Below are 57671 nucleotides of genomic sequence, written 5' to 3' on the forward strand. Positions count from 1 at the left end.
TGTGGTTTCAGGGCGTGATGCCGATGTCCTTGACATTGAACAAATGGTAGGATTGACCATCAATACAGTGCCGGTTCGTATTCATGCGAAAGAGCAGGACTCCTTTGCGGCGCTTTTAAGACGGGTACAGCAGGAAGCCTTGGATTCCGTCCCCTATCGTTCTTGTCCTTTATACGATATCCAGTCTTCCAGTCTGCTGAACAAGGATTTGATTCAGCATCTGTTCGTATTTCAGAATATTCCGAATAAAGCACCAACTGATACAGAGAGCCCCGATATCTTTATTCGAGATGTAAAAGTGTACGAACAGACAAACGGCTATGAATTTTGTGTGGCTGTTTTCCCGGATGATAATGTGAAAATACGATTTGGATTTAACAGTGCTATTTTCCCTGCCGAGAAGGTTGAGGATATTTATAGCTATTTCAGAAATATTTTGACCGGCATTGCCGGGAGCCCCGATCAATTGATTGACGACCTTGAGTTGGCGGGTTCGGAAGAGCGGAATAGGCTGATAACAGCCTTCAACCCTTTACCGGTACCTTATGCACAACATAAACCCCTGCATCGCCTATTTGAAGAGCAGGCACATCTCCGGGAAGGACAACGGGCAATCACAAGCGGCAATGGACAGTGGACGTATGGCGAAATCAACCGCCGGGCCAACCGTCTGGCCCGAACCTTGCGCGGAAAAGGGGTTAAGCCGGGAACCATTGTAGGCATCGGCGTGGAACGGTCAATGGAAATGATGGTAGGTCTGCTGGCCGCTCTAAAAGCCGGCGGGGCATATCTGCCTATTGACCCGGGTTATCCTGCTGAACGAATCCGTTATTTACTGGAGGACAGCCAAGCTTCGCTGGTGATGACCCAGAGCCGGTTCACGGCGCTTCTGGAGGAGGCTTCCAGTGTCCAGCTGCTGGATCTGGAAGATGAAGGCTCGTATGCTTCCGAAGACACCAATCTGGAAGGCGGGGCGGCGGCCGATGACTTGGCATATGTCATTTACACTTCGGGTTCTACCGGGAATCCCAAAGGAGTTATGATTGAACACCATTCCGTAATGAACCGCCTGCAGTGGATGCAAAGGCAGTATCCGCTCGAAGCCGGGGACGTTATACTGCAAAAAACGCCGTTCACCTTTGACGTATCCGTCTGGGAGCTCTTCTGGTGGTATCTTGCGGGAGTGGAGCTGCATATGCTGACGCCTGGGGGGGAGAAGGACCCGGGCGCCCTAATTGAGGCGATCGAGCAACGGAAGGTAACCACGCTGCACTTTGTGCCGTCCATGCTGAGTGCATTCCTGGAATATGCAGAACAGTTTGGCGCATCGGCACGGCTTGCCAGCGTAAAGAATGTCTTCGCCAGCGGAGAGGCGCTGAACGCGGCCCAGGTGAAGAACTTCCGCCGGCTGCTGGGTGGAGGCGGGAGCAAACTGCATAATTTGTACGGTCCGACAGAAGCGACGGTGGACGTCACCTATTATGACTGCAGCGAAGGAGAAGTAAGAGCAGCGGTGCCGATCGGCAAGCCCATTGATAATACTCGAATCTATATTGTGAACAAGGAGCGGCGAATACAGCCATTGGGAGTGGCAGGAGAACTGTGTATCGCAGGGGCGGGAGTTGCCAGAGGCTACTTGAACAAACCGGAGCTCACGGCGGAGAAATTTGTCGCTGATCCGTACCATCCCGGGGAACGGATGTATATGACGGGAGACTTGGCCCGCTGGCTTCCTGACGGCAATATTGAATATTTGGGAAGAATGGATCACCAGGTCAAAATAAGGGGATACCGCATCGAACTGGGGGAAATTGAAGCCCAATTGCTGAAGATGGACGGTGTCCGGGAGGCAGTTGTTCTGGCTCGTGCAGACAGTATGGGAAGCAGCATGCTTGAAGCTTTTATTGTGTCTGACAATAAAGTAACCATACCAAGCTGTAAAGAACACCTTGCCCATCAACTCCCGCCGTATATGGTGCCTTCCAAAATCATGTTCATTGACCGGATTCCAGTAACTCCGAACGGCAAGCTAAACCGCCAGGAGCTTCTGACCCTGCATGCGGCTGGTTCATCCGGGGACCGTTATGCTTCACCGCAGAACGTGACGGAGACAATTCTGGCTGAGTTATGGAAGAAGGTGCTTCGTGTTGACCAAATAGGCATTCACGATGATTTCTTTGAGCTGGGAGGGACATCGCTGCATTTAATTTCGCTGGAAGCTGAAATGAATAGACATGACATTAACGCTACACTGGCAGATGTCAGTAAGTACAAGACCATTAAGAAGTTGGCTGATTACATAATCAGCCGTACCCTGGACGGATCATTTAATCCGGCAGATAGTAAAATCAGCAAGGATCAGCAAATTTCTTTTAGTATGCTCGAGCAGGATGATAATGTAAGCCATATGAATTGGTCGCCTGATCCTTTAAATAATATTATTCAACCAGCTGTCATGGATGAGTACAAAAAAGTATTGCGGATTGTAGTTCAGACCAAAATGAGCTGTTATCTGCATAATGCTTATTTTCTCTGTGTGCTGCTGTCTTATGAAGAGTTAATCCCCTGGTACTATGAAAACTATGTGCAGCTGTATTATGCGCCAAGCAAACGTGTAAGAATTAAAGAAATGGAGGAGATTTGGCTTGACGTCTATGCAGGCTGGGAGATACCTAGAAAATGGCTGGAGTGCAGAAAAATAAACCGGTGCGAGCTGGAGCATTCATCCATTATCGGAGCAGTGGAGTCCTTCATCGATTCTGACAATTACTTTCATACCTATATCGATGAGTATTATACCGTTCGCCAAGGCAAGGAACACTTTATCCATGATATTTTTGTTTATGGATATGACCGGGAGGAACAACAACTTTACACGATTGGTTATGATGAAAACCGTCAATTCCGTTCCTATAAAATCAGCTATACCTTATTTGAAGAGGCTTTTAAAAGCGGGATTGAACTCTCAAAGTCCATGGATCAATTGGGAGGAGAATCATATGGGCTTGTATACAGCTGTAAACTGGAAATCATCCAGCAGAATCACATGTTTTCCATGGAGAATTTCTTAACTCAGCTTTATGACTATCTTCATTCGGTCAATAAAAGTGCTGAGCTTCTCCCGGAGGAACACAATATGTATCAATTTAAAGACAATATTTATGGGATAGAGGTATATCAGCCCATTATCCGTTATGTGAGGCAATCACAAGCCAATCAAACGAAACTGGATTACCGTCCATTCCATCTTTTGTACGAGCATAAAATGGGACTGGTTGAAAGACTGCAATTTATTCAGGAACAGGGGCTTGTTCCTGAAGATATACTGGCACCGTTAGTGACTAAGATGGAGGAGATCGCTAGTCGTTTCAATACTGTAAGGTTATCCGCTTTACGTTATATGTTCACCAATGACCAGTACTTAATTTCTGAGCTTCTAGAGTCACTTGAAGTTTTGAGTTCACAAGAGCATGAAGTTCTGATGGGGATTTATCAATTGTTACACCCGCAAGTATATTCCAGCCCCATTTGAAATAAACTAAGGGACATCCAGAGAAATGTCTGAATTACGAACAATAACAAAATATTTACGTTCATTGTTCGTATTTACCATTGACAACTCATGTGAAGTACACCTAAAATAATAAAGCGTTAGAGCAGCATAAATATTCGTATAATTCCGGGAATCGGCCCGGAAGTCTCTACGAGGTCACCGTAATGACCTGGCTACGATTAAGAAGAGCAAGGCCTCACGATCCTTCGGATTTTTATCCATTGGACATGCGAAGCTGCTCTTTTTTCGGGCCGGTGTCTCCCAAGATGCCGGCTTTTTGTTGCTTTCAGACAACATACACCTTAGGGGGAGAACAATTTGAACCGCTTTTTCAAGTTGAAAGAAAACGGCACCACAGTGCGCACAGAGATCATGGCCGGTCTGACCACGTTTATGGCAATGGCGTATATTTTGTCGGTAAATCCCGGCACGCTGACTGCTTTTGGCCGAATCGAAATGGGTTGGTATCCTGTGTTTCTGGCGACTGCGCTGGCGGCAGGGATCTTCACCATTGCGATGGGGGTGTTCATCAATTTTCCGGTAGCGCTGGCACCTGGTATGGGCCTTAATGCATATTTTGCTTCCGTTGTTTTATCCTCGCAGACTACTGATCATCCATTCACTTGGCAGATGGGATTAACCGCCGTATTTATTTCCGGTATTATCTTCATCCTGTTGACTATTACCCAGGTCCGGCAGATTCTGCTGACTGCGATTCCCGACAGCCTGAAGCATGCCATTACCGTCGGTATCGGCTTGTTCATTACCATTATCGGCCTCAAGAACAGCGGACTGATGACGATCGGCGTTGAAGCCGGGAAGGATATCGCCGCCAATAAGTTCACAGACGTCCTTTCCTTTGAAACGGTTATTCATATGGGCAGCCTGGAGAATACCAATGTTCAATTGGTGATTATCGGCCTGCTGCTGATCTCCATCCTGATGGTGCTGCACGTGCGCGGCGCAATCCTGTTCGGAATTCTGGGCACGACCGTCGTCGCAATTCTCATGGGCGCTGTTGATTTCAGCACGCTGTCGAATCCGCAGACGCCTTGGGTTCCTGATTTCTCACAGCTCAACTTCTGGGAATTTGACTGGGAGGGCATTATGCATACCGGTATCGTGTCCGCAATTGCCACTTTCACGTTCGTAGAATTGTTTGACACATTTGGTACGCTTGTTGGTACCGCTGAGCGTGCCGGAATTATGAAGAACCCCGAAGAAGGCAAAAAACGTGTCGGAAATGCCATGTTCGTCGATGCAGTAGCTGTTGCTGGCGGTGCGATGCTGGGAACTTCCACCACTACTGCTTACGTAGAGAGTGCTGCCGGTGTAGCCGAAGGCGGCCGGACAGGTCTGACTGCTGTCACTACCGGTGTCTGCTTCCTGCTGGCTCTGTTCTTGGCACCAGTTGTCGCGCTGATTCCAGGTCCGGCTACTGCGGCCGCGCTGATCATTGTCGGTGTGCTTATGGCGCAGTCCATCCGTGAAATTGATTTTCAGGATATGGTCCTGGCCATTCCGGCGTTCCTTACCTTTGCCATCATGCCTTTCACTTACAATATTGCGAACGGGATTTCGTTTGGTATTGTAACCTATGTCATTCTGGCCTGTGTTGCCAATCTTGCCGGCAAGAAGAAATACGACATCCACTGGATGATGTGGGTGCTCGCCGTCCTGATCGTACTGCGTTACCTTCTGGTCGGCAGCCAGGGCTAAGGATAGCCTTCGTCAATTTTACCAGAACTTGCAGTTTCCTATTTCCGCGGCCCTGCCTATATTAGGCGGGGCTTTTTTCTCGTGGTCTTTTCATCATCCGGCATTTGGATTATATTGTTGAAGAGGTGATCCCTATTTCCGGCTTATTTAAAAGAGTGTACCGATCCTGTATAGACAATCCTTGGCCGCTCGCGTTGTTTGTGCTGGGTGCGATTGTGCGGATAGTCTATCTCGGATCTATCCCTGCAGGACTTAATCAGGACGAGGCATCCATCGGCTATGATGCTTATGCAATCCTGCATTACGGGATTGACCGCAACGGTATCCATCTGCCTATTCACCTTATTGCCTGGGGCAGCGGACAGAATGCGCTGTATGCTTATTTATCCATGCCTTTTATCTGGCTCTTCGGGCTGACGCCGCTGTCTGTCCGGGCGCTAAGTCTGGTGATGGGGCTGCTTGGCATGATTTTTTTCTATTTATGTATGAGGCAGCTGTTTCCAACGCGGGCAGGCGGTATTTTTGCCATGTTCTTCATTGCCATCAATCCCTGGCATATTATGATGTCCAGATGGGCGCTGGAATCCAATTTGTTCCCTACCCTGATTCTGATTGCCGTCTATTGTCTGCTGAAATCCTTTCAGACCCCCAAGTGGTCTTACGGCTTTACGGTTATCATGGCAATTTCGCTATATGCGTACGGAACAGCCTACTTTTTTGTGCCGGTATTTGCTATCTGTGCCGCATTTCTTCTATTGTATAGTAGAACCTTGAAATTAAGGGTACTGGTATGGAATGTTGTTTTTTTTGTAGTCCTGGCTCTGCCTATACTATTGTTTATAATAATTAATCATTACGGACTTCAAGAGGTTGCCACCAAGCTTTTTACGATCCCCAGATTAACCATGCCCAGGGTGGAGCAGATTTCCTCTGTATTCGGCGGAGAACTTCTGCACACAGCTTCCAGCAACTTCAGCAGGTTTATTGAGCTGATGCGCAGCGGGAACGACGGACTGCCCTGGAATGCCATATCTCCATACGGTTATGCTTACCCGATCGCGCTGCCCATTGCTCTGCTTGGGCTAATTGTCCTGACTTATGAGCTGTATCAGCGCGGGCGCGGGGGGCTTGGGCATATAACCGTATTGCTCTGGCTGGGAATCGCTATCCTGATGTCCTTGATCACTGACGTGAACATTAACCGGATTAATATCATTTTCTATCCGCTGATTATGCTGGTTGCCACAGCTGTATTCTGGCTGTATCGGAAGCTGAAGCTTGCCGCTATGTTGTCGGTAGCCGCATTTGCTGTGCTGTTTGGCTTTTTTACAAACGCCTATTTTGGCAAGTTTCCTGAGGAGATTGGCCCGGCCTTTTATGATTCACTGGGAGAGGCTATACAGTACGCTTCAGAAACAGCCGGCGGTGATATTTATGTCACAGATAAAGTCAACATGCCCTATATTTATGTGCTTTTTTATGAGAAAATCAATCCGCATGACTTTCTGCATTCGGTCAAATATATCAATCCCGGTGATGCTTTTCAGATGGTGTCTTCCTTTGGACGATACAAATTTGGCGCTCCGGGTATTGAGCCGGGACAGGCGGCATATATCTTTGGGAACAACGACCCCGTGCCTGCTGTGAACGGTGGGTACACGATTAAGAAATTTACTAATTTCAGTGTGCTTATTTATGACAATACGGAAGGTGTTGCTGCTTCGAATGTTGAAGGAGTTCAGGCGGAAGTGCCTAATGGGGGTTTTGAAGAGGGCACCACGGGCTGGAGCTTTTCAGCGGGAACGGGTGTGGCCGGCAATAATCCTTACTCGGGAGCAAGCCAGGCTTATCTAGACATAGGTCCGGACAAAAACATACGGCAGACCTTTACCGCCCGTACAGGTACCTATAAAGTAACCGCTATGGTGTGCGCGGGAGGTTCTGGAGGAAAAATGGGCATCCGGGTAAATGGTATTGTAAGAGCGGAAGCTGAACTGACTGCAGGGGATAAATATCACACTGTTGTACTTCCGGGTGCGTCCCTCAAGCAGGGCGAGCAGGCAGAGATTTACATAACCGGCGGGAATGGCTGGATTAACATTGACGAGGTGAGGTTGGAACGATGATCAGGAGTACACGCACGGCCGCAATGTTGGTTTTAATGCTGTTATTGTTCATTCTTCCTGTAACAAGCAGTTATGCAGCGGGCAATTTACTGCAGAATCCGGGCTTTGAGGATGGGGAGGAGGGTGCCCCTGCAGGGTGGACCAAGGACATGTGGATCCCGGGGGACAGCTCAGGGCTGCTCTCGGTGCAGTCTGAGGAAGTCCATTCCGGTACCAGGGCTGCGGTTATTGAGAATCTGGAACCCAACCACCTCAAATGGGTGCAGACGATTGCAGTCTCGCCTAAAAGCTATTATAAGATCTCCGGTTATGTCAAAATCGTCAGCACTGCAGGCCAGGGACTGGGTGCAAACATTTTCCCTGTAGGCATTGGAGGGGGGTATCCCGCTACCACGGATACAGGCGGAAATTGGCAGTACCTTGAATTCTACGGCCAAACCGGCTCCGGTCAAAAAGAGCTTGGCATTGGTGCAGCCTTGGGCGGCTATGCCAGTCTGATTCAGGGAAAAGCCTACTTTGATGATCTGTCGGTAGAGCAGGTGGATGCCGCTCCTGAGGGAGCCGGTGTCATCTCGCTCGACAGCGGAGCGGCAGCAGCCCAGAACGGAGGCGGCCAGGCTGCGGAGACCCCGCATAAGGTATCACCTGCCAAGCTGCTGCTGCTGTCGGCAGTGTTTAGTGTTTTTTTCGCTTTTTTCTATAATAGGGCGTTCCGCAGTGAACGGCTTCTGAAGCAGCCGGATGCTGTCTATACCCGGTGGCTCTATGTGGTTTTCGGCGCGGCCTTGATCCTGCGGATCTGGATTGGTTTGACCGCGCAGGGATATCAGAATGACATGAATACCTTTATCGCCTGGGGCCAGCGTATTGTAGACCTGGGGCCGGGCAAGTTCTATGAAGAGGGATATTTTGCTGATTATCCTCCAGGTTATTTGTACATATTGTATGTGCTGAGCCTCATTCGCGGACTGTTCGGATTTGCGCACGGCTCAGGGGGAGAAACACTGCTCTTCAAGCTGCCGGCAATTCTTTCCGATCTGGTGCTGGGCTGGCTGATTTACCGGGCAGGACGTAAGAAACTGGGTTCCGGCATGGCTGTCGGCCTGATGCTCCTGTTCCTGTTCAATCCGGCGGTGCTGATGGATTCTGCCGCTTGGGGGCAGGCGGACTCTTTCTTTTTAGTATTTCTGCTGCTGAGTATTCTGGGCGCATCGGAACAACGCTTTGTGCGCTCGGCAATCTTCTTCGCCCTGGCCACGCTTGTTAAACCGCAGGCGCTGATTTTCACTCCTGTACTGCTGTTTGCCTTCTACCATCACCGTGCCTGGAAGCAGCTTGCGGCCGGCGCCCTTTACGGGCTTGGCATCTTTGCAGTACTGGCGGCTCCATTCTTCTGGAATAACGGCGGAATTGGCGGGCTGGTTGATCTTTATAAGGGAACCCTATCCTCCTATCCCTATTCTACGGTGAATGCTTTTAATCTATATGCGCTGACCGATCCGTTGTGGGCTTCGATTGATTCTATGTGGCTGGGTATTACTTACCGGGCATGGGGGTTTATTTTCATCCTGGCGGCCGTTGCCCTTGCAGCGTATTACTCTTTCAAAAAAGACCGCAAAGAGCTCTCAAAGTCCTTCTTTATCGGTATGGTTCTCATCACAATCGTATTTGTATTCGGGACAAAAATGCATGAACGGTACATGTACCCGGCATTGCTGCTATGTCTGTTCACTTATATCGAGAGCCGGGACCGCCGGTTCCTGACGCTGTTTCTCGGATTTACTTTGACTCAGTATCTTAACGTAGGGTACACGCTGGCCCATCTGAATGCCGGCAATAATCCGCCCTCCGACGGTATTGTATTAGTGACTGCGATTGCCAATATTGTTTTGGCTTTATACATGCTGTATGTAGGGTATGCAGTATATGTGCGGAAAGAAATTAAGCCCATTCTTCCCCCGGCTGCGGCGGCAGAGAAATATGATGCGGACATGGAACTGGCCGAGGGGATGCGTCCTCTTCCTAAGGGCACCAGCCGGATAGGGCTGCCCAAGCTGCAGCGCAAAGACTGGATCTGGATGCTGGGCATTACCGCCGTCTATACGGCGCTTGCTTTATTTCATCTGGGCTCTACCAAAGCTCCGGAAACCTTGTGGGAACCGGCCGCCAGCGGCGAAAGCTTTGTTGTGGACCTTGGACAGAGCAGACAGCTTGAGCGGGTAAATATATTCGGCGGTGTCGGGACCGGCAAATTCAGACTGGAATTCAGCCAGTCGCCGGATGCCTGGAGCGGCCCGCTGGATGTCAACGAGGATGTCGGCAATGTGTTTATCTGGAAAAGCCAGCCTTTGAACGTTGCCGCAAGATATGTGAAGCTGACCGTTACTTCTCCAGGATTCACATTGAATGAAATGGCCTTCTATGAACAGGGGGGAGGCAAAAAGCCGCTTCCGGTCACAAGCGTTACACCTGATGCCGCAACTGCCAAAAGGGGACAGCCGTCCAACCTGTTTGATGAACAATCGATCATTCCGGAGAATTCCGGGTTTATGAACAGCACCTATTTTGATGAAATTTATCATGCCCGTACAGCTTATGAGTATGCACACGGTATCGTTCCGTATGAGAATACCCACCCGCCTCTTGGCAAGCTGCTAATCTCTGTGGGGATGGAGCTGTTTGGCGTCAATCCGTTCGGCTGGCGGATTATCGGCACGCTCTTTGGTATTGCCATGCTGCCGCTGATCTATATAATGGCTCTGAGGCTTTTCAAAAAGAGTCTCTATGCCGCTCTTGCCGCAGGATTGTTCGCACTTGATTTCATGCATTTCACCCAGACGCGCATCTCAACCATCGACGTCTACGGTGTATTCTTCATCATGCTGATGTTCTATTTTATGCAGCGGTATTTCACAATGAGCTTCTATCGCGTTCCGCTGCGCCGGACGCTGGTGCCGCTATTCTGGTCGGGGCTGTTTTTTGGGATTGGCGTCGCCTCCAAGTGGATTGTAATCTACGGGGGGGCGGGACTTGCCATCATACTGGCCCTTGCCCTGTTTGAACGCTACAGGGAATACAGAGCGGCGGGACGTTTGCTGGCGGAGGGCAGAGTGGGGGATCAGGAGCTTAAGGCTGCCTGCCGCACCGCGGACGGGTCGTTCTGGAAGAATACCATTGTTACTTTGCTTAGCTGCGTGCTGTTTTTTGTCATTATTCCAGGCGTGATTTACAGCCTGTCCTTTATCCCGGTTCTGTCTGTCTCGGCAGATGGCTATACCTTCAAAGGCCTGATTGATGCACAAAAGAATATGTACAATTACCACAGCCAGCTTGTTGCCACCCATCCGTTCGCTTCTTCCTGGTGGGAATGGCCATTCATGAAACGGCCGGTATGGTTTTTCAGCGGCGGTGAAGGACTGCCGGAAGGACAGGTAAGCAGCATCGTGACTATGGGGAACCCGCTGATCTGGTGGACCGGCATTTTTGCTATGCTGGCTTCGGTCTGGTTTACAGTCAAGCGCAAGGATAAGAATCTGTACATGATCTGGATCGGGTTCTTCTCGCAGTATGTTCCATGGATGCTGGTGCCGCGTGAAACGTTCCTTTACCACTACTTTGCAATGGTGCCGTTTATGATTCTTGCCATTGTATACATCATGAAGCTGCTCGACAGTAAATACCCGGAGGCCCGGTATATGCGTTATGCTTATGTGGCCGTTGCCGCACTGCTTTTTGTAATGTTTTATCCTGTGCTGTCAGGCATGCAGGTTAGTAAAGATTATGTGGACGTTGTGCTGCGCTGGTTCCCTTCCTGGGTTTTCTAATGAAGTGGCGGATGCTTACACAGCAGTTACACAATTTTAGGAGGAACCAAGGTGAAAGCCAGATACAGTGTGATTGTCCCCATGTTCAATGAGGAAGAGGTCATTCAGCATACGTATGAGCGTCTCAAAAAGGTCATGGACGGCTGCGGCGGTTCTTACGAGCTTGTCTTCGTTAACGACGGGAGCCGGGATCGTACAGCTGAGATTATGCGTGAGGTCAGCAGCCGCGACGAGCATGTCAAGCTGGTTGATTTCTCGCGCAATTTTGGCCATCAGGTGGCGATCACGGCGGGGATGGATTATGCTGAAGGCGAGGCGGTCGTGGTTATTGATGCGGATCTTCAGGACCCGCCTGAGGTGATTTTGCAGATGATCGCGAAGTGGAAAGAGGGGTATGAGGTAGTCTATGCCAAGCGGCTTAAGCGTCAGGGAGAGACTCTTTTCAAAAAAGCAACTGCGAAGATGTTCTACCGTCTGCTCAGCAGCATGACCAGTGTGGAAATTCCTACAGACACGGGGGATTTCCGGTTAATTGACCGCAAAGTGTGCGATGTGCTGCGCGGTCTGAAGGAGAAAAATCGCTATGTCCGGGGGCTGGTAAGCTGGGTGGGCTTCCGCCAGACCATGGTTGAATACGTGCGTGAAGAGCGTTTTGCCGGTGAAACCAAATATCCGCTGAAGAAAATGATCCGGTTTGCGCTGGACGGCATCACCTCCTTTTCCCACAAACCGTTAAAAATAGCATCATACATTGGCTTCTTTCTGTCCTTCTCAAGCTTTCTTTATCTGTTCTTTGTTTTGTTTCAGAAAATATTCACCTCATGGACTGTCCCGGGCTGGGCTTCTATCGTCGGCGTGAACCTGCTGTTTAATGGTATTGTGCTTATGCTGCTCGGTGTAATCGGTGAATACATTGGGCGAATCTATGATGAATCCAAGGATAGACCGCTATATATCGTGCGTGAGACGAGAGGTTACGGCGATGCGGAGAGCGGCGAAGAGAAAACGGGCGTGCGGAAGGACAACGATTATGTCAGATAGACAGCTTAATGCAGGGTTCATCCAGTTTTTAAAATTTAATGCCGTAGGTGTGCTGAATACCTTGATTGATTTTGCCGTCTTTACCCTGCTGCATTCACTGGGAATGTTGAATACTCCGGCACAGATCATTTCTTACAGCGCCGGTACGGCCAATAGTTTCATATGGAACAAGAAGGTGACCTTTCGGGATCAGGACCGGGGAAGCAAGGACGGTTTTGACCGGATGCAACTGGTAAGGTTTATAATACTGAACCTGATTGTGCTGGGCATATCGGTCCTGCTTATGCATTTGCTGACAGACCGCTTCGGTATTCAGGTGCTGGTTGCCAAAGTGCTGGTTACTATAGTAACCGTAGTGATCAATTTCTTCGGAAGCCGGAAGTGGGTATTTTAAAACAGACTAACTTACGGAGGTGATTTCATGCGCAAGTTCTCTTACTTGATTATTCTTGCCGGGATTCTGATTATGCTGTACCCCAAAGCAAATGAATGGTACAACGACTGGCAGCAGCAGAAGCTGCTGGAGGAAGCGGAACAGGCATACAGTGAGATTACGCCTTCACCGTCACCGCAGTCAGATTTGCACAAACAATACGCTGAAGTCACCCAGCTTCTCGCTGAGGAATCCTCTGAGGGTGACCTGGCGAAAGCGACAGAAGCCCCGGCTCCCGAAGTTAAGCTGGGCGGCAAGATCACAGGCATTATCCAGATCAGCAAAATCAATTTGAAGCTGCCTGTACTGGAAGGGGCAACCAAAGCCAACATGAAACATGCTGCCGCCCATATGAAGGAGACCGCTGCTATTGGGCAGGTTGGCAATGCTGCGATTGCCGCACACAGATCAAGAACTGCAGGCAGGCTTTTTAACAGACTCAATGAAGTTGAGGTCGGTGATACTATATCCGTACAAACAAAGGAACAGGATTACCAATACGTAGTATATGATATTTCAATTGTAGAGCCTACGGATGTTTCCGTATTAAATGGACATAACGATGATAAGATACTCACTCTGATTACCTGCGATCCATTGGTCAATCCGACGCATCGCCTGATTATTCATGCCAGATTGCCTTAAATTCCAATTAGCTGCGGATTAAAAGTGAAGTATATTAAAATTTTATTAAAAAGTAGTAGGAATCTAGTGATTTAGGTCTTGAATATAGATATAAGTATGATACTATATAACTATAAAAGCTAAGCACGATAACGGCAAACCTATCGAAAGGTAGGGACGCAAAGCTAAAGGGCCTTCCCGCTATGGATGGCAGCCAGCTACCGAATGAAGAGGCTTTTTTTGTTTGTTCTTAATATGAATCTATCAAATCGCTCTATGAAGTAAGAACAGATAAAGCTTATACGATAACGGCAAACCTATCGAAAGGTAGGGACGCAAAGCTAAAGGGCCTTCCCAATACGGATGGCAGCCAGCTACCGAAAGGGGTTTTATCCATGAAGAAGTTCTTTTTTTCGTTGTTAACATTGTTTGTAGTTGCCACTTCCGTTCAGACAGGCTCAGCTGAAGCCGCCAGTACTGACTCAGGCTGGTTGAATACATCACAATTGAATCAAGGAGTTATCGCTGTTTCCTATGAAGTTCCTAAGGACAAGCGTATTAAGCTCATGATCACTAAGGACAACAACAGCTACACATATAACCTCTATGCCTCTAAGCCCAATGAGACCTTCCCGCTGCAGCAAGGTAACGGTTCTTATAAAGTTTCTGTTCTGGAGAACACTACCGGCAACAAATACAAAGTGATATCCTCCGAAACCGTAGACCTCAGCTTGAGCAATGCAAACACCGTATACTTGAGCTCCGTACAGAATGTGAAATGGAGTTCTTCCGATAAATCAGTTCTGAAGGCCGCTCAGCTTACTCAGGGCCTGACCACTGATGAACAAAAGGTAAAAGCAATTTACAACTACATCGTTTCTAATGTGAAATATGACTATAGCTTGGCTTCCAGTGTTACGACCGACTACATCCCTAACAATGACAATACTCTGGCTACCAAAAAGGGGATTTGCTACGATTATGCTTCATTGTTTGCAACTATGCTTCGCAGTCAAGGCATACCTACCAAATTGGTCATGGGGAATACCAGCTATGTGACTTCATACCATGCCTGGAATGAAGTTCTGCTTGACGGCAAATGGGTGACTATCGACACTACAGTCGATGCCGGCTTGGGCAAGAACAACAAAGATACAGGATTAATAAAAGTAGCAAGCAAATATTCTGCAGCGAAGTTTTATTAAGAAGAGTGAATGTGCTATTAACAATAGGATTTTTGAAGATAACCCGCTTAAATATTAAGCGGGTTATCTTTCTTTTTCTAAAGGGTTGCTTTTTTATATCACTATAGGGTATTATAAATAAGCGTTGTTGGAGCGCTGCCAAGTAAATTAGAAACGATTGATTAAATCGTTACAAAAAAAGCTTGCATTGCTAAGACAAACATGATATATTATAAGAGTTGCTGGTGACGAGATAATCGACACCGACGACGAGCTTGATCTTTGAAAACTGAACAACGAGTGAGTGGGATTTCACGTAAGTGAGATCCAAATTAGAGAATATTTTATTCTCGTCAGATGTTTCAAAATGAGCAATCGCTCTTTTCAATATCTTTTTCGGATGGTTATTTTCTCGGAGTAATTCGGGTGAAGCAACCGCTCGAAAAAACCTATTTGGAGAGTTTGATCCTGGCTCAGGACGAACGCTGGCGGCGTGCCTAATACATGCAAGTCGAGCGGATTTACTGGAGTGCTTGCACTCCAGTAGGTTAGCGGCGGACGGGTGAGTAACACGTAGGCAACCTACCCTCTAGACTGGGATAACTACCGGAAACGGTAGCTAATACCGGATAATTCCCTGGCCCACCTGGGCTAGGGATGAAAGGCGGAGCAATCTGCTGCTAGAGGATGGGCCTGCGGCGCATTAGCTAGTTGGTGGGGTAACGGCCTACCAAGGCGACGATGCGTAGCCGACCTGAGAGGGTGAACGGCCACACTGGGACTGAGACACGGCCCAGACTCCTACGGGAGGCAGCAGTAGGGAATCTTCCGCAATGGGCGAAAGCCTGACGGAGCAACGCCGCGTGAGTGATGAAGGTTTTCGGATCGTAAAGCTCTGTTGCCAGGGAAGAACGTCCGGTAGAGTAACTGCTGCCGGAGTGACGGTACCTGAGAAGAAAGCCCCGGCTAACTACGTGCCAGCAGCCGCGGTAATACGTAGGGGGCAAGCGTTGTCCGGAATTATTGGGCGTAAAGCGCGCGCAGGCGGCTATTTAAGTCTGGTGTTTAAACCTTGGGCTCAACCTGGGGTCGCACTGGAAACTGGGTGGCTTGAGTACAGAAGAGGAAAGTGGAATTCCACGTGTAGCGGTGAAATGCGTAGAGATGTGGAGGAACACCAGTGGCGAAGGCGACTTTCTGGGCTGTAACTGACGCTGAGGCGCGAAAGCGTGGGGAGCAAACAGGATTAGATACCCTGGTAGTCCACGCCGTAAACGATGAGTGCTAGGTGTTAGGGGTTTCGATACCCTTGGTGCCGAAGTTAACACAGTAAGCACTCCGCCTGGGGAGTACGGTCGCAAGACTGAAACTCAAAGGAATTGACGGGGACCCGCACAAGCAGTGGAGTATGTGGTTTAATTCGAAGCAACGCGAAGAACCTTACCAGGTCTTGACATCCAACTAACGAAGCAGAGATGCATTAGGTGCCCTTCGGGGAAAGTTGAGACAGGTGGTGCATGGTTGTCGTCAGCTCGTGTCGTGAGATGTTGGGTTAAGTCCCGCAACGAGCGCAACCCTTGACTTTAGTTGCCAGCAGGTAAGGCTGGGCACTCTAGAGTGACTGCCGGTGACAAACCGGAGGAAGGTGGGGATGACGTCAAATCATCATGCCCCTTATGACCTGGGCTACACACGTACTACAATGGCCGGTACAACGGGAAGCGAAGCCGCGAGGTGGAGCCAATCCCAGCAAAGCCGGTCTCAGTTCGGATTGCAGGCTGCAACTCGCCTGCATGAAGTCGGAATTGCTAGTAATCGCGGATCAGCATGCCGCGGTGAATACGTTCCCGGGTCTTGTACACACCGCCCGTCACACCACGAGAGTTTACAACACCCGAAGTCGGTGGGGTAACCCGCAAGGGGGCCAGCCGCCGAAGGTGGGGTAGATGATTGGGGTGAAGTCGTAACAAGGTAGCCGTATCGGAAGGTGCGGCTGGATCACCTCCTTTCTATGGAGAATCGTTTCCTGCAACGGAAACATTCAAATCGGAAGCTTGACTTCCATTAGAACCCTTGGGTTCGAACACTCACTCGTTGCTCAGTTTTGAGAGTCCAAGCTCTCAAGCAAGACCTTGATCCTTGAAAACTGGATACCGAAACGAAAATGCGTTTTAGAACATCTTTTAGCTGAAACTTGTGTAAGCAAGTTGAAATAGTTATTAGTTGATACAGCGATTTTCCCTACGGGAAAACGCATGGTTAAGCTAATAAGAGCACACGGAGGATGCCTAGGCGCCAGGAGCCGACGAAGGACGTGGCGAACAACGAAACTGCCTCGGGGAGCTGTAAGCAAGCTTTGATCCGGGGGTGTCCGAATGGGGAAACCCAGCTGTGGTAATTCACAGTTACTCATACCTGAATACATAGGGTATGCAGAGGCAGACCAGGGGAACTGAAACATCTAAGTACCCTGAGGAAGAGAAAACAATAGTGATTCCGTCAGTAGCGGCGAGCGAACGCGGAACAGCCTAAACCAAGGGGCTTGCCCCTTGGGGTTGTGGGACGTCTCACATGGAGTTACAAAGGAACCGGGTAGGCGAAGAGGTCTGGAAAGGCCCGCGATAGAGGTAAAAGCCCTGTAACCTAAACTGTGTTCCCTCCGAGACGGATCCCGAGTAGTGCGGGGCACGTGAAACCCCGTATGAATCCGGCAGGACCATCTGCTAAGGCTAAATACTACCTGGCGACCGATAGTGAAACAGTACCGTGAGGGAAAGGTGAAAAGCACCCCGGAAGGGGAGTGAAATAGAACCTGAAACCGTGTGCTTACAAAAAGTCAGAGCCCGATCTATGGGTGATGGCGTGCCTTTTGTAGAATGAACCGGCGAGTTACGTTTAACATGCAAGGTTAAGGTGAGAAGCCGGAGCCGCAGCGAAAGCGAGTCTGAATAGGGCGACTAAGTATGTGGACGTAGACCCGAAACCGTGTGATCTACCCCTGTCCAGGGTGAAGGTGCGGTAACACGCACTGGAGGCCCGAACCCACGTATGTTGAAAAATGCGGGGATGAGGTGGGGGTAGCGGAGAAATTCCAATCGAACTCGGAGATAGCTGGTTCTCCCCGAAATAGCTTTAGGGCTAGCCTCGGTGAATGGAGTCGTGGAGGTAGAGCACTGATTGGGTGCGGGGCCCGCAAGGGTTACCAAGCTCAGTCAAACTCCGAATGCCATGGACTTCTTGCCGGGAGTCAGACAGTGAGTGCTAAGATCCATTGTCAAAAGGGAAACAGCCCAGACCATCAGCTAAGGTCCCCAAGTGTGTGTTAAGTGGGAAAGGATGTGGAGTTGCACAGACAACCAGGATGTTGGCTTAGAAGCAGCCACCATTGAAAGAGTGCGTAATAGCTCACTGGTCGAGTGACTCTGCGCCGAAAATGTAACGGGGCTAAACACACCACCGAAGCTATGGCTAGATACGTATGTATCTGGGGTAGGGGAGCGTTGTGTATACGTTGAAGGTGTACCGTAAGGAGCGCTGGAGAATACACAAGTGAGAATGCCGGTATGAGTAACGAAAAGATCAGTGAGAATCTGATCCGCCGAAAGCCCAAGGTTTCCTGAGGAAGGCTCGTCCGCTCAGGGTAAGTCGGGACCTAAGGCGAGGCCGACAGGCGTAGTCGAAGGACAACAGTTTGAAATTACTGTACCACCGTAATCCGCTATGAGCGATGGGGTGACGCAGGAGGGTAGTGACGCGGACTGATGGATGTCCGTCTAAGCAGTGAGGCTGGTGTGCAGGCAAATCCGCACACCGTAAGGCTGGGCTGTGATGGGGAGCGAAAATTATAGTAGCGAAGGTCATGATCTCACACTGCCAAGAAAAGCCTCTAGCCAGGAGAAGGTGCCCGTACCGCAAACCGACACAGGTAGGCGAGAAGAGAATTCTAAGGCGCGCGGAAGAACTCTCGTTAAGGAACTCGGCAAAATGACCCCGTAACTTCGGGAGAAGGGGTGCCTCGGTAGGGTGAATAGCCCGAGGGGGCCGCAGTGAAAAGGCCCAAGCGACTGTTTAGCAAAAACACAGGTCTGTGCGAAGCCGCAAGGCGAAGTATACGGGCTGACGCCTGCCCGGTGCTGGAAGGTTAAGGGGAGCGGTTAGGGGCAACCCGAAGCTGTGAACCGAAGCCCCAGTAAACGGCGGCCGTAACTATAACGGTCCTAAGGTAGCGAAATTCCTTGTCAGGTAAATTCTGACCCGCACGAATGGCGTAACGACTTGGGCGCTGTCTCAACGAGAGATCCGGTGAAATTTTAATACCTGTGAAGATGCAGGTTACCCGCGACAAGACGGAAAGACCCCATGGAGCTTTACTGCAGCTTGATATTGAATTTGGGTACGATCTGTACAGGATAGGTGGGAGCCGTAGAAACCGGAGCGCAAGCTTCGGTGGAGGCGCCGTTGGGATACCACCCTGATCGTATCTAGGTTCTAACCTGGTACCCTAAACGGGTACGGGGACCGTGTCAGGCGGGCAGTTTGACTGGGGCGGTCGCCTCCTAAAGAGTAACGGAGGCGTTCAAAGGTTCCCTCAGAATGGTTGGAAATCATTCGAAGAGTGCAAAGGCAGAAGGGAGCTTGACTGCGAGACCAACAAGTCGAGCAGGGACGAAAGTCGGACTTAGTGATCCGGTGGTACCGCATGGAAGGGCCATCGCTCAACGGATAAAAGCTACCCTGGGGATAACAGGCTTATCTCCCCCAAGAGTCCACATCGACGGGGAGGTTTGGCACCTCGATGTCGGCTCATCGCATCCTGGGGCTGAAGTAGGTCCCAAGGGTTGGGCTGTTCGCCCATTAAAGCGGTACGCGAGCTGGGTTCAGAACGTCGTGAGACAGTTCGGTCCCTATCTGTCGTGGGCGCAGGAAATTTGAGAGGAGCTGTCCTTAGTACGAGAGGACCGGGATGGACGTACCGCTGGTGCACCAGTTGTTCCGCCAGGAGCATGGCTGGGTAGCTACGTACGGACGGGATAAGCGCTGAAAGCATCTAAGCGTGAAGCCCCCCTCAAGATGAGATTTCCCAATTAGTAAGACCCCTTGAAGACGACGAGGTAGATAGGTTGGAGGTGGAAGTGCAGCAATGCATGGAGCTGACCAATACTAATCGGTCGAGGGCTTATCCAAAAAAGTAAAACGCAGATTCGTTTCGGATTCAGTTTTCAGGAATCAAATTCCTGAAGCATTTACGCTGTAAATGCCCGTTTGGTGGCGATAGCGGAGGGGTTCCACGCGTACCCATCCCGAACACGACCGTTAAGCCCTCCAGCGCCGATGGTACTTGGACCGAAGGGTCCTGGGAGAGTAGGACGCCGCCAAGCACATGACCACTGTTGAATAACTCAACAGTGTTTTTTTGTGTTTTGGAAAGTTTAGCTGCTGTTGGTTAGCTCATAGGATTGGCTTGTGGAGATTCGAAAATTGCAAATATTAATAGTTAGCCACATGTGGATAAAGTTCTGCAAGAGAACTTTTACCGAGTATTCCCTGGTTTATGTGGATAGAGTAGACTTAAATGTGGATACCTCGATAAATGAAAGCTTATTTAATGAACAGAGGGGGATAAACCTATGGATAACCTTACTCATCTTATATGGACCGAGCAGCATTCCGTGCATGCAAGCGATACAGATTACCGTTCCCAGGGAAAGCTGGCTTTTGTGTTGGATATGATGCAGCGCGCGGCAGATTCAGCAGTGGGCGGGTTAGGTGTGAGCCTGGAGCAGATGCTGGAGACTGGAATAGGCTGGATGCTGATTACTTTGGAACTTGAATTCAAGCGTATGCCGCGTTCGAAAGACCTTTTGACTATACATACGTGGAGTAAAGGAACCAAAGGGGCGCTCTGGCAGCGCGATTACCGGATTTTCGACGGCAACCAAATGGAAATCGCTAATGCCCGTTCGCTCTGGGCGCTTGTCGATATTGCCAAACGAAAGATACTTCGTCCCTCTGCCCTTCCGGCGAAGGTGGAGCACTATAATGGCGATTCCGTGGGTGGCATGCCGCAAAAGGTCAGAATTCCCCCAGAGCTTTCATTGGTGGAAGCCTATCGCTACCAGGTACGTTACAGCGGGCTGGATAATAATAGCCATTTGAATAATGCGCGTTATGGCGAACTATGCACGGATACGCTGTCACTGAAAGAGTGGGAGCAGTTGGAATTGGCCAGCTTCCGGATAAGCTATTTGCAGGAGGCTACATTTGGGGATGAGATAGTGATTTTGCGGACGCCCATAACAGATCAGGGAATGTTCGTACGAGGGCATAGCGGGGGAACTGTTTTTTTTGAAGCTTGTCTTAAGTTTGTTTTGTAGTGAATAAATGAAAGAGCGACAGCCCTCTGAAAGAATGACGGGGACTGTCTTTTTTGTTTTTAGGGATATTTTTCTGCCTGTCACAATTTGGGAGCCGGAAAGCGTTATATAGGTGTAGGCAGTCAACGAGGAGGTGATTCTTTGGAACAACGAGACCCCGGGGCCCAAGTGAGTCCAACGCTGGTTGATGAAGCCATAAATCAGGTGCGTGCAGGAGACCGTGAGGCTTTTGCAATTATAATCCGGGCCTTTGAAAGGCAGATATATACCTATTGTTATTACATTTTGAAGAGTCGGGAAGAAGCTGAGGATGCGGTTCAAGATATTTTTGTGAAAGTGTATCGGGAGCTTGAGCGCTATAGGAAACTAGAATCTTTTTCTGCCTGGCTGTATAAAGTGGCCTACCATCATTGTCTTGACCAGATTCGAAAACGTAAGCGGCGCAGCCGTCTGTTATCCCTGTATAAAGAGCAGCACCCGAAGGCTTATTCTGATCCTAGTGATGAAGGGCCGGTACAGTTATTGATGGGCAGTTTATCAGCCGAGGAAAGTAATCTGCTGATCCTCAAGGTTGTAGAACAGTACAGCTTCGAGGAGATGGGGAAAATTATGGGCTGTAATCCTGCTGCCCTGCGGAAGAAATTTGAACGACTGCGTAAAAAGCTGGTCCAGCAGAAGATGAATGAAGGAGGAAACCCTCATGGAAAAGTGGCAAAATCCCACTGACAGCCAAAAGACGGAAGACATTCGTCAGGCTCTCAGAGATCATAAAATGCCGGTAGACAGCTACAGCAGTCAAATTATGAAACGAATAGGAGAACTGGATGTGGAGAAAAGAAAGTCAACGAAACGTGGCAGCAATGTGCTAAAGAAAACATTGTTTGCCGCATCCTCAGCCGCAGCTTTGGGAGCCGGGATCATTGGTACAGGTTTTGTATCGCCGGTTATGGCAGATACCTTGAAGCAAATCCCTATCGTGGGCAATGTATTTAAAATTGTAGAAGACAAGGGACTCAAAGCTGCGGCCGACAAGGGATTATCCACTGTTCCTAACCAAAGTGTCACCCATGATGGCGTGACCTTGAAGATTACAAACGCTTATTATGACGGATCAAGGCTGGCTCTGGCTTTTGAAAGGGAAGGCATTGATAATGAAGAGATGTTAGGGAAGATAACAATTGAACCTATAAAGTTTGATCCAGCCGTTAAAGAGAAACATGCAAATACAATTTTGGATCAGTCCGTAAAGGGGTTGTTGGGGCTGCCTATTGTAAAATTACCGGATGGAAAAGAAATATCGTATGGTTCTGGAAGCACAGGAGATGTTAAGGGGCAAAAGAACACTCTTCTGTATGATCTTAGAAATCTGAACAACACCGCAGCCTTTGGTGATGAATTCGTGTTAAGTGTAAGTGTGCCGGTTACACAAGTCGCAGAGCCTTTCGAATTTAAAGTGCCGTTGAAAAAAGTAACCGAAGGAATTGTCAGACTGGACCTGAACCAAACGAAAACCACAGGAGAATTCAGCTATACCATTAAAAAACTGGAACTGACCCCGGCGACGAGCAGATTGGTTGTTGACCAGGAGGGAAAAATTCCAAGCTCTCCGAAACCAGCGGCAGGATACAGTGTTTCTGAAATGTTCTATGAACTTTCGGATGACCAAGGCACAGCGTTTACTTCATCCGGGTCTTTCCTTCTGCCAGCCATAGTCTATCCAATAGTGGATCGGGACTTTGACCCCTTCCCGCAAGGTACAAAGAAAATTACAGTTAAGCCGTTCACGTATTCCATTGACCATAATCTTGAACCATTGATGGATGCTGAAGGGAACAAGGTGAAAACATACTACCCGGAACTGGAACAAACCATTCAAATTCCGCAAAAAAACAACAAATAGACTTCCGGTTCGTTCGGTAATAAAGTTAAGGCTCGTGTCTGCATTGCGGACGCGGGCTTTTTTAAAAAATATAAGTATATGTTGGGGTCACCGCAAAGTATCTGAATCAGCCTCAATGCAACTTCTTCGGCTGTTGGCTCACTCACTGTTAATGTATAAAGCCTTCAGTACCACCGCTTGACGATATTTGCTGACTTTCAATACATGGTATAATAGGATGTTGACAGGGAAGGGAGAGAGCTATGAAGGTATTGGTACTTGCCGAGAAGCCGTCGGTTGCGCGCGAGATTGCGCGGGTGATGGGCTGTGGAAACAAACAAAAGAGTTATATTGAAGGACCAAAATATGTGGTTACCTGGGCATTGGGGCATTTAGTGGGCCTGGCGGAGCCGGAGGACTATAACAATAAATATGCCAACTGGGCACTGGAGGATTTGCCGATTCTGCCGGAGAAGGCCAAGCTGAAGGTGCTGCGGGAGACGGGCCAGCAGTACAAGGCCGTGCAGCAGCTGATGAAGCGGCAGGACATAGAGGAACTGATTGTGGCTACGGATGCTGCGCGTGAAGGCGAACTGCTGGCGCGTTGGATTATGAATATGGCTGGTTGGAAAAAGCCGTTCCGGCGGCTCTGGATCTCTTCGCAGACGGATAAGGCAATTAAGGAAGGATTCGCTTCACTCCGGCCGGGACGTGAGTTTGACCGGCTGTATGAATCGGCGCGCTGCCGTGCTGAGGCGGACTGGATGATCGGGCTAAATGTGACGCGGGCGTTGACCTGCAAGTTCGGTGCGCCGCTGTCTGCCGGGCGGGTGCAGACACCGACACTGGGCATGATTATGGACCGGGAAAATGAAATTACCGGCTTCCGTTCCCAGGAGTATGACTTGCTGACGGCTGATTTTGGCAGCTTCCAGGCCGGTTGGCGGGCCCAGGGCGGAGATGGGCGTATTTTTGAACGGGATAAAACAGCGAAACTGAAAGAAAGGCTCACGGGACGAAGCGGACGCATCGCCAAGGTGCAAAAAAGTGAGAAAAGTGAACCCCATCCGCTGGCTTATGATCTCACAGAGCTGCAGCGCGATGCGAACCGCAAGTTCGGTTTCTCGGCTAAGCAAACCTCAAGTGTGCTTCAGCGGCTGTATGAACAGCATAAGCTGGTGACTTATCCGCGTACGGACAGCCGGTATCTGACGTCGGATATGACAGGCACGCTCAAAGAAAGGCTGGACAGCGTAGCTGTTGGGCCTTATGCGGCACTGGCAAGACCACTGCTGCGTAAGCCGCTGCCGATCACCAAGCGGGTTGTGGATGACAGCAAGGTGAGCGATCACCATGCAATCATTCCTACGGAGCAGACTGTACTTCTCAATCAGCTAAGTGCTGAGGAGCGCAAGCTCTATGATCTGATTGTGCGCCGGTTCATCAGCTTGTTCTATCCTGCAGCCCGTTATGATGCGGTGGCGGTGACGGTAAACGTTGATGGAGAAGTTTTTCATGTCAAAGGCACAACGGTAAAAGATGCGGGCTGGCGTGAGGTTTACGGCGGGGATCTGAGCAGCGATGACGAGGAAGAGAACAGCGCAGATGAACCGGCGGCAAGCAGTGTGAAGCTCCCCGAGCTGCGTGAAGGGGAAGCTGTTACCGTGCAGCGTTGCCTCATCCGGCCAGGCCGGACGCAGCCGCCGAAGCGCTACAATGAAGCTTCACTCCTGACTCAGATGGAGAAGCATGGGTTAGGAACACCGGCTACACGTGCAGACATTATTGAGAAGCTAGTCAGCTCCGATACGATTGAGCGTCAGGGCAATCTGCTGCACCCCACAGGAAAGGGCAAGCAGCTGATCGGACTGGTGGCAGGACAGCTGCGCACACCGGAGCTGACCGCGCGCTGGGAGGCTGAGCTGGAGAAGATCGCCCGCGGACAGGGGCGTCCGGAGCCTTTTCTGCAGGGCATCCGAGGCATGGCACAGGAGCTGGTGTCCGGTGTGAAGAATAGCGGGGCGGAATACAAGCCGCATAATGTCTCGAACAGCCATTGCCCCAACTGTGGAACAAGATTGCTGGAGAAGAAGACCAAGCGCGGCAAGCTGCTGGTCTGCCCGGCAGATGACTGCGGCTATACCCGTGCAGGGGAGAAACAGTTATCTAACCGCCGGTGCCCGCAGTGCCATAAGAAGATGGAGCTGAAAGAGGGCAAAGCCGGGCGCTATGTCCAATGCCTCGGTTGTGGAATTACCGAGACAATAGATAAGGACCAAAAGCATATTAACAAACGTGAGCAGCAGAAGCTCGTGCAGCAGTACAGCAAACCGGAAAGTGTAGGTTCTAACCTGGGTGAGCTGCTCAAAGCAGCGATGGAAGCCAAGGAGAAGGGCAAATAAGAAGATTATTAACGAACCTGCTGCAGCCGGGAATGAGCTGTTTAGGAATGAAATAAAGACTGTTAAAGACTGCCGGGCGTGTGCGGCAGTCTTTATTATATGAAATTAAATATTAAAAAATGTAGACCATACGGAAGCCACAGATTGTAATGGAACATGTTGAAGCAGGCAGGTCGCCTGCGGGGGAAAACGGACAGAGAAGACACTATTCAGTAGAATTTTCTGAATTTTGCGGGTGATTCAGACTCAAAAGACGTTATTTTGTTTTTTTAGTCCAGAATGAGGGGGATAGATAGGTCACATTCGTTAGATAAGGAACTGAAGCTAAGTGGAAAAAGTAAAACTAATTAGCCGAGATCCGGGTTACAGAAGGTTTTAGTGGGATTTTGTACACCTAATTCATGTATATTCATCCCATATGGCAGTTTTCAGCCGGATTAGTGGTAGTTTTTCCCACATAGGATACCCCATAAGCAGAATGAGTTTGAATTAGTGATACTTTTCCCCTCTTAGAATGTTTGCCCGCTCCATTTTAAAATGGATATCCCAGTGAAATCTACACGCATAGAATGTTCTAATGGACACAAAGAGGGATATTTTCTAACATCGGTTATTCATTTGTTTGTATGCCGGAGTGGCAATATGGACTGTCCAATGAAACGCAGATATGCTTTACTTAAGGATGTGAAGCAGGACAGATAAGGGTTGCGGAAAAATAGAAATAAGCGGGTGATGAAGTGGCGGCAGTTCAGCAGCGTAATGTTGAAGCACAAACGGTGGCAGCCCAGGGGGAAAAGGGCGGGAGCCGGTTTTTCTTTTTGATAATTGTCTTTATGTTCTGGTTCTCTTCTTACATTTATGTACCGGTGCTCTCGCCGTATGTGGAGCATTTGGGAGCCTCTTATGTAATGGTTGGGGCAGTGCTTGGTGTGTATGGGCTGATGCAGATTCTATTCCGGCTGCCGATCGGCATTGGTTCGGATGTTCTGAACCGGCGCAGGCCTTTTATCTACCTGGGACTGTTCGCCAGCGGCGCAAGCTGCTTGCTGTTCCTGGCGGGTGCGGACCCTGGCTGGGCGCTTGCCGCACGGGCGGTTTCCGGAATTGCAGCATCGGCTTGGGTAGTTTACTCGGTGATGTTTGCCGGATATTTTCCGAAGGAGGAAACTGGAAGGGCGATGGGCATGCTGCAGTTTACCACGGTGATTGCACAATTGGCGAGCATGATGATCAGCGGGTATGTAGCAGAGCACTGGGGCTGGAACGCCCCGTTTATTATCGGTAGTGTGGTGGCTGCGGCTGCGCTGCTGCTTGCGTTCCGTTTGCCGGAACAACAGCAGGACAAGCGGGAAAATTCAATTCAGATCAAAGACCTGGCTGAGGTGATCAAGGAGCCGCTGCTGGTCAAAGTGTCGCTTTTATCCGTACTGGCGCATTGTGTATTGTTTATTACGATGTTCGGGTATACCCCGAATCAGGCGCTTGCTATCGGTGCGGATAAGGAAAGCCTCGGCTGGCTCACTTTAGCTTTTATGCTGCCCCATGCGGCAGCAACATTATATGGTTCCCGCTGGTTCGGAAGGCTGCTCGGTGACCAGGGAACACTGCTGCTTGGGTTTGCCGGAAGTGCACTGTTTACGCTGCTCATCCCTTCGATGCCGACACTTGCTGCCCTGTGCGCGACCCAGGTGGGGAATGGCTTTATGCAGGGGCTGATTTTTCCTTTGCTGCTGGGCAAATCAGTCTCCGGGGTGGCACCGTTCAAACGGGCAACGGCAATGGGGTTCTACCAGGCGGTGTATGCCATCGGTATGTCTGGCGGTCCTTTTGTGGCGGGCTGGATGAGCTCGGCCTATGGATTGAAAGGCGGGTTCTGGCTGGGAGGTATCGCCGCTGTGCTGGCTGCATTGCTCTCCTGGATATGGATCAGGGAAGCAGGCAAGAGCGGCGGCCAAGCCCAAAGATCGGAGCGGAGACTTGAAACATAAAAAGTGAAAGATTCACATTATAAACTTTTTCTTCTATTCTTGCTGAACGGGATACATGGAAGCGATAAAGAGCATCGCCGCCTCGGAAGATACGCCTTTTAAGGACGGGAACGCTGTTTTTACTTGGCAGCTGATGTAAGAGTTATTGGTTTTTTGTCAAAAAGGGGATTATAATATAGTAGATAGGTTGAGTGGGAGGAGGGGCAGGCAAGGATGGTCCAGGTTGTATTGCTGTGGTTCGCACTGATTAATATTATTGGTTATGTGGTCATGTCCGAGGACAAGAACAAGGCCAGGAAAAGACGGGACCGTGTACCCGAAAAAACACTGTTTCTGCTGGCATTCATGGGCGGCGCGCTGGGCGTGCTGATTGCCATGTACCACAAACGCCACAAGACCAGGCATACTTCCTTCGTGATCGGAATTCCGCTCTTGCTGCTGCTGAACATCTTGCTGTATGGTTATTTTTTGGGATAAACAAAACAGAAGAAGAGGTGGCGTACATGTTATTCTCGAAAATATTGCTGGCCTATGACGGTTCCAAGGCTTCCAATCAGGCGCTGGAGCGCGCGATCGAACTGGCCAAGGTAACTCCGGGCTCATCCCTTTACGTCGTACATGCTTTTGAATTCCCGCGTTTTTTTATCGGGGAAGCTCTCGCGCCTCTGCCGGCTTCAGTGAATAAGGATTATTATGATTTGGCGGTACAAACCACCGATGAAGTGAAAAGCCGTCTGGAAGCGGAAGGACTGAATTCGACAGTTGAACTGCTGCAGGGCTCCCCTGCTGAAGTGATATTGACTTACGCTAAGGAGCAGGGTGCGGATGTGATTGTGATCGGCAGCCGCGGGCTGGGCGGAATTCGTGAATTTGTTCTGGGCAGTGTAAGCCATAATGTGGTTCAGAGCGCGCGTATTCCAGTACTGGTCGTAAAATAATATATTATCCTGGAGGAGCGCTCGTGCGTTCCCCTTTTTTCTTTTTGGCGGCGGAATAGCGTGTGTGATGAAGAATCCAAATGTGCCCAAAAGCGAACGTTTTAACTCCTTTATATGACAATGTTCGTGTTTAAGTTGACATGATGTGTAGGCCATTGTTAAGATGAACCTATGAAGAGCTCGTATAAAACCGGGGATAGGGCCCGGAAGTTTCTACCCGGTAACCGTAAATTGCCGGACTACGAGGGAATAGGATGACTAGAACGGCCGCCAGCGCCGCCTTGGACACGGGGCGGCGAGCTGTGCGCTTGTCCCTGCTGCATGCCGCTGAAGCTGTAAATAGGGGCTGCACTCCTAATTCCTGAAGTAGTCTGGGTCCATCCGCAGCAAAATGCGTCTGGAATCCGGGCTTTTTTTTTCGGATTTATGGAAAACTAGAATGAAACAGGACAAACTTATTACCACATGAGTCTCTAAATTGGGAAGCGGAAGGTAGGTTGAATCATGTCTGTGCAGGTTGGTGTCATCATGGGCAGCAAGTCAGATTGGGAAACGATGGAGCATGCTTGCAACGTCCTTGAGGAGCTGGGGATAGCGTATGAGAAAAAGGTGATATCGGCGCACCGCACACCGGATCTGATGTTCCGCTACGCGGAGGAAGCGGCAGGCCGCGGCTTGCGCGTCATTATTGCCGGAGCAGGCGGAGCAGCGCATCTGCCGGGCATGGTGGCAGCAAAGACCATGCTGCCCGTTATCGGTGTCCCGGTGCAGTCGAAGGCGCTGAATGGTCTGGATTCGCTGCTCTCTATTGTGCAGATGCCGGGTGGCATTCCGGTAGCCACCGTTGCGATTGGCCGTGCAGGGGCGACCAATGCGGGGCTGCTGGCCGCGCAGATCATCGGCGCGTTCGATCCTGAGGTGCAGAGCAAGGCGCAGCAGCGGCGCGACGCCATTCAGCGCGAAGTGCTGGAAAGCAGCGAGAGCCTATGAGGCCGGAGGAGCTGAAGGCCGGTGGAATGGCGGCTCCGGCGGAGAAGCTGAAAGCACAGAGCCTGGGGGCTGCGGGGCAAAGCAGCCCGGAGGGCAGGGGGAATGCGAAGCCGGCAGCTGCCGCTTCGGGGGACACCGCCGCGCCGGGTACAGGCGCGCCCCGGACATTGCTGCCCGGCGCGACCATCGGCGTCCTCGGCGGCGGGCAGCTCGGGCGGATGATGGCGCTGGCGGGCAGCGCCATGGGCTACCGCTTCGTAGCGCTGGACCCTGCGCCGGATGCGCCCTGCGGGCAGGTGACGCCGCAGATTACAGCGGCGTACGACGACCGGGACGCGGCGCGTGAGCTGGCCCGGCGCGCGGACGTCATCACGTACGAGTTCGAGAACGTCGACGCGGATGTGGCAGCACTGCTGACGGCTGAGTCGTACGTGCCGCAGGGCAGCGCGCTGCTGTATACGACGCAGCATCGGCTGCGCGAGAAGGCCGCCATCGAGGCGGCAGGCGTCCCAGTCGCCCCTTACCGCAAGGCCGGCAGTCTGGCCGAGCTTACGGCCGCTGCAGCCGAGCTGGGCCTTCCCTGTGTGCTGAAGACAGCCACAGGGGGATACGACGGCAAGGGACAAGCCGTCATCCGCCAACCGGTAGAGCTGGAAGCCGCCTTCCGGCAGGTAGCGCCTGGCGTCTCAGCCGGCGGCGCTCCACCAGAGCTGGTGCTGGAGAAATTTGTCGCCTTCAAATGCGAAATTTCTGTGGTGGCTGCACGCAGCGCCTCCGGCGAGGTGAAGAGCTTTCCGGCCGCGGAGAATATCCATGTGAACAACATCCTGCATATGTCTATCGTGCCTGCAAGGGTGCCGGAAGAGATTCAGCGGCGGGCCTGCGAGCTGGCCGAGCGGATTGTCTCCGGGATGAATGCGGTTGGACTGCTCGCCGTAGAAATGTTCGTCACAGACAGCGGCGAGCTGTTCGTAAATGAGCTGGCGCCGCGTCCGCATAATTCCGGGCATTACACGATGGATGCCTGTGTCACCTCGCAGTTTGAGCAGCATGTGCGGGCCATCTGCAATCTGCCGCTTGGAGACACCACACTGCTAACCCCTGTGGTCATGGTGAATGTGCTTGGCCAGCATCTGGATGGAGCCATTCAGGCGGTCTGTACCCCGGATGAAGCAGGAAACCGGCTTGGTGTAGCACCCAAGCTTCATATATATGGCAAGTCTGAGAGCAAGACCGGCCGCAAAATGGGACACATCAACCTGCTCTGCAAGGATACCGGCGACGGACTGTCCTGGGTGGAGCAAACTAACCTTTGGAGGAACTGAACAGATATGATCGAACGTTACAGCAGACCTGAGATGCGGGCCATTTGGACCGAAGAGAATAAATTCAACGCGTGGCTGGAAGTGGAAATTTGCGCATGCGAGGCTTGGGCCGAGCTGGGAGTCATCCCGTATGAGGATGCTGCGAAGCTGCGCAAGGATGCCAAATTCGACATCGACCGCATTAATGAGATTGAGCTCGAAACGCGTCATGATGTGATTGCTTTTACCCGTGCGGTATCCGAGAGCCTGGGCGCGGAGCGCAAATGGGTGCACTACGGATTAACCTCGACGGACGTTGTGGATACGGCGCTCGGCTATCTGCTGCGCCAGGCCAACGAAATTCTGGAGAAGGATATTATCAATTTCATCGAAATCCTCAAAGACAAAGCGCTGGCTTACAAAGACACTCCGATGATGGGGCGCACCCATGGCGTGCACGCTGAGCCAACTACGTTTGGACTCAAAATGGCGCTCTGGTACGAGGAAATGAAGCGCAATCTGGAGCGTTTCCGCCATGCTGCAAACGGCGTGCAGTTCGGCAAAATCTCCGGAGCGGTCGGCACTTACGCCAATATCGACCCGTTCGTTGAAGAATTTGTCTGCCGCAAGCTGGGCACCAGCCCGGCGCCAATTTCCACACAGACGCTGCAGCGTGACCGCCACGCGGAGTATATGGCTGCGCTGGCCCTTGTCGCTACTTCCCTGGACAAGTTCGCTACCGAAATCCGCGCGCTGCAAAAGAGCGAAATCCGCGAGGTGGAGGAGGCTTTTGCCAAAGGACAAAAGGGTTCGTCGGCAATGCCGCATAAACGTAATCCGATCGGCTGCGAGAACATCTCCGGCCTGTCCCGTGTTATCCGCGGCCACATGGTTACTGCTTACGAGAACGTGCCGCTGTGGCATGAACGTGATATCTCACACTCTTCTGTGGAGCGGATTATCCTGCCGGATGCGACTATGCTGCTGAACTATATGCTGAACCGCTTCGGCAACATCGTGAAGAACCTGACTGTGTTCCCGGACAATATGAAGCGCAACATGAACCGCACCTTCGGGGTGCCGTTCTCCGGACGCATCTTGACCAAGCTGATTGACAAGGGCTTCAGCCGCGAGCAGGCCTACGATACCGTGCAGCCGCGCGCGATGCAGGCCTGGGAGGAGCAAACCCAGTTCCGCGATATCGTAGAGGCTACCCCGGAGATCACCGCTGTGCTCAGCCCGGAAGAGATTGAGGATGCTTTTAATCCTTCCTGGCACCTTAAGCATGTGGATACCATCTTCCGCAAGCTGGAGCTTATCTAATTAAAAGGTAAGTTAGTGGTGAACTGAGGAGCTGGAGAATAATACGAGCGGGAGCGCTGAGAAGTTATTTTGTTTCTGAGAAGCGGAGCAACAGGAGATTGGAATAGGTATTTGGGTTAAAGATGAACGGAGAGAAATTTTGGAACTGGAGAAGCGTTAGCGTTCGCCTTTATGTTTGGATTTCTACCGCTATCAGCGGTTCAAAACAGGAAATTCAAACATAACAGCGATCGGAAGTCCAAACATTTCTTGCAGTGAACCTATTAACCCCAGGAGTATTCAATTTTTGTCGATTCGAATCGAAGAAAAGAAGACGTCCTGGCTCTTTTAGCTCAAGTATATACACAAGATCATTTGTTCAAGGGAGGAAAGGTCATGACATACCCTGCCGTATCCACGGCTGTGGATCTCGTAAATGCACCGCTGCTCTACAAAGGAAAGGTTCGCGAGTTGTACGATCTGGGGGAAGAAGTGCTGATCGTGGTCACGGACCGGATATCCGCATTTGATTATGTGCTTGACCCGGCGGTGCCGGAGAAGGGCAATGTGCTTAACCGGCTCAGCGCGTTCTGGTTTGGCAAAACCAGTGAGCTGATGGAGAACCACGTCGTGCATATTGATGTGGACCAGCTGGGAGGGATCGTGAAGGACCGGGAGGCGCTCAGAAACCGCATTATGGTCGTCCGCAAAGCAGAGCGTATTGACATTGAATGCGTTGTGCGCGGCTGCATTACCGGCGGCGGCTGGCGGCAGTATCAGGAGACCGGCAAGGTCAACGGAATCGGGCTTCCTGCGGGCCTGCGCAAAAACGCGCAGCTGTCCCAGCCGATTTTCACCCCTGCGGCCAAAAATGATGTCGGTCACGACGAGGATATCCCTTTTGAGAAGATGCAGGAGCTGGTTGGTGCGGACCTTGCGCTGGAACTCAAGGAGAAGAGCCTGAAGCTGTTCGCTTTTGCCAGAGAGTACTGTGAAGAGCGTGGCATTATCCTGGCGGATTGCAAATTCGAGTTCGGGCTGCTGGACGGCAAGGTGATCCTGATCGACGAAATTTTTACCCCGGATGCTTCACGTTTCTGGGCCAAAGATAAATACGCGCTGGATATTGAGATTGACAGCATGGACAAGGAGCCGGTACGGACCTACCTTTCCGCATCCTCCTGGGACAAGAACAGCACCCCGGACCCGCTCCCGGCAGAAGTCGTGGAAGAAACCACCCGCCGTTATCTGGATATTTATCATCGCCTTACGGGCAAGTCGTTATAGATTTTTGTATTTTCCCGGCCAGTATTAATTGCACTCTATGCAGTTATTTCGCCGGAGATATTGAGATTATAGCTGTATGTACCGATCATTAATTCACGCCAAGCCAAGCTCATTAAATTTTAGGAGGAACTACAAGCGTATGTTAAAAGCGACAGTCTATGTCACCATCAAAAAAAGTGTGCTCGATCCCCAAGGTGTAGCCGTGCAAGGGGCGCTGCATTCCGTAGGTTTTCAAGAAGTGGAGAGCTTGCGCATTGGCAAGTATATGGAATTAACCCTGGATACCGACAACCGCGCTGAAGCGGAAGGACGCCTGAAGGAAATGTGTGAAAAGCTGCTGGCCAATACGGTGATCGAGGATTACCGCTACGAATTGGAGGACTAAAAGTCATGAAATTTGCTGTACTTGTCTTTCCGGGTTCCAATTGCGATATTGACTGCTACAAGGCGGTAGAAGACAGCCTCGGCGAACCAGTAGAATATGTATGGCATACGGCGACTGATCTGTCGGCTTATGACTGTATTCTTGTGCCGGGCGGCTTCTCTTATGGTGATTATCTGCGCTGCGGTGCGATTTCGCGGTTTGCCCCGGTGATGGCTGAAGTGGCCAAAGCTGCAGAGCAGGGCAAATTCGTGCTCGGCATCTGCAACGGATTCCAGATTCTGACCGAAGCCGGCCTGCTGCCAGGTGCACTGCGCCGCAATATGTCGATGAAGTTCCGCTGTCATGATACGGTGCTTAAGGTGGTTAATAACACTACGCCGTTTACAGTTGATTATGCGAAGGATGAGGAGATTGTCATTCCAATCGCGCATGGTGAAGGCAACTACTACTGTGATGAAGAGACTATGGCCGGGCTAAAAGCTAACAATCAAATCGTGTTCACATATAGTGATAATCCTAATGGGTCCGTGGAACATATTGCCGGGATTTGCAATGTGCAGGGCAACGTGGTTGGCATGATGCCCCACCCGGAACGCGCGGCGAACAGCCTGCTTGGTTCGGAAGACGGCAAACGGATGTTCACATCCATTCTCAAGACATGGAGGGATCGTTATGACGCAGCAAGTATCCGCTAAGGAGCCGACCGCAGAGCAAATTGCGGAGCAGAAAATCTACAGTCAATTCGGTGTGTCGGACAGCGAATATGAGCTCATCACTTCTTTCATGGGCCGCAAGCCAAACTATACGGAAATCGGTGTGTTCAGTGTAATGTGGTCTGAGCACTGTGCCTATAAGAACTCGAAGCCGCTGCTGGGCCGTTTCCCTACGAGCGGGCCGCGCGTGCTGATGGGACCGGGGGAAGGCGCCGGGATCGTAGATATCGGAGACAATCAGGCTGTTGTATTCAAAATTGAAAGCCATAACCATCCTTCGGCAGTTGAGCCTTACCAGGGCGCGGCGACCGGGGTGGGCGGGATTATCCGGGACATTTTCTCCATGGGTGCAAGACCGGTGGCGCTGCTGAACTCCCTGCGTTTCGGGAAGCTTGAAAGCGACAGGGTCAAGTATTTGTTCGAGCATGTCGTATCCGGTATCGCTGGTTATGGCAACTGTATCGGGATTCCGACAGTGGGCGGCGAAATTATGTTCGACAACAGCTATGACGGCAATCCGCTGGTCAATGCCATGTGCGTCGGACTCATAGATCATGACAAAATCCAGCGCGGTGTCGCCAAAGGTGTAGGCAACCCGGTGTTCTACGTAGGTCCTCCTACCGGACGCGACGGGATTCACGGCGCAACTTTTGCCTCCGTTGAACTGAGTGAGGAATCGGAAGCCAAGAAGACAGCGGTGCAGGTCGGCGATCCGTTTATGGAAAAGCTGGTGATGGAATCCTGCCTGGAGCTGATCGACAGCGGCATTGTGCTGGGTATTCAGGATATGGGCGCAGCCGGACTGACCTGCTCCAGTGCCGAAATGGCGAGCAAGGCGGGCAACGGCCTGGAGCTGTATCTGGACCAGGTACCGCAGCGTGAAGATGGCATGACGCCTTACGAGATGATGTTGTCCGAGTCGCAGGAGCGGATGCTGTTTGTGGTTGAACCCAAGGATGAAGCACAGGCACAGGAGATTTTTGACCGCTGGGGGGTTATCTGCCGTAAAGTGGGCAAGGTAACCGATGACGGCCGCCTGAAGCTGTTCCATCATGGCGAGGTTGTCGGTGATATGCCGGTAACGGCGCTGGTGGATGAATGCCCGATTTATAAAAAACCATCTGCAGTGCCTGCCTACTATGAAGAGAACGCATCGGTGGATACGCTGCGTTATGAAGAAGTGAAGGATCTGGGCGGTGCCTTGCATACCGTATTGGCATCACCGACAGTAGCGAGCAAAGCATGGGTCTACAACCAATACGATTACATGGTGCGGACAAGCACAGCGGTCCGTCCGGGTTCCGATGCGGCGGTGGTGACGATTCATGGCACACGTAAAGGCTTGGCCATGACCACGGACTGTAATGGGCGTTACGTTTATTTGGACCCTGAAGTTGGCGGGCGGATTGCAGTCAGTGAAGCTGCGCGCAACATCGTATGTTCCGGGGCCAAGCCGCTGGCGATTACGGATAACCTGAATTTCGGCAGTCCGGAGAAGCCGGAAATTTTCTGGCAGATGGAACGTGCAGTCGACGGTATGGCTGAAGCCTGCCGCGTGCTGGATACACCGGTTATCGGCGGCAATGTCAGCTTGTACAACGAAAATGCCTCCGGAGCGATCTATCCGACACCGGTTGTCGGCATGGTCGGTCTAGTCGAAGATACCGATCATATTACCACTCAGGCCTTCAAGCAGGAGGGCGATGCTATTCTGCTTCTGGGCGTAACCAAAGCCGAGCTTGGCGGCAGCGAATTCCAATATGCCGTACACGGCTTGACGGAAGGCCGTCCGCCGGAGCTGGATCTGGCAACGGAACAGAAGCTGCTGGATGCTGTTCTTGCAGCGATCCGCAGCGGACTTGTCCGCTCGGCGCATGACCTCTCCGAAGGAGGCTTGGCTGCAGCGCTGGCTGAGAGCTGTATCAGCGGCTCTATCGGAGCGAATGTGGAGTGGTCCGCTGGCGGACTGCGCAGAGACGTAGCGTTGTTCAGCGAGAGCCAATCCCGCATTGTGCTGACAGCGGCACCTGGCCGTGCGGAAGAGCTGAGAGCAGCAGTAGCTGCCTATGGCGTGCCGGCTGAAATTATTGGAACTGTAGGCGGCGACAGACTGCGCGTCTCCCTGGACGGCGCAGCCGTGCTGGACGAGGCTGTAGCCGCACTAAAAACCACTTGGGAGGATGCTATTCCATGTCTTATGAAATAAAGACCGGGAACAAGCAGGAGAACTCCATCCTGTGGACCGGCGACTTTTACAACGAAGGAACGGGCTCGGGAGATATTTTTGATACGCTAAAAGAAGAATGCGGCGTCTTCGGGGTCTTCGGACACCCGGAGGCTGCCTCCATGTCATATTACGGCCTGCATGCCTTGCAGCACCGGGGAGAAGAGAGCGCGGGCATCTGCGTGGCAGATGGACGGGACTTCCACTATCACCGCGGCATGGGTCTGGTCAAGGAAGTGTTCGACAAGGACAAAATTGCCTCGCTGATCGGCAACATGTCCATTGGCCATGTGCGCTATTCCACCAGCGGCGACAGCCGTCTGGCCAACGCACAGCCGCTGGTCTTCAAATACCGTGACGGGGATTTGGCGATTGCCACCAACGGGAATATTGTGAATGAGCCGCTGATCCGCAAGCAGCTGGAGCAGAGCGGTTCCATCTTCCAGACCACAAGCGATACAGAAGTGCTGGCACATCTGATTGCGCGCTCGCAGAAGGAGTTTGTCGAAGCGACTAAAGATGCCCTCCGGCAGCTGGTGGGCGGCTTCGCCTTCCTGCTGATGACCAATGATAAGCTGATCGTAGCTTCTGACACGCATGGCCTCCGCCCGCTTGTGATGGGGCGTGTAGGTGAAGCCTATGTTTTTGCTTCGGAATCCTGCGCGCTGGAAGTCATCGGCGCCCAGTTCGTCCGCGACATTGAGCCCGGCGAGCTGCTGGTGCTTGACCGGAACGGCTTCCAGGAAGACCGTTTTGCCGAGCCGCAGCGCAAGGCGCTGTGTGCGATGGAATACATCTATTTTGCCCGGCCGGACAGTGATTTGAACGGCTCCAACCTTCATTCCGCCCGCAAGCGGATGGGCAGCCGGATGGCGCTGGAAGCCTTCGTTGATGCTGACATCGTAACCGGCGTGCCGGATTCCAGCATCTCGGCGGCGATCGGCTATGCCGAGCAGACCGGCATTCCCTATGAGCTTGGCCTGATCAAGAACAAATATACCGGCCGTACCTTTATCCAGCCGAGCCAGGAACTGCGCGAGCAAGGCGTAAAGATGAAGCTGAGCGCGGTGCGCCGCGTCGTTGAGGGCCAGCGCGTGGTCATGATCGACGACTCCATTGTGCGCGGCACCACTTCACGCCGGATCGTCAACCTGCTGCGTGAAGCCGGAGCGACCGAGGTCCATGTGCGGATTACCTCGCCGCCATTCAAGAATCCTTGCTTCTACGGCATCGATACCCCGGACCGCCGCGAGCTGATTGCTTCTTACAAGACAGTTGAAGAAATGCGCGAGGAGATCAATGCTGATTCGCTGGCATTTCTCACGCCGGAAGGCCTGATCCAGTCCATCGGCGGTTACAACAGCGGAGATTATAAAGGCGGCCTGTGTCTGTCCTGCTTCGATAATGATTACCCGACGCAGGTGGATTTTGGCGGGGAGGAGAAGGACGGGTGTAGTTGCTAGTTGGTCCATCCCCCCAAGCCCCCCTTGCAAAGGGGGATTCCAGAGGGCTCGCCCTCCGGCCGCCCGAAAGCTCGGCGGTAGGAGTCTGCTCTAAACTTTCTAAGAGGGCGTGGGTGCGGGTGCCCGCTTTGTCCTGCGGACACGCTTTACGGCGCACCGCGCCCTGGGTGGCATGCTGCCCCGCCGGGCCTGAATGCTCAAGAACCTGCCTGTTTGCTTCGCAAAATCGGGGGTGCTCTCGCTAAAGGAGGCGCTTGGCTTCGCCAAAAGCGCCGACTGCTGCCCCTGTGCAAGGCGCGTTACTTCGGCTTGCGGCGGGGGTTGAACCCGGTGGTTGGAGTTATGGAGGGAAAGTTTGGAACTGGAGGAGCGTCAGCGTTCGCCTGAAAGCTTTCCGTAGGAAAGCTCGCTTCGGAAGCATATGCTATGTTTGGATTTCTACCGCGGGCAGCGGTTCAAATCAAGGAAATCCAAACATAACAGCGACCGGAAGTCCAAACATTCCTCGTAATGACGACTATAACCACCAACTAAATCCCTGCCGCCCCGAACACGCGCTCTAAACTAATTCAAATGAGGTGTCCAATAGTGTCGGAAGCTTATAAAAACGCCGGAGTGGATATTGCAGCTGGCAATGAAGCGGTAGAACGCATGAAGAAGCATGTGAAGCGCACATACCGTCCGGAAGTGATGACAGAGCTCGGCGGGTTCGGTGCACTCTTCGGACTCAATAAAGACAAGTATGAAGAACCGGTGCTCGTGTCGGGAACCGATGGTGTGGGCACGAAGCTCAAAATCGCTTTCGCGGCCGACCGCCACGCCACGATTGGCATCGATGCGGTTGCCATGTGTGTGAACGATATTGTAGTGCAGGGTGCAGAGCCTCTGTTCTTCCTCGATTATCTGGCCTGCGACAAGGTTGTGCCCGAGAAGATCGAAGCGATTGTTGCCGGGATTGCCGAAGGCTGTCATCAGGCAGGCTGCGCGCTGATCGGCGGCGAGACGGCTGAGATGCCGGGCATGTATTCGGCGGGTGAATATGATATCGCCGGATTCACGGTGGGTGTAGCCGACAAGGCCAAGCTGGTGACAGGTGCGGATATTGCTCCTGGAGATACGGTCATTGGCCTGGCGTCCAGCGGTGTGCATAGCAACGGCTTTTCGCTGGTGCGCAAGCTTTTGCTGGAGGAAGACGGCTATGAACTGAACGAGGTGGTTCCAGAGCTGGGCGCTCCGCTGGCAGATGTGCTGCTGGCGCCTACCAAGATCTATGTGAAGCCGCTGCTGGGGCTGCTGGAGCAGCTGCCGGTCAAGGGCATGGCCCATATTACCGGAGGCGGGTTCATCGAGAATATTCCGCGTGTGCTGCCGGAAGGTGTAAATGTGGATATTAACTACGGCTCCTGGCCGGTTCTGCCGATCTTTGATTTGCTGCAGAAGAAGGGCGGCGTAAGCAACCGTGATATGTTCACCACCTTTAATATGGGCGTGGGACTGGTGCTGGTTGTGGCTGAGGCGGATGGAGAACGCGCACTGGAATTGTTAAAAGCGGCCGGGGAAGAAGCCTATTTGATTGGCAGAGTAACGGAAGGGGAACGAATCGTTACCTTTACGGGAGCTGAGGTGTGATGCAGTGGAGCCGGATCGCTGTCTTCGCCTCCGGGCAGGGCAGCAATTTTGCCGCACTGGCAGAAGCGGAGCGGGCAGGACAGCTTGGCGGAGGGCGTATAGAGCTGCTGGTGTCCGACAGGCCGGAAGCACCTGTGGCGAAGCGGGCAGAGGAGGCGGGGATTCCCGCTCTGCTGCTGCGGCCAAAGGACTTCGCAAGCCGTGAGCTCTATGAAGCCGAGATTGTAGCCGAGCTGCAGCGCCGCGATATCGGCCTGATCGTTCTGGCCGGATATATGCGGCTGATTACCCCGGTGCTGCTGACGCCTTACGCAGGCCGGATCGTGAATATCCATCCCTCGCTTTTACCTGCCTTCGCCGGGAAAGACGCCATTGGCCAAGCGCTGGATTACGGTGTGAAGCTGACGGGAGTAACGGTGCATTTTGTCGACGGCGGCATGGACACTGGTCCGGTCATTGCCCAGCGCTGTGTAGCCGTGGAGCCTGGCGACACTGTGGAACTGCTGGCAGAACGCATCCATAAGGTCGAATACGGGTTGTATCCCGAGGTTGTGCGTGCATTGGCTGAGGGAAAGGTAGAACTGGATGGCAGAAAAACGGTTATTCGGGAATAGCCGCCCGGTTCTGATATTTCTCGGGAAATATTGCACAAGCGGTGCGCGGCTGCCCGGAAGAAGGCGGATTTTGTTCTTTATTGCACAGTTGATGTTGAAATAAGCGGAGATTGTGCACCGCTCCCTCACAGCTGCATTGAGGTTGATAACATTATTTTCACATAGCAGAGTTTTTCAGTATACTATCAACTAAATTTTGCTTTAACCGGAGGAGGACTATTCAAAGTGAGTATCAAAAGAGCGCTGGTCAGCGTATCGGACAAACAGGGCATCGTGGATTTTTGCCGCGAGTTGTCTGCATTGGGCGTAGAGATCATTTCCACAGGCGGCACTAGCACCCTTTTGGCTAAAGAAGGCGTACCGGTTATCGGCATTTCGGATGTGACGGGGTTCCCGGAAATTATGGACGGGCGCGTGAAGACGCTGCATCCGGCCGTACACAGCGGCCTGCTGGCGGTCCGTGACAATGAGGAGCACACACGGCAGATGCAGGAGCTGGGTCTGGACTACATCGATCTGGTTGTGGTGAATCTCTATCCGTTCGCGGAGACGATTGCCAAACCGGATGTGTCGTATGAGGAAGCGATCGAGAACATCGATATCGGCGGACCGACGATGCTGCGTTCGGCGGCGAAGAACCATGCTTTTGTCAGTGTGGTCGTGGATGCAGCCGATTATGCCAAGGTGCTTGAGGAAGTGCGTGCAGGCGGAGATACTACTCTGGAAACACGCAAACGTCTTGCGGCAAAAGTGTTCCGCCACACGGCGGCTTACGATGCCCTGATTTCCGATTATCTGGCGAATGTGACCGGTGAACCGCTGCCGGAGCGCTATACGGTGACTTACGAGAAGATTCAGGATCTGCGGTACGGGGAGAATCCGCACCAGAAGGCAGCGTTCTACCGGAAACCTCTGGCTGCTCAAGACACGCTGACCTCTGCCGAGCAGCTGCATGGCAAGGAGCTGTCCTACAACAACATCAACGACGCCAACGCGGCGCTGCAGATTGTGAAGGAGTTCGAAGAGCCGGCTGTGGTGGCAGTTAAGCACATGAATCCTTGCGGAGTAGGCGTAGGGGCCAGTGTATATGAAGCGTACCAAAAAGCCTATAACGCCGATCCAACCTCCATCTTCGGCGGGATCGTAGCGGCGAACCGGATTATTGATGCCGATACGGCTAATATGCTGAAGGACATTTTCCTGGAAATTGTGCTGGCGCCGGGCTTTACAGAGGAAGCGCTGGAAATTCTCACAAAGAAAAAGAATATCCGCCTGCTCAAACTGGGCAATCTCAGCACGGCTGCGGCGCGGAAATCAAGCTTTGTGGTAACTTCCATTGAAGGCGGCATGGTCGTTCAGGAGAGCGATGTGCATTCCGTCAATCCGGAAGAGCTGCAGGTTGTGACCAACCGCAAGCCTACAGAAGAAGAATTGAAGCAGCTGCTGTTTGGCTGGAAGGTTGTTAAGCATGTGAAGTCTAACGCCATCGTGCTGGCAGCGGATGATATGACAGTTGGCGTAGGCGCAGGTCAGATGAACCGTGTCGGTGCGGCGAAGATCGCCATTGAGCAGGCCGGTGAAAAAGCCAAGGGTTCTGTGCTGGCCTCCGATGCTTTTTTCCCAATGGGCGATACGCTGGAAATGGCAGCAAAAGCTGGCATCACCGCCGTTATTCAGCCGGGGGGCTCCATTAAGGACGAAGAGTCCATCAAAGTTGCTAATGAATATGGTATTGCCATGGTCTTCACCGGCGTTCGCCATTTCAAACACTAGAACGCTGGGAGGACTCATTTCAATGGATATCTTAGTAGTGGGCGGCGGCGGTCGTGAGCATGCCATCATCTGGAGCCTGTCCCGCAGTCCCAAAGCGGGTAAAATCTACTGCGCACCCGGCAACGCCGGGATTGCGCAGCTGGCCGAATGTGTGCCGATCGGCATGTTCGAGTTCGATAAGCTGACCGCTTTTGCCAAGGAGAAGAGCATTGACTATGTCGTCATCGGGCCGGATGATCCGCTGGCGGCTGGCATTGTCGATGCATTCGAAGCGCATCATATTCCCGTATTCGGCCCCCGGAAGAATGCAGCGGAAATTGAAGGCAGCAAAACCTTTATGAAGGATCTGCTGCATAAATACAGCATCCCTACCGCTGCCTATGAGAAGTTTAGTGACTACGAAGCAGCGCTGTCCTATTTACGTGGCCAGGGACTGCCGATTGTCATCAAAGCGGATGGGCTGGCAGCAGGAAAAGGTGTAACCGTGGCCTACTCCAGGGAAGAGGCGGAACTCGCCCTGCGGGATATCATGGTGACCAAGGTGTTTGGGGAAGCCGGGGCACAGGTTGTTATTGAAGAGTTTCTGGCCGGTCAGGAAATGTCGATTCTTGCCTTTGTGGATGGAGAAACCGTGCGTCCGATGGCTGCTGCACAGGACCACAAGCCTGTATTTGACGGCGACAAAGGCCCCAATACCGGCGGTATGGGCACATACTCACCTCTGCCGCATATTGACGAAGCGATTATTCAGGAAGCGGTGGAGACGATTATTAAGCCGACAGCCCGGGCAATGGTAGCGGAAGGCCGTCCATTCAGCGGCGTGCTGTTCGCCGGCCTGATGATCTCACCGGATGGCAAACCGAAGACTATTGAATTTAATGCACGCTTCGGCGATCCCGAGACACAGGTTATTCTTCCAAGACTAAAGAGTGATCTGCTGGAGATCTTCCTTGCGGTTACGGAAGGAAGACTGGCAGAGGCCGATATGGAGTGGAGCGAGGAAGCAGCGGTATGCGTAGTCCTGGCTTCTGAGGGGTACCCTGGGCCGTATCCGAAGGGGGTGCCGATTGCCGGACTTGAGGGCAGTTCGAACGAGTTGATTTTTCATGCCGGAACTGAACGAACGGAAGAGGGAGCATGGGTAACGAATGGCGGACGCGTGCTGGGAGTAGTTGGCATGGGAGCAAGCATTGCCGAAGCGCGTTCAGCAGCATACGCCAGCGTGTCGAAGATATCATTTCCCGGAATGCATAGCCGCAGCGACATCGCCATGAAGGCACTGGTCTGAGGATAAAGAACTGTATTAGAGCAAGTTTTTACGCTATTAGTCCTAAAAAAGGACTGACAAGTGATAGAAGAAGTGCTATAATACAACTCGTACGGGGGAAAAATGTGCGGATATATACAGATAAAGGGTCTTTCCTTTCAGGAAAGGCCTTTTTTAAATCACTGGAAATTGTAAGTTATATAGAATGCCTCGTGCCGGGAAATGATACCTGTAGTGCTTAAGCAGCAATGTGCTCATGCGGATGGCTAGTGACAGATTTAAGGGGGAATTAGTTTTGAGTAAGGTTGGAAGAAATGACTTGTGCCCGTGTGGAAGCGGGAAAAAATATAAAAAATGCTGTCTGGGCAAGGAGTCCTCTGCAGTAGAATCCATACTGCGGCTGGTAACAACGGAGGAGGCGGCGGCGCAAGAGCCGGCAGCCGCTCTGCCGGAGATGGAACAGACCGTCCAGGAAGCCCCGGTTCAGCCTGAGAGCAAGCTGACCCTGACCAAGCTGAAAAAAATGGTGGCGCGCGAACTGAAATGGGAGCATCCGGCTCACGAGCAGCTGGCCCTGCAGCTTATCGAGAGTATGAGGGACCAATACGAGCGGGAGCTGATTTTGGAAGCTCTGGTGCTATGGAACGGCTATTCCCGCCAGATCAGACCTGCTGTGAAGAAAACAGGCTCGTTCTGTGCTGCAATCGAGTATTTGCTGTCCGAGGAATACGGCTTCAATATTCCGCAGGCTGAGCTGGCCGATAAATATGAGGTGACAACGGCGACAATCTCCCGCAAGGTTAAGGAGATGCTCAATTACATTGAGGAATATGGCATGGGCGGTGAAGCTGACGAGCTGATGATGCTGAACGGCCCAGGCACACCGAAGGACAAAGCACAGGCTCTGCTGTATAAGGCGATGGAAGCCAGTTCATCCAAACGGAGAATACAGCTGGCGGAAACGGCTCTGGAGATGTATCCTGACAGTTCTGATGCGTATCTTATTCTGGCTGAGGAATCGGACAATGAGCAGGATGCACGGGCTTATCTCAAGGCGGGAATCGCTGCAGGCGAACGCGAGCTGGGCGAACTGTTTTTTGAGAAGAATAAAGGGTACTTCTGGGGGCTTCATGAGACCCGTCCCTACATCCGGATATGCAAAAGCTACGCTGAATCCTGCTGGTTTGGCGGAAATGCCAAAGAAGCAGCCCAAATCCTGGAGCATATTCTGGAACTGAATACGGAAGACAATACCGGAGCGCGTTACCTGCTCGCTGCTGTGTATCTGTACAGCAACCAATTGAAGCAGGCAGAGCAGGTGCTGGAGAAGTATGGAAAAGATGATGCTGCCGCCGCCTTTGCCTACGACCGGATCATTCTGGAATATAAGAAGAACGGAATCACCTCCCAGCTCAAAATGCTGTACCGTGTGGCCCGGGGTGTGAACAAGCATGTGCCCGATTACCTGCTGGGTGTGAAGCGGCTGCCGCATAACCTCCCTGATTTTGTCGGAATGGGTGATTCCAACGAAGCGATAGAATATGTCATTATGCACTCCCGTCTATGGGCGAGCGTGCCGGATCTGCTGAAATGGATGCTGAAACAATAGAGGGATGCTCCCAATAACAATCACAGCCGCACACGGCTGTGATTGTTTTGCTCTTAGGAGAGGTTCCGGGCAGGGGGAGTCGTTCTGTTCATGCTGGCGGCGTTCTTCTTCTTAATGTGAGGGCATTAAAAGTTGGGATTTATACGTGGAATCCGGCTTCCATTGCCTTCTGTACAGCTTCCTCCCGGTTACGAACGCCCAATTTCATATAGACTGCGGAGGCATAATTCCTCACTGTGCCATCAGATAAATATAATTTGGAGGCGATGGTTTTATAGCGTAGACCTTTGCAAACAAGCTGTAATATTTCTATTTCCCTTGAAGTCAGGTCGAAGTTCTCCGTAGTTTTTGGTTTCAGCACTCCGGTTCCGTTCTTGTCTATTTCGAGCTTCTCAAACAATTTATGCGACATCTCTTGATCAATCAGTGTGCCCCCGCGATAGACAAGCCGAATAGTTTCAGCAAGTTCGCGCGGTTCAATAGATTTCAATAAGTAGCCATCTGCTCCGCTTCGCAGAACTTCAAGGGCCTGTTCAGTATCCTGAAACGTGGTTAGAATTAGAATTCGAATATGCGGCCATTTTTGTTTAATGATTTTGGATGCTGAAATTCCATCCATATGGGGCATGTCCAAATCCATGAGTACCACCTGGGGCTGATTCTGCTCACATCCCTCAATGGCTTGTAAGCCATCCTCAGACAATCCGGTCACTTTCAGATCCTTGTGCCCCTCCAGAATGGCCCGTAGGCTTTCCCTGATGAAGGGTTGGTCATCCACAATCAATAAGCGAATCACCTCGTCTGATAATTCCACTTGCCTTGGCAATGTGCAGGTCACGAGCGTCCCTTCCCCAGGCTCGGAATAAACAGACACTTGCCCTTGTAGATTCATGGCCCTCTCTTTCATCGCGTTCAAGCCAAAGCCATCCTGCCATTTCTCCATTCCTTTACCGTTGTCCTGTATTTCCAGTCTAGCCTGCCGCTGCTCAAATTTCAGCGTAGCGGTAATTTCCGTCGACTCTCCATGCCGGACGGCGTTAGTTAACGATTCCTGCAGGCAACGATAGAATGCCATCTTGGCCAGCTTGGGTAGCGGGTATTCCTCTCCAAAGGTTCGGAAGTGAACGTTTACTTTTGCTTGGGCCTGGAAATCTTCTACTAATTGCTGCAACGATTGCAGCATCGGAAGTGTCTCCTGCGGGGATTCTATTTGATGCAAGTATCCTCTGACTTCTTTTAAACTTTTGCGGGCTAGATTCAATAAAGAGCTGACCTTCTGTTTCCCAGCCTCTGTAGAAAGTTCAGGACGCAAGGTTTCTAATCCCATGATGATAGAAGTATAGGAATGTCCAATGGTATCGTGGAGATCCTTGGACAGCCGGTCCCGTTCTTCCGCTAGCGTGATGCGTTCAATTTGGGAAAAATACTGTTGTAGGACCGTATTCTGTTCCCGGATGGTTTCACTCTGCCGATGATTGACCACCAGCAAATGAAAGGCGAAGCCAATGGCATAAGCGAGTCCGATTTGAAGCATCATGATGAAATAATTGCTCTGATGAGATAACAGATTTATCAAAACCGGCAAGAGCAGGATTGTTACGGGCCCTGTCCAACGATAGGATTGACGGGCGCTATTCACCGCAATCAGGAAAGCATAGGTCAGAAATGCGAGATAAGCTTCTGGAAACAAAGATGATAAATACAAGCATAGTCCGCCCGAAAAAACAATTTCGGTAAGCAGATAATACTTATAGTTGAGCTGCAAACAAAGCCAGGGAACAGAGAAAGCGAAAATCTGCCAAAAAATCAAAGCCCAAAGAGGCAGGGATATCTGAGCATGGAATTGTACGGTTGTGAACATGAGAGAAATACTAAGAATAAGCCGAAATATGAACATGATCCAGTCGTACCAGAACCACTGTTTTACCGTTTCAAACAAGTTCATCACCCCTTACTAAGTCTTCTATGTCTTTTTATTTACTATTATAAGTCTAAGTTCGATTATACGATAAGTTTCCGCAGTAAGGTTTGGATAAATGCAAGTTGTGATACAGCAGCTACCGGTTTAATCTTTTTGTCATCTGACGCGTGTAACCGCCGATTAGACGAACCAAGATATTTAACAGCCAGGAACTTATAAAAGTAAAAATAACCCCTATAGCCATAATAAAAAGTGATTGTATGAAGGTATCTATCTGTATCCCAAAAAGGCGGATATCAAAGATAGGTAAGAACAGCGGAGTAAGCATTAACAAAAGAGGCATCACACAGAGCAAAGCAACACTTAGGAGAGACAGAAGACCAATCCAAAACTTCAACATCAACCAGCAGATCGCGGTCCAGTTACGTGTATCCATAAGTTCCTCTTTAGCTTGTGCCCATAAAGATTGCTCTGTTCTTATTCTCCGTTCGTAAGGCTGAGTGGTGATATCGGTGTAGATCTTCGTTTGTATACGTTCGTATTGCACGAAGGTTAGCGTGGTCCGCAATACTTGTGTGAGCAGGGGAATGCCTGCGACTGTAAAAGAAAGGCCTATGCCTAATGTCAGAGTAACCAAGTAAAAGCAAAAGTAAAATAATCCTGTAGCAAAAGTGAGCAATAAGAAGTACCCATTTTGAAAAAAGCAGCGGATCGGTTTATGCATGAATGTTTCATCGTCCCTTCAGTGTAATAGACGTATCATACTGACTCCAGTGTCACTTCATCCAGTGCGAAAATGTCATGTGACATTTACCAGGGAAACCAGAGAAAGTGGTGACGAAATGCAGCTTGTTCGTATGACAGGCGCTTTGCAATACTTGGGTAGGCCAGGTGGTCACAGGGCCAATATGATAAAGGGAGACAGGAACCATGAGAAAAGCAATCCGCAATACCAGTCTTGCAGTTCTGCTATTATCTGCGAGTATCGTTACAGCTTGTACAGCCGCTGATGGTGCAGCTGCATCAGATCAGAAATCAACAGAGAAAGTCAGCTTGGAAGGGCCAAAAGATTCAAAGGAAGTAGAGGCGTTCGCTAATTCTGTATTTGCGGATAGTATGAAGAAATTCAATACCGTCGGCTCCAATTTTGTAGTCGTTAAGGAAGGGAAAGTGCTTGTAAGTAAAGGTTACGGTTATGCCGATAGAGAAAAGAAGATACCAGTCGACAAAGACACTGTTTTCCAAATCGGATCTGTTACCAAGTCTTTTACAGCATTGGCGGCTATGCAGCTTGTCGATCAAGGGAAAATCGATCTTAAGCATGATATCCAAGAATATCTCGGTGGAATGAAGGTGCCAAACAAAACGGGAAAACCGCTGACGATGTATGATCTGCTAACCTATACGAGCGGGGTGGACTTACCGGATATCGTTACTGATTTTTCGGTAGAGTATTTGAATAAGGACATTCCAATGAAGGGGTATCTTAATAAGAATATGCCGACCGTGGTAAGACCTCCGGGAGAAGCCTATACGTATGACAATTTTGGTTATATGTTGGCGGGATATGCGGTAGAGAACGTAAGCGGCATGCCTTATTCTCAATATATGGAGAAAAATGTATTCAAACCGTTAGGGATGAACAAGACCAGTGTTAGATTAACTCCTGAGGTATTATCCCATATGGCTGCACACTATGGACCGAGTGGTGAGCTTCAGCCGGCAATGGGATTTGCGCCGTCCGAGAAACCTGAGGGAAGTATGACTTCAACAGGGGAAGATATGGCCAAGTACTTGATTATGCACTTAAACAAAGGAGAATTTGAAGGCAAAGAGATCGTCAGCAAAAAAAGCATCGATTTGATGCATACCTATCAATTTTACGCTGATCCTACAATTCCTATCACAACCGTTGGATTTGAAGGGTATTACAGCAATGTGATGAATGGCCAGCATGTAATCCTCAAGGGAGGAAATGTTCCGGGTCATTCCTCTTTAATTGCTATTTTGCCAGAGAAGAATACTGCTTTTTACTTGTCTTACAATAATGATTCAATGATGAGTTTAGATGTGTACGAGGCATTTATGAATCACTATTTTCCTAAGACTGTAAAAGCGCAGCCATCCACCTATTCGAAAATAAGCAAGCAAGCAGCCCAAGCTTATATTGGATTATACAAAAACACACGTTTATATGGGGTAAGGACTAAAATTTCTTATGCGGACGGGAATTTGTTGATGGAAACGGGGACTACAGGCAAGCATACGCTGAAAATGGTTCATCCGCTTCTATTTGAAGATGAAGCCGGCAACAAAATGGCATTCAAGAAAGATAAATCCGGCGATATCACCTATTTCTATTATACGAATCCCAAAGGAGTAGATTTCGTTGCTTACGCCCAAAAAGTAAAGATGAAACCTGCATTTTCCGATGTGCCCAATGACAGTGTATATAAATCGTATATTGATAATCTCAACAGATTAGACATTATGGGAGCCAAGTCAGGTAACCGCTTTGATCCAAAAGGAAAGATGACACAGGGAGAATTTGCGGATGTATTGCTGCGCGCCCATGGCATGCATACGTTTCCGGATGAATTTCGTGAAAATAAGAAACGGATGATAGCGGGAATCCCTAGTTATCAGCCAAAGTCCTTAATTACAAGACAAATGGCGGCAGTTATGATTCAAAATCTTAAGCATGCAGCGCCTGGAACGAATGTTAAACTAAGCGGCAAAACGGATTTATGGGCGGTTGATGCTATCGCTGCGCTTGTTTCTCAAGGCATTGTAGACCCGGATACAAAGATTAATCCGAATCAGACTGTTGATTTCCGGTCCACACAAACTTTGAGCCGCCAAGAAGCCAGCGCGCTGCTTGATAAAGCTTTCGGTTACTACACCTTACCAATTAAACCCTGAATTTAATCCGAAGAAAGAAGGAGGGCTTCTCGCAATCTCGAACAAATTACTACGCGAAAAAAGACATATTATATAACATTATGCAGAAAAAAAGAGAATGCGAAAAAATGAATTGACATCGCCGCAGGTTATGGTTATATTTGCAATATATTAGGAAATATTATCAAATGCTAGCGAAGCTGAAGCGGGGAAATTCGCCATTGTGAAGCGTTTCTAAGGGGTGGTTTTTTTTGAACCATGCAACCACGATTCGCACCGAGCTGGAGAGTTTTATTGAACGGGAAGCTTTGAGCTTCAGCCAGTTAGGAAGACTGGCGGGGCTTAATGCAGGTACGGTGAGCTCTATTCTGAAGGGTAACCGGATTATGGGTGTGGATCAGCTGGACCGGATGACTGCTGTACTGGGCTTGCCCAAGGGACATTTTTACGAGCAGTATATTCAGGAGTGTATGGTTGAAGCCGTACCGAACTGGCGCAGGGTCCGACCCTTTCTGTACCGTTGTGCGGAGCTGGACAAGCTGGATTGCATCAGGCGAATCCTGCCGCTGCTCCTGGACAATCTGACGTATTCTCCATTGCTGTTTGAGACAGCTGAAGAATTTTTTGCGGAAGGCAGACGCGCTGCGGCAGCGTTGCTCTATGAAAGCGTTGCTCTTAGTGAGAGGAGACAGCATTCCGAACGGCTGGCTTTTTGCCAGTATCGCCTGTTTACGCTCCGGCTAAGCGATAATCAGGAGGACAACCTCCAATGTGCGCTCCAGTTTGAGCCTTTTGTAGACCGGCTTGATGAGATTGACCAGCTTGATGCGCTTAGGGACCTGGCGAATACCTACCGTTCGCTGAGGCGTTGGGACAAAGTGGAACGGATTGCCGAGGAAATGGGGCGGCTGGCAAAAATTCAACTTTTTATGACACCACAGCCAGCGAGAGCAAAACGGGAGCAGCATAGAAAACCTAAGAAACCGATGTTTGTATACTTGGCCTCTTCATATTTGCTTCGCGGAAGTGTCTGCAATGCCCGAGGCGATTATGAGCAAGAGATGCAATTTACATACGCCTATCAAGATTTAAGCTGGGTGAAGGAAACCGATGAGGATACCTCACATTGGTTGAAACTGTATAAAGGATGGGCAGAGGCCAACATGTATGTGTCCAGGCTGATGCGCGGGGATGAAAGCGTGCTTGCCGATTATGTATCCTATATCGAACAGAACAAGGATGAGTTGTTAGTGGGCTTGCTTAACATAACAACCGCTGCCAACCTTTTCGATCTCAATGTGGATGTCATCCTGCAGTATTTTGATTCCGAAATCAAGGGCTATATGCAGATCAAACATCAAGAGGCTGTGGGTGTATATACGAAGCAAGTGGTCTCCGAGCAGCATGCCCGTTTTCTGTATGGAGTTGCCCAGTACTATCTGCGGCAAGGCCTGTATCTGATGGGTTTTGAATACTTATTAAATAGTCTGTCCACATCATCGCTGATCTGCAATGAAACCCGGATTCTGGCCTGTGTGAGATTATTTGAGAAATATAGGGCGCTGGCATCCCCAGAAACACAAAATAGATATCAGAACCTATTAAAAGAGGAGGAAGAAGAACATGAAAAGAAAATTGGCATCTCTGTTGGTCGTAGTTAGTTTTGCCCTGGTGCTGGTTGTTCCGGTTCCTGCAGCAGCGGGTCACTCCTTCGTCACTTTTTCTGAAGTTCATGGGGGTTAATCGATCGTTATTATTCTGGTGTTAATTAAATAGTTGGAAAAAGACCAGTCCATGGCTGGTCTTTTTTTGAATTCTAGCTAAATTATACGAAAAAAATTTTCACCCGAAAAAGACATAGCCCTCTAAAATACTAAAAGAGGAGGGATAAGAGTGAGAGAAGAAGAAGGTTTGAAACAAATACTGGAACAAGCCAGGCAAGATTTGAACAATCTGCAATACCAGTACGACCTGGATCATCCAGCCGTGCTTCATCAATCGATGGTACTGGACGAACTGATTAACCAATACACCCGGAGCAACATCACCCAAGTGAAAAAAAGATCAGGTGCAGCCGGCAGCCGGCTGTCATCCGAAGAGCTATGGCCAACCCGTTCACAGCTGTACCGCACCGCAAACTCCGCGTCATAAAACGGAGGGATACCCAATCTGCGCACTACAAAACCTTCTATTATTTTTTTCTCTAGATGCGCCAGTATACTTAAATGTAATTGGAATAGCAGGGGGCTTACGCTGCGGGCTTCACATGAGCAACTACAATTAGAATGCCTGCGGCTATAACGGCTCCTGCTAATCCTCATCTTTTATCCCCCCTTTTTGACTCCCCCCACAGCACTGCTAATCCTCTGTCTTCTGATACATAAAATGACATGGAATTGTACGATTTTCTGAAAAAATAGGGTCCAATACTTTTAAGCAGGTGTTTACATAGGTAAACGCTTATTTAACTATGCTAGTTTTCGCCAAGCTTTTTCTGTCCGTGATTGTGTCTGTAGCTTCTATAGCTGCCCGCTGCCGTATCCCGATTCAAAGATTCAGTTCCGGGAAATTGTATTGCCGGGAGCGGACAATACTTGATAAAATGTCCTCGGGATAGTATGTTACAAGAAGCGAAATGATTAGACAGAGACAGCGAGGCGAGAGAAAATGAGAGAAGGCGAAGACCGGATCGTTGGAATGGAAGATATAGTGCGTGCCCATCATGTACTGCGGGAAGTTATTGTACGCACCCCTCTGCAACTGGATGCAGTACTGTCGGCCAGATACGGCTGTAGTGTATATTTGAAACGTGAGGATTTGCAGATTGTCCGCTCCTTCAAGATCCGGGGTGCCTACAATATGATCCGCAGCCTGTCCGCAGAGGACAGAGCCAAGGGCATTGTCTGTGCAAGTGCGGGAAACCATGCTCAGGGGGTAGCCTATTCCTGCAAGGCGCTTGGCATTAAAGGCAAGATTTATATGCCAAGCACCACCCCTAATCAGAAGATCAAGCAGGTCCGCAAGTTCGGCGGTGAATTTGTAGAGGTGATTCTGAAGGGCGATACCTTCGATGATGCATACGATGAGGCGCTGCAGGCGTGCATTGATCATAGCATGACACTGATCCATCCCTTTGATGAGCCCCGCATTATTGCCGGCAACGGTACGATTGCCATGGAGGTCATGGAGAATCTGGACAAGCCTGCAGATTTTGTGTTCGTCACCATTGGCGGCGGCGGATTAGCCGCAGGTGTGGCTACCTATGTGAAGACGGTTAGCCCGTCTACCAAGGTTATTGGCGTTGAGCCTTCCGGGGCGGCATCCATGAGCGAAGCGCTGCAGCGCGGGGAAGTAGTCACGCTGGAAGAGATCAATAAATTTGTTGATGGGGCTGCCGTGAAGCGGGTGGGCGGATTGACCTATGATATCTGCTCCCGCCGCCTGGACGACGTGGTAAAAGTACCGGAGGGCAAGGCTTGTACGACCATTCTGGAGCTGTACAATGAGAATGCCATTGTTGTGGAGCCTGCGGGCTCACTGCCCATCGCGGCGCTTGATCTGTACCGCGACCAAATCCGCGGCAAGACGGTGGTCTGCATCGTCAGCGGCGGCAATAATGACATTGACCGGATGCAGGAGATCAAAGAACGGTCGCTGATTTACGAAGGTCTTAAGCATTATTTCATGGTTAATTTCCCGCAGCGTGCCGGAGCACTGCGTGAGTTCCTGGCAGATGTGCTGGGACCCGGGGATGATATTACCCGCTTCGAATACACGAAGAAAAATGACAAGGAGAATGGTCCGGCGCTGGTCGGCATCGAGCTTCAGCATAAGGAGGATTATACCCCGCTCGTCGAACGCATGCAGCAGAAGGGTGTGGATTATCTGGAGATCAACAAGGACCCCAACTTGTTTAATATGCTGATCTAATTCCCGATCAGAAACGGAGCACTATAAAAGGCCCGCCCCAGATGTTATGGGGCGGGCCTTCTGCTTAATAGATGATCAGGACTGCGGCACTTCAGACTTCAGATATTCGGTAACGCCATCATCCAGCTTGTATCCATTGTCCTTCAGCAGCTTCATGAGGCCATCCAGCTTCTGCAGAAACGGGCTGCTGCCTTTGTCCTTGGTCAGCAGGCTGCTGTAAGCCTTCCGCGCCTCCAGATCCATCTCTAGATTGTCATAATGGAAAAGGGGAGTATTGTTCTGTCCATAAAAGGTATTAATCACATAGGTGGAATACAAGGCTTTTACCGCTGAAATACGGTTCGACTTAGGGTAGCTCTGGATGTACTCCTCCTGGGCAAGTGCGCGTGCCGCAACATCTCCCCAGGAAATGACCAGACCGTTATCCTTGGAAGAAGGAAGATCCGTTTCTGTGCCCATGATCGAAATATAATCACGGATATCGGCCGAGACATACACTCTATATTTGCGGTAAGCCGCATAGTCAATCACCGGAAAAAATGAGCCTTCAGCCGTCTCCAGCTTATAGCCGCTTTCCCCCGCACTCTTCAGCAGGCTCCGCAAAGAAGTGTCATCTGTGCTTTCGGCCAGCTTGGTCATACTGATCCCCGCCTTATAGACAGAGGTGAGTTTTCTCTGGACAATACTGTTCATGAATTTGCTCTCCCAGGCCTTCAGTGCAGCCTTGTGGAGATTCTCAAGCTTTAGGGTCAACACGGTTGCCTGATAGGGGGTGACCGCATAGATATTGCTGTTCAGATATTTAATAGCCTCCGGCAGCCTGGCGGAAGAGGATAACAGTGGCAGGGCTGCCTTATATAACGCCTCAGCATGGCTGTTGGCCGATGGTGCCGACTTGCTCCCTGCCGCAGTAGATCCGCTGGTACTGCTTCCCGAACCTTCGGCAAGAACATATCCGGGAAGGCCTGCCTGCAATCCCAGAGCTGCAGCTATCGCTGCGGTTAGAATCGTTGTTTTCATTTTCATGGAAATATTCCTCCTGTTTTGAGTTGGAATTGAAATGTGACATCTATGATTTGAAGAATATAAATTTCAATCCAAGTCCTCCAGCCACCGCCACAACAAGGCTCACCCATGGGGACAGAGAAATGACCGGAAACAGGTTGTCTAGAAAAATACCCAGGAATACTACAATGATGGCTATCCCCACATAAATCCCGAGGCCCTTAATATTGAAGGGTTTGGGCTTCGGTGCATCATCTTCGGATAAGGAGGACAGCCACTTCATGATGATCTCGATAAGGACAATAGAGCCTGCCCCTACGGCAAGTATTGTAAAGATGCTGATTTGTCCGAACATGCCTGCTTCACCTGTGCTCCATAACAGGAGCAGTCCGGCGACGGCATACACGCTGAACAGTCCGGTCAGTGCAGCCCAGGGAATCATCAGGTAGTAGTTCAGCTTGCTGCGTTCCCTGTGTGCGGGAGCACTGCCCGCAATTTCCTTGAAGTAATCCCCGGGATGTTCGCCAAAAATCTCCTTGGCGTTTTTGCCTTTGCCCTGTCCCTCCAGCAGCAGTGCCGCAGCCTCCAGCAGCAGCTCCTCGGTGCGGACAGGGTCCACCTTGCTGGCCCGGAGCCCCAGCAGCATATCTTCATAATAAGAGCGGTTAAACGGTGTCATCTGCTCACGGAGAACGTTATTTTGCTTAATCATGGCTTTGACTTTCATAGCTGAAATATAAACCTCCAATAGTTGATCAGAGTAGCCTTTAACCTAGAGTATACGTTTGGGCAGCGGTTGAGCGCAAGGACAAGCCGTTAATGCCCCTGGCATGAATAATCCCTATGGATGAGTGAACACTGATAATGATACTGCTTCACCACTATGGCTTCAAGGAAGGCAGGGAGCATTATGGATACTGAGAAAAGAGAGGAACCCGGCAAATTTGTGGGTGACGGCTTCGCGCCTGCGCTGGCGGGTGAAGTTGGAGATTGGGGCAATTCTGACGGCTTCAGCCTATGGGATTCTGCGCAGGGAGAGCCTGAAAATGGGCTGGAAGACTGGGAAGGCAGACAGGAAACCCATGATATGTTTCACCAGAGCTATGAATGAGGCTTAGCCAATCCTGTGCCCGGGCTCCTTTTGCTCCTTTTTAGAAGCGAAGGGGGCCCTTTTCTTCCCAGTAGGGTCTCTAATCCCGGCAGCTTATTGACAACACTAGCACAAAACGTATAATTAAGATATTAATCTGACTAATTTAATCGGGATAATTATAATTTAAAATAGTGTACTTTTGGAGGAGGGGACCGGCAATGGAACGGAATATTATCATCCGGCATAACGGGGAAGAATTGACAGCAAGCATCCATTATCCAGCCAGAGAAAAGGGGACTTCAGGACGCTGCAAGGACCGTGTGCCGCTTGCGGTAATCTGCCATGGATTCGTTGGCAACCGGATCGGAGTTGACCGGATTTTTGTCAAGGCAGCCCGGGAGCTGGCTGCAGACGGGTATATGGTTATCCGCTTTGACTATGTGGGCTGCGGTGAGAGCAGCGGAAATTACGGCAGTGAAGACATGGAATCTATGATTGCCCAGACCCGGGCCGTACTGGATTATGGAATCAGCTCTGCCGATGTAGACCCGCAGCGGGTCACACTGATCGGACACAGTCTCGGCGGTGCAGTAGCGTTGCTTACCGGAGTGCGGGACCGACGGGTCAAGAATCTCGTGCTGTGGGCAGCGGTGGGCTACCCGTTCAATGATATCGTAAAGATCGTGGGAAGAGAAGCTTACGACCGTTCGGTGAAAAGCGGCTCCTCAGACTTTGCCGGTTACACGTTTACTCCGGTTTATTTTAACTCGCTTGCTGCTTTTCAGCCGTTTCAGGAAGCGGGCAAGTTCAGCGGCGATGTGCTGGTGATCCATGGAACCTCTGATGACGTGATTCCCGTGGACTATGCCTTCCTCTACCAGAAACTGTTCTGGACACGTCCGGAGGGACGCTGCGACAAAGAGGTGATTTTTCAGGGCGATCATACCTTCTCATCGGGTCCCGCCCAAGCCCAGGTACTGAAGCGTACGAAGGATTGGATGAATCAGCAGGAGCATATTCAGGAAGAATGGCAGAACTGGATGATATAGTATAAGTTCAACATTGAGATTTCCGGTGCGACAGGGGTTGTCCTCCACTCGCATTAACTCAGAATAAGCGGTAAAATAAAGAGGCAGACCATATACTGGGTTATGGAGGTTGGCACCCTATGAAATTACCGGCATTTTTTATTGCACATGGTTCTCCGCTGCTAGCCCTTGAGGATAACGAATATACCCGTTTCCTGGAACGGCTGGGGGCTGATCTGGGGACCCCACGCGGCATTGTAGTCTTCTCTGCGCATTGGGACAGCCCTGAGCAGCTGATTACCGTCGACGGACAGCACGAAACCTTGCATGATTTCTATGGATTTCCCTACGAGATGTACTCGCTGACCTATCCGGCCCCGGGTGATCCCGCATTAAGCCGCCGAATCTCCGAACTTTTTACCACGAACAACCTCCCGCACCAGCCTGTGCTGGGAAGGGGCCTTGATCATGGAATCTGGGTGATTCTGAAGAAGATGTTCCCGGCTGCCGATATTCCGGTAGTGGCTCTATCTGTCGATTCCCTGCGTTCCCCGGAGGAGCAGTACAATATCGGCAAGATGCTGGCTCCGCTGCGGGATGAGGGGATTCTGCTGATCGGGAGCGGAGGGCTTGTTCATAATCTGCGGCTGCTGAAGCAGGATGACCAGCCAGAGCAGTGGGCACTTGACTTCGACGCCTGGATCGCCGACGGCCTGACAGCATGGGATTTGCCGTCCCTGTTCGCTTACGAGAAAAGAGCGCCGCATGTGCGCGATGCGGTTCCCACATATGGCCGGGAGCATTTTGTGCCCATCTTCTATGTAATGGGGACGGCCGATGAGGGCAGGCGCGCACAGCTGATGATTCAGGCCTACCAGTACGGTACACTCAGCTTGAACTGCTGGATGGTTGACTAAATCACTTACACATACGAGACATGAAGGATACAGCGTGATGCGCTGTATCTTTTTTACATAACATTTATATGCTTCCCGTAATAAATGTTCCTTATATTTCCCGCTGAAACGGTACCGTCCTTTAAAAGGACGGCGCTGCCGTTTCTACTTGATTCGCCGGAACCAAGACAAACGCACCCGGCTGTGATTAAATGGAAGAAGGCTGACATAACGCACCTAGCGGTTCTGAAG

The 57671-nt window shown here is 50.8% G+C and carries 39 protein-coding genes, 3 rRNA genes and 4 riboswitches (1 of these 46 cut by a window edge); of the genes, 38 read left to right on the plus strand and 4 right to left on the minus strand.

Annotation, left to right across the window (positions count from 1 at the left end; genetic code table 11):
- From PGRAT_RS03495 to PGRAT_RS03645, 31 genes are all read left to right on the plus strand, one after another.
- Positions 1–3532, plus strand: partial view of a non-ribosomal peptide synthetase gene (locus tag PGRAT_RS03495; RefSeq protein WP_052415685.1) — the 3' portion only. It extends 6245 nt beyond the left edge of the window; the window shows 3532 of its 9777 coding nt (coding positions 6246–9777); its start codon lies off the left edge, out of view; it ends in the stop codon at positions 3530–3532.
- A gap of 117 nt (positions 3533–3649) precedes the next feature.
- Positions 3650–3749, plus strand: a riboswitch (purine riboswitch).
- 122 nt (positions 3750–3871) lie between these two features.
- The gene (locus PGRAT_RS03500; RefSeq protein WP_025708338.1) at positions 3872–5272 is read left to right on the plus strand and encodes an NCS2 family permease; all 1401 of its coding nucleotides are present in this window, start codon (positions 3872–3874) and stop codon (positions 5270–5272) included.
- A 155-nt stretch (positions 5273–5427) separates the two neighbouring features.
- Positions 5428–7398, plus strand: coding sequence for a glycosyltransferase family 39 protein (locus PGRAT_RS03505; RefSeq protein WP_155990532.1), 1971 nt, complete (start codon positions 5428–5430; stop codon positions 7396–7398).
- Positions 7395–11222 carry a glycosyltransferase family 39 protein gene (locus PGRAT_RS03510; protein ID WP_052415686.1) on the plus strand — a complete coding sequence of 1276 codons (3828 nt, stop codon included), beginning with the start codon at positions 7395–7397 and terminating at the stop codon, positions 11220–11222. The genes PGRAT_RS03505 and PGRAT_RS03510 overlap by 4 nt, the downstream gene beginning before the upstream one ends.
- A gap of 51 nt (positions 11223–11273) precedes the next feature.
- Positions 11274–12263, plus strand: a complete 990-nt coding sequence (locus tag PGRAT_RS03515) for a glycosyltransferase family 2 protein (protein ID WP_025707351.1) — start codon at positions 11274–11276, stop codon at positions 12261–12263.
- Positions 12253–12657, plus strand: coding sequence for a GtrA family protein (locus PGRAT_RS03520; protein WP_025707352.1), 405 nt, complete (start codon positions 12253–12255; stop codon positions 12655–12657). Before PGRAT_RS03515 ends, PGRAT_RS03520 begins: the two co-directional genes overlap by 11 nt.
- Before the next feature lie 27 nt (positions 12658–12684).
- Complete coding sequence (locus PGRAT_RS03525) at positions 12685–13341, plus strand: class D sortase (protein ID WP_025707353.1); 657 nt, start codon at positions 12685–12687, stop codon at positions 13339–13341.
- A gap of 123 nt (positions 13342–13464) precedes the next feature.
- A riboswitch (cyclic di-GMP riboswitch) is annotated at positions 13465–13546 on the plus strand.
- Between the two features lie 74 nt (positions 13547–13620).
- Positions 13621–13702, plus strand: a riboswitch (cyclic di-GMP riboswitch).
- Between the two features lie 13 nt (positions 13703–13715).
- A complete protein-coding gene (locus PGRAT_RS03530; RefSeq protein WP_025707354.1) occupies positions 13716–14525 on the plus strand; it encodes a transglutaminase-like domain-containing protein in 810 nt (269 codons plus the stop codon).
- A 429-nt stretch (positions 14526–14954) separates the two neighbouring features.
- Positions 14955–16513: ribosomal RNA gene (locus PGRAT_RS03535) — 16S ribosomal RNA — on the plus strand.
- Between the two features lie 248 nt (positions 16514–16761).
- A 23S ribosomal RNA gene (locus tag PGRAT_RS03540) occupies positions 16762–19688 on the plus strand.
- 77 nt (positions 19689–19765) lie between these two features.
- A 5S ribosomal RNA gene (gene rrf, locus PGRAT_RS03545) occupies positions 19766–19882 on the plus strand.
- Together the 16S, 23S and 5S rRNA genes form the textbook arrangement of a ribosomal RNA operon.
- A gap of 249 nt (positions 19883–20131) precedes the next feature.
- Positions 20132–20878, plus strand: a complete 747-nt coding sequence (locus tag PGRAT_RS03550; protein ID WP_025708275.1) for an acyl-[acyl-carrier-protein] thioesterase — start codon at positions 20132–20134, stop codon at positions 20876–20878.
- 141 nt (positions 20879–21019) lie between these two features.
- Positions 21020–21604: an RNA polymerase sigma factor gene (locus PGRAT_RS03555; protein ID WP_025708276.1), complete on the plus strand. Its 585-nt coding sequence runs from the start codon at positions 21020–21022 to the stop codon at positions 21602–21604.
- Positions 21579–22778, plus strand: coding sequence for a DUF4179 domain-containing protein (locus PGRAT_RS03560; RefSeq protein WP_025708277.1), 1200 nt, complete (start codon positions 21579–21581; stop codon positions 22776–22778). The genes PGRAT_RS03555 and PGRAT_RS03560 overlap by 26 nt, the downstream gene beginning before the upstream one ends.
- A 242-nt stretch (positions 22779–23020) precedes the next feature.
- The gene (locus PGRAT_RS03565) at positions 23021–25159 is read left to right on the plus strand and encodes a DNA topoisomerase III (protein WP_025708278.1); all 2139 of its coding nucleotides are present in this window, start codon (positions 23021–23023) and stop codon (positions 25157–25159) included.
- Positions 25160–25896: 737 nt separating this feature from the next.
- Positions 25897–27147, plus strand: coding sequence for an MFS transporter (locus PGRAT_RS03570; protein ID WP_025708279.1), 1251 nt, complete (start codon positions 25897–25899; stop codon positions 27145–27147).
- Between the two features lie 213 nt (positions 27148–27360).
- A complete protein-coding gene (locus PGRAT_RS03575; RefSeq protein ID WP_020427264.1) occupies positions 27361–27624 on the plus strand; it encodes a DUF1294 domain-containing protein in 264 nt (87 codons plus the stop codon).
- A 26-nt stretch (positions 27625–27650) separates the two neighbouring features.
- Entirely contained in the window at positions 27651–28085 is a 435-nt protein-coding gene (locus tag PGRAT_RS03580; RefSeq protein WP_025708280.1) for a universal stress protein, read from the plus strand.
- Between the two features lie 160 nt (positions 28086–28245).
- Positions 28246–28347, plus strand: a riboswitch (purine riboswitch).
- A 242-nt stretch (positions 28348–28589) separates the two neighbouring features.
- Entirely contained in the window at positions 28590–29075 is a 486-nt protein-coding gene (gene purE / locus PGRAT_RS03585) for a 5-(carboxyamino)imidazole ribonucleotide mutase (RefSeq protein ID WP_025708281.1), read from the plus strand.
- Positions 29072–30400 (plus strand): 5-(carboxyamino)imidazole ribonucleotide synthase, encoded by a 1329-nt coding sequence (gene purK, locus PGRAT_RS03590; RefSeq protein ID WP_081954725.1) that lies wholly within the window; start codon positions 29072–29074, stop codon positions 30398–30400. Before purE ends, purK begins: the two co-directional genes overlap by 4 nt.
- 6 nt (positions 30401–30406) lie before the next feature.
- Positions 30407–31702 (plus strand): adenylosuccinate lyase, encoded by a 1296-nt coding sequence (purB, locus tag PGRAT_RS03595; RefSeq protein ID WP_025707973.1) that lies wholly within the window; start codon positions 30407–30409, stop codon positions 31700–31702.
- Positions 31703–32077: 375 nt separating this feature from the next.
- Positions 32078–32968, plus strand: a complete 891-nt coding sequence (locus PGRAT_RS03600) for a phosphoribosylaminoimidazolesuccinocarboxamide synthase (protein WP_025707974.1) — start codon at positions 32078–32080, stop codon at positions 32966–32968.
- 139 nt (positions 32969–33107) lie between these two features.
- Positions 33108–33353, plus strand: a complete 246-nt coding sequence (gene purS / locus PGRAT_RS03605) for a phosphoribosylformylglycinamidine synthase subunit PurS (protein ID WP_019913657.1) — start codon at positions 33108–33110, stop codon at positions 33351–33353.
- Between the two features lie 5 nt (positions 33354–33358).
- Positions 33359–34048, plus strand: a complete 690-nt coding sequence (gene purQ, locus PGRAT_RS03610; RefSeq protein WP_025707975.1) for a phosphoribosylformylglycinamidine synthase subunit PurQ — start codon at positions 33359–33361, stop codon at positions 34046–34048.
- Positions 34026–36272, plus strand: coding sequence for a phosphoribosylformylglycinamidine synthase subunit PurL (gene purL, locus PGRAT_RS03615; RefSeq protein WP_025707976.1), 2247 nt, complete (start codon positions 34026–34028; stop codon positions 36270–36272). The genes purQ and purL overlap by 23 nt, the downstream gene beginning before the upstream one ends.
- Positions 36257–37753 (plus strand): amidophosphoribosyltransferase, encoded by a 1497-nt coding sequence (purF, locus tag PGRAT_RS03620; protein ID WP_025707977.1) that lies wholly within the window; start codon positions 36257–36259, stop codon positions 37751–37753. Before purL ends, purF begins: the two co-directional genes overlap by 16 nt.
- Before the next feature lie 588 nt (positions 37754–38341).
- Positions 38342–39382, plus strand: coding sequence for a phosphoribosylformylglycinamidine cyclo-ligase (purM, locus tag PGRAT_RS03625; RefSeq protein WP_042266043.1), 1041 nt, complete (start codon positions 38342–38344; stop codon positions 39380–39382).
- On the plus strand, positions 39382–39996 hold the full coding sequence (purN, locus tag PGRAT_RS03630; RefSeq protein WP_025707809.1) for a phosphoribosylglycinamide formyltransferase: 615 nt from the start codon (positions 39382–39384) through the stop codon (positions 39994–39996). The genes purM and purN overlap by 1 nt, the downstream gene beginning before the upstream one ends.
- Positions 39997–40221: 225 nt before the next feature.
- A complete protein-coding gene (gene purH / locus PGRAT_RS03635) occupies positions 40222–41769 on the plus strand; it encodes a bifunctional phosphoribosylaminoimidazolecarboxamide formyltransferase/IMP cyclohydrolase (protein WP_025707810.1) in 1548 nt (515 codons plus the stop codon).
- 22 nt (positions 41770–41791) lie between these two features.
- Entirely contained in the window at positions 41792–43057 is a 1266-nt protein-coding gene (gene purD, locus PGRAT_RS03640; protein ID WP_025707811.1) for a phosphoribosylamine--glycine ligase, read from the plus strand.
- A 274-nt stretch (positions 43058–43331) separates the two neighbouring features.
- On the plus strand, positions 43332–44645 hold the full coding sequence (locus PGRAT_RS03645) for an SEC-C metal-binding domain-containing protein (protein ID WP_042266046.1): 1314 nt from the start codon (positions 43332–43334) through the stop codon (positions 44643–44645).
- A gap of 139 nt (positions 44646–44784) precedes the next feature.
- Here PGRAT_RS03645 and PGRAT_RS03650 read toward each other — a convergent pair whose 3' ends face one another.
- Complete coding sequence (locus tag PGRAT_RS03650; protein ID WP_081758621.1) at positions 44785–46590, minus strand: helix-turn-helix transcriptional regulator; 1806 nt, start codon at positions 46588–46590, stop codon at positions 44785–44787.
- A gap of 112 nt (positions 46591–46702) precedes the next feature.
- The gene (locus tag PGRAT_RS03655) at positions 46703–47290 is read right to left on the minus strand and encodes a sensor domain-containing protein (protein WP_036703585.1); all 588 of its coding nucleotides are present in this window, start codon (positions 47288–47290) and stop codon (positions 46703–46705) included.
- 206 nt (positions 47291–47496) lie between these two features.
- Between PGRAT_RS03655 and PGRAT_RS03660 the strand changes: the two genes are divergently transcribed.
- From PGRAT_RS03660 to ilvA, 4 genes are all read left to right on the plus strand, one after another.
- Positions 47497–49488, plus strand: coding sequence for a serine hydrolase domain-containing protein (locus tag PGRAT_RS03660; RefSeq protein ID WP_025704119.1), 1992 nt, complete (start codon positions 47497–47499; stop codon positions 49486–49488).
- Positions 49489–49718: 230 nt separating this feature from the next.
- Positions 49719–51128: a hypothetical protein gene (locus tag PGRAT_RS03665; protein ID WP_025704120.1), complete on the plus strand. Its 1410-nt coding sequence runs from the start codon at positions 49719–49721 to the stop codon at positions 51126–51128.
- Between the two features lie 232 nt (positions 51129–51360).
- On the plus strand, positions 51361–51618 hold the full coding sequence (locus PGRAT_RS03670) for a Spo0E family sporulation regulatory protein-aspartic acid phosphatase (RefSeq protein WP_025704121.1): 258 nt from the start codon (positions 51361–51363) through the stop codon (positions 51616–51618).
- 516 nt (positions 51619–52134) lie between these two features.
- Positions 52135–53397, plus strand: a complete 1263-nt coding sequence (gene ilvA, locus PGRAT_RS03675; protein WP_025704122.1) for a threonine ammonia-lyase IlvA — start codon at positions 52135–52137, stop codon at positions 53395–53397.
- 75 nt (positions 53398–53472) lie between these two features.
- Here ilvA and PGRAT_RS31435 read toward each other — a convergent pair whose 3' ends face one another.
- Entirely contained in the window at positions 53473–54423 is a 951-nt protein-coding gene (locus PGRAT_RS31435; RefSeq protein WP_025704123.1) for a hypothetical protein, read from the minus strand.
- A gap of 43 nt (positions 54424–54466) precedes the next feature.
- Positions 54467–55129, minus strand: a complete 663-nt coding sequence (locus PGRAT_RS03685) for a DUF1129 family protein (protein ID WP_025704124.1) — start codon at positions 55127–55129, stop codon at positions 54467–54469.
- A 183-nt stretch (positions 55130–55312) separates the two neighbouring features.
- Here PGRAT_RS03685 and PGRAT_RS03690 point away from each other — a divergent pair, with 183 nt between their 5' ends.
- The 3 genes from PGRAT_RS03690 (at position 55313) to PGRAT_RS03700 (ending at position 57440) form a co-directional block, all read left to right on the plus strand.
- A complete protein-coding gene (locus PGRAT_RS03690) occupies positions 55313–55513 on the plus strand; it encodes a hypothetical protein (RefSeq protein WP_025704125.1) in 201 nt (66 codons plus the stop codon).
- Positions 55514–55713: 200 nt separating this feature from the next.
- The gene (locus PGRAT_RS03695; protein ID WP_025704126.1) at positions 55714–56544 is read left to right on the plus strand and encodes an alpha/beta hydrolase family protein; all 831 of its coding nucleotides are present in this window, start codon (positions 55714–55716) and stop codon (positions 56542–56544) included.
- Between the two features lie 119 nt (positions 56545–56663).
- On the plus strand, positions 56664–57440 hold the full coding sequence (locus tag PGRAT_RS03700) for a DODA-type extradiol aromatic ring-opening family dioxygenase (RefSeq protein WP_025704127.1): 777 nt from the start codon (positions 56664–56666) through the stop codon (positions 57438–57440).
- The last annotated feature ends 231 nt before the right edge of the window (positions 57441–57671 follow it).

Origin of the sequence: Paenibacillus graminis, from assembly GCF_000758705.1 — a bacterium.
In the GTDB taxonomy this organism is placed as follows: domain Bacteria; phylum Bacillota; class Bacilli; order Paenibacillales; family Paenibacillaceae; genus Paenibacillus_AQ; species Paenibacillus_AQ graminis.

Coding starts and splice junctions, on each gene's coding strand:
- PGRAT_RS03560 (WP_025708277.1), top strand. CDS start 21,579: ATGGAAAAGTGGCAAAATCCCACTGACAGCCAAAAGACGGAAGACATT.
- PGRAT_RS03700 (WP_025704127.1), top strand. CDS start 56,664: ATGAAATTACCGGCATTTTTTATTGCACATGGTTCTCCGCTGCTAGCC.
- purL (WP_025707976.1), top strand. CDS start 34,026: ATGACGCAGCAAGTATCCGCTAAGGAGCCGACCGCAGAGCAAATTGCG.
- purD (WP_025707811.1), top strand. CDS start 41,792: ATGGATATCTTAGTAGTGGGCGGCGGCGGTCGTGAGCATGCCATCATC.
- PGRAT_RS03650 (WP_081758621.1), bottom strand. CDS start 46,590: ATGAACTTGTTTGAAACGGTAAAACAGTGGTTCTGGTACGACTGGATC.
- purE (WP_025708281.1), top strand. CDS start 28,590: ATGTCTGTGCAGGTTGGTGTCATCATGGGCAGCAAGTCAGATTGGGAA.
- PGRAT_RS03695 (WP_025704126.1), top strand. CDS start 55,714: ATGGAACGGAATATTATCATCCGGCATAACGGGGAAGAATTGACAGCA.
- PGRAT_RS03550 (WP_025708275.1), top strand. CDS start 20,132: ATGGATAACCTTACTCATCTTATATGGACCGAGCAGCATTCCGTGCAT.
- purK (WP_081954725.1), top strand. CDS start 29,072: ATGAGGCCGGAGGAGCTGAAGGCCGGTGGAATGGCGGCTCCGGCGGAG.
- PGRAT_RS03685 (WP_025704124.1), bottom strand. CDS start 55,129: ATGAAAGTCAAAGCCATGATTAAGCAAAATAACGTTCTCCGTGAGCAG.
- purN (WP_025707809.1), top strand. CDS start 39,382: ATGCAGTGGAGCCGGATCGCTGTCTTCGCCTCCGGGCAGGGCAGCAAT.
- purF (WP_025707977.1), top strand. CDS start 36,257: ATGTCTTATGAAATAAAGACCGGGAACAAGCAGGAGAACTCCATCCTG.
- PGRAT_RS03575 (WP_020427264.1), top strand. CDS start 27,361: ATGGTCCAGGTTGTATTGCTGTGGTTCGCACTGATTAATATTATTGGT.
- PGRAT_RS03660 (WP_025704119.1), top strand. CDS start 47,497: ATGAGAAAAGCAATCCGCAATACCAGTCTTGCAGTTCTGCTATTATCT.
- PGRAT_RS03530 (WP_025707354.1), top strand. CDS start 13,716: ATGAAGAAGTTCTTTTTTTCGTTGTTAACATTGTTTGTAGTTGCCACT.
- purS (WP_019913657.1), top strand. CDS start 33,108: ATGTTAAAAGCGACAGTCTATGTCACCATCAAAAAAAGTGTGCTCGAT.
- PGRAT_RS03510 (WP_052415686.1), top strand. CDS start 7,395: ATGATCAGGAGTACACGCACGGCCGCAATGTTGGTTTTAATGCTGTTA.
- purQ (WP_025707975.1), top strand. CDS start 33,359: ATGAAATTTGCTGTACTTGTCTTTCCGGGTTCCAATTGCGATATTGAC.
- purB (WP_025707973.1), top strand. CDS start 30,407: ATGATCGAACGTTACAGCAGACCTGAGATGCGGGCCATTTGGACCGAA.
- PGRAT_RS03690 (WP_025704125.1), top strand. CDS start 55,313: ATGGATACTGAGAAAAGAGAGGAACCCGGCAAATTTGTGGGTGACGGC.
- PGRAT_RS03520 (WP_025707352.1), top strand. CDS start 12,253: ATGTCAGATAGACAGCTTAATGCAGGGTTCATCCAGTTTTTAAAATTT.
- PGRAT_RS31435 (WP_025704123.1), bottom strand. CDS start 54,423: ATGAAAATGAAAACAACGATTCTAACCGCAGCGATAGCTGCAGCTCTG.
- PGRAT_RS03565 (WP_025708278.1), top strand. CDS start 23,021: ATGAAGGTATTGGTACTTGCCGAGAAGCCGTCGGTTGCGCGCGAGATT.
- PGRAT_RS03655 (WP_036703585.1), bottom strand. CDS start 47,290: ATGCATAAACCGATCCGCTGCTTTTTTCAAAATGGGTACTTCTTATTG.
- PGRAT_RS03525 (WP_025707353.1), top strand. CDS start 12,685: ATGCGCAAGTTCTCTTACTTGATTATTCTTGCCGGGATTCTGATTATG.
- PGRAT_RS03600 (WP_025707974.1), top strand. CDS start 32,078: ATGACATACCCTGCCGTATCCACGGCTGTGGATCTCGTAAATGCACCG.
- ilvA (WP_025704122.1), top strand. CDS start 52,135: ATGAGAGAAGGCGAAGACCGGATCGTTGGAATGGAAGATATAGTGCGT.
- PGRAT_RS03580 (WP_025708280.1), top strand. CDS start 27,651: ATGTTATTCTCGAAAATATTGCTGGCCTATGACGGTTCCAAGGCTTCC.